A 48,562-nucleotide genomic window follows, 5' to 3' on the forward strand; every position below is an offset into this window, starting at 1 on the left:
TCAATACGTTCAATAAATACTAATATTTCTTTTCCTAAACGTGTTGGAGATGCCGGCTGACCATGTGTTCGTGCTAACATTGGAATATCGGCCCAAGCAACGGCTAATTGTCTAAGTTTTTCTAACAAAGTTGCTAACTCAGGATAATAAACAATATCAAAAGCATCATTTATTGACAATGGTGTAGCTGTATTATTTATGTCTTGAGACGTTAATCCAAAGTGAATAAATTCTTTATAAGCTTGTAAACTTAATGCATCAAATTTTTCTTTAATAAAGTATTCAACGGCTTTTACATCGTGGTTTGTAATACTTTCAATATCTTTAATTTTTTGAGCATCAGCTGGAGTGAAATCAATATATATTGCTCTTAATTGAGGGAAAAGTGAGTTGTCGAAATTTACCAATTGTGGCAATGGAATTTCGCACAATGCAATAAAATATTCAATTTCTACTTTTACTCTGTATTTTATTAAGGCTTCTTCCGAAAAAAAAGGCGCTAAACTTTCTACTTTACTTCTGTATCTACCGTCAATTGGAGATATTGCGTTTAAACTTGTTAATGACATCTTTTAGTTTTGTGTTGAAAAAAGCAAAATTAATGATTTTAAGCTAAAAATGTTAGATTTATTTATTGTTTATAAGGTCTAAAGTAATCTTACCGCGCGATTTATAAGCAGCGCTTTCTTTTAGATTGTTATGTTGAAGAATTAATTTTAGTTCTTGATGTGCTCAATCATAATTTTACCCAACAAAAGTTGGTATATATTTATATTTAATTTAAAAAATTTATTATTATGAAAATTAGATTTTATATTGTTATGATATTTGTTGTAACTTTTATTATAAGTTGTGATACAGAAACAAAGATTACATATGCCGATGAATTTGTAGATCTTACGGATACCGAATTACAAGAATTTATAAGTAATTATGATTTACCTGAAGGTGTTGTTGACTTTAATGAAAAAGCGAAGATCAATGCTAAAAGCGGGGATAAAAGCTATAAAATTAATTTGAAAACATTGGATGAGTACTTAAGTAGTTTGGAAGCATATGAAAACTCTAAATCAGGTAAATTGTCAAGAGAGATGTATAATCATTTTAAAACTATTGATTCTAAATCAGATGATGAAATAATTGCTTTCTATAAAGAAATTGATTTAAAGTATGATGAAAATTGTTTTGCTACCTTTGTTAAGGTAAATGAAGATGGCTCATACACGCTTAAAGAGTTTCAAAAGTAGAGAAAAATGATATAGTTTAAATAATAGAAAACTAAATTATTAGATTTGGTTTTCTATTATTAATTTTAAAGTAATCTTACCACGAGATTTATAAGCAGCGCTTTCTTTGGGGATGTTCTGCAAAATAATAAGTTTTAATTCTTCGTGTACCCAATCATAGTTTTTCCCAAACAAAAATAACGTATTCATAGTGTACGCTTTTGTAGCAACTTTATGATTACTAATCATCCAATCGAAACCAGCTTCAATAATCAAATCAATATGTGTGTTTGTTAATGATTTTTTTATCGAATTAGGCGTTCTTTTATTAAAATAAATTGCTAAAAAATTACAAATTTTAGAGATAGGCCGAACGGCACTATCAAATTTTACAGTTCCAATATTTTTACAAAAAGTATCTAAATGTGGAATTATTAAGTTTATGTTTTGTTCGCAAACAAGCTCTAGTACCCAAGAGGCTTTAATTGAAAGTTTATTATCTACTTCAAAAGTAATTTCAACCAAATATGGAATTAACTGAGGGTTGTTTAAAACAACATCTCTAACACGATTACGATTTATTCTTAACGCAGTGCCTAAATTTTCCAATTCATTAATTAAAATGTCTTTATTCATTTCCCTCTTTGTCCTTCTTTTTTGGTGTTAATTTATACATTAAATATCCAAAGGCCACAACAACATGTAAAATTACCACAATAACTAAAGTATAATACCAAAAATTTGAAATACCCATTTATTTTTCGTTAAAAAGAAAGTTTATATTTAAATTTTAAATTTACAATTTATCATTTTTTAGATTGTAACTTTTGTTTTTTATTTTAAATTTTGTTCGCAAGCAAATATTAATTACTAAGTTTAAAAGATTTTTTTATAATTATAAATAAAAAAGCAGTACTTGCGTTTAATTATTAAATAATATAAAATGAAGAAAATACTATTGGGGATTCTAGTTTTTGTTGCGCTAATTCAGTTTATTAGACCCGAAAAAAATAGTTCTAAAGAGGATATAAATCATATTTCAAAAGAAGTATCAATACCAATAAATGTTCAGGAAATTATAAAGATTTCGTGTGCCGATTGCCATTCAAATAATACAGTTTATCCATGGTATAGTAAAATAGCACCAATATCGTGGTATTTAGCAATGCATGTTAATGACGGAAAAGAGCATTTAAATTTTTCGGAATGGACCTTGTATAACAAAAATCAAAAAGCACATATTTTAAAAGATTTAAAAGAAGTACTTAAAAATCATAAAATGCCATTGCAAAGCTATTTATGGTTGCATAAAAATGCAGAGTTAACAAATAAACAATATGCAGAACTGTTAAATTGGACTAACTCAATTATAATAGAATAATTTAAAAATGAAAAAGAAAATAGTTTACATATTAGGTTTTATTTTTTTACTTGTAAATCAACTAAATGCACAAGAAAAAATAAATCAATTTGATTTAAATGGGAAAAGAGATGGAGTTTGGAAAAAATATTATTCTAATAAAAATATTAGATACCAAGGCACATTTAAATCGGGTAAAGAAGTTGGTGTTTTTAAATATTATAGCATTATAAGCTCTAAACATCCAACCATAATAAAAACGTTTTCAGAAAAAAGTGACTTAGCAAAAGTAAACTTTTACACATTTGAAGGTGTTTTAGAAAGTTTTGGTGAAATGAAAGGAAAAAACAGAATTGGAACCTGGTTATATTATTATCCCGATAAAACTTTAATGATTGAAGAAAACTACAAAAATGGCCTGTTAGATGGAACATATAAAAGTTTTTATAAAACAGGAAAACCAAATGAAATTTTTAACTATACAGCTGGAAAACTTAATGGCAATGCAAAGCGATACGCAGATAATGGTTCAATTTTAGAAGATTTGTACTATAAAAATGGAAAGTTAGAAGGTGAAGCTAAATATTACAATATAAATGGAGAATTAATTTATTACGGAAATTATGAAAACGACGAAAAAGTTGGTAAGTGGAAATACGTAATAAAAGAAGAAAATGAAACTAATAATAAATTAAAGCAATAGTTAATTTGTAGCATTTTTAATTAAATTTTGAACGAAACAATAACTACTAAAAACTTATAAATTGGACATATCGAAAATATTTGATAATAATAAAGTTTGGATTTCTACTAAACTTAAAAATGATACAAACTACTTTAAAAATCTTGGGAAGGGGCAACAACCTGAAATTTTATACATTGGTTGTTCTGATAGTAGAGTTACAGCCGAGGAATTAATGGGCGTAAATCCAGGGGAAGTATTTGTACATAGAAATATTGCTAATATGGTTCCTAATATAGATTTAAACGTAATGTCTGTTATTAATTATGCTGTAACCCATTTAAAAGTAAAACATGTTGTTATTTGCGGCCATTATTCATGCGGTGGAGTAAAAGCAGCAATGCAATCTTCAGATATGGGTATTTTAAATCCTTGGTTACGTAATATTAGGGATGTTTATAGGCTACATCATACCGAGTTGGATTTAATTGAAGATGAATCTAAAAAGTACGATAGGTTAGTAGAGTTAAATGTTCAAGAGCAATGTGTTAATGTGTTAAAAACAGCTGCTGTTCAAAAAGCAATGTTAGAAAAAAGAATTACCGTACATGGTTGGGTATGGGATATTCATACCGGTAAATTGGTTGATTTAATGATAGATTTTGATAAAATTCTAAAGGATATTAGAGAAATTTACCGTTTATCAAATAATTGAAAATAATTAATATTTTACTGTAATTATTTAAATTCTACCAACAAAAATTGTTTTTTGTTAAAGCAAAAGTTACAATTTAAAGACTTTAAAATAATGTTGTTAAAAAAATAATAAGTATATTTGCGCTAATATAATATTTAAAAATTTTAATAATGAGTAAAGGCACAGTAAAATTCTTCAATGAAACTAAAGGATTTGGATTCATTAAAGAAGACGACTCAAACAAAGAACATTTTGTACACATTTCTGGTTTAATCGATGAAATCCGTGAAGGTGATGAAGTTGAATTCGATTTACAGGAAGGTAGAAAAGGAATGAACGCAGTAAATGTAAAAGTTATTTAATATAAATAATATACCTTTTAGAGTGTTAAGCCTATCAATTTATTGATAGGCTTTTTTTTTGTTTTAAATATATTGTAGAATAAATATAATTAGTATTTTCACTTTTATGATACAAAAAGAAACAAAATTTAAAGATAGGATTCAATTACCTTTTTACTTTGATGTAAAAAAAATGATTGCTGAAATTGAAGATCTTAATTTGGCCGATTTTATATATTATAATGTATTACCGTTACGTTCACCTGCTCATATTGTAGATCCAACAATACCCTTTCCTCCTCCAGCAGAAGATTATGCAGATGGTACTTGGACCGAGTGGTTAGATACCGATTCATTAAAAAAATCGCCGTATTTAACCAGTGTAATAGATTTTTTTCGTGAAAAAACAACAGTAACTTTAGTAAGGTTATTACGTTTGGAAGCTGGAAGCATTGTTAAAGAACATACAGATCCAACATTGGGAATTGAAATTGAAAAGTCTGTAATTCGGTTAACCATTCCAATTTTAACAAATAATGATGTTATATTTTATCTTAATGGAACTCCTGTGCCAATGAAAACAGGAGAATGTTGGTATTTACGACTAACAGACCCGCATAAAATTAATAATAAAGGAACTAGTGAGCGGATTAATTTAACAATTGATATGATACCAAATGAATGGGTTAGATCGGAACTAAAAAAAGCTAATTTATAAGGTGTTTTCTTCTTTTAAAAACAAAAAACATTATTCAAGAATTAACATTTTCTTCATAAAAGGAATGCTTAACTTTGCAAATTAAATTTAGTAAAATGAAAAGAGTAATTGTAGGCTTGTCTGGAGGTGTAGACAGCAGTGTTGCTGCGTACTTATTAAAAGAACAAGGATATGAAGTTATTGGTTTATTTATGAAAAATTGGCACGATGATTCGGTAACTATTTCTAATGAATGCCCTTGGTTAGAAGATAGTAACGATGCCATGATTGTTGCCGATAAATTAGGAATACCTTTTCAGGTTGTAGATTTAAGTGAGCAATATAAGGAACGTATTGTAGATTATATGTTTAATGAATATGAAAAAGGACGTACACCAAATCCCGATGTTTTATGTAATAGAGAAATTAAATTTGATGTATTTCTTAAAATTGCATTAGATTTAGGAGCAGATTATGTGGCTACGGGACATTACTGTAGAAAAGGAGAAGAGGTTATTAATGGATCACCTGTATACAAATTGTTAGGTGGAGTTGATGGAAACAAAGATCAATCTTATTTTTTATGTCAATTATCGCAAAAGCAATTATCAAAGGCTTTATTTCCTATTGGTGAATTAACAAAACCTGAAGTTCGAAAAATTGCAGCAGAACAAGATTTAATTACTGCCGATAAAAAAGATTCTCAAGGTTTATGTTTTATTGGTAAAGTGCGTTTGCCCGAATTTTTACAACAAAAATTACAACCTAAAGAAGGTGTTATTGTTCAAATTCCTGAGAATTCAGAAATTTATAACAGAGAAATTCCAATATTTAATTCAAAAGAAGAAGAATTAGCATTTTACGCTACAAAATATAAGTATTCAATAACTGATGGTAAAATAGTAGGTAAACACCAAGGCGCACATTATTTTACAAAAGGACAACGAAAAGGATTGGCAGTTGGAGGAACTAAAGAACCTTTATTTGTTATTGATACCGATGTAATTGAGAATGTTATTTATACAGGTGAAGGAAAAAATCACAAAGGACTTTACAGAAATGTATTGTTTGTATCTAACGAAGAGCTTCATTGGATTCGTAAAGATTTGGAATTAAAAACAGGAGAATCATTATCTGTTTTATCTCGAATTCGTTACCGTCAAAAACTAGAAAAAGCAATATTATATAAAGTTGAAAATGGTTTGTATGTAGAGTTCGAAAACATGCAATCTGCAATAACTGAAGGACAATTTGTTGCTTGGTATATAAATGAAGAATTATTAGGTTCTGGTGTAATAGCATAAATATTACAATATTTTATTTAAATAATTAGCAGTAATTTAGTAGCATAATAATATTTAAAAGTGAAAAATAGAGTTTTGGTTATTTTATTTGTGTTTTCATTTTCTGGCATCTTTGCTCAGGTTGAAGATGCTTGGGTTTATTTTAAGGATAAACCTAATGAGGCCAGCTATTTTGCAACACCTTTAAATATGCTTACTCAACGATCTCTAGATAGAAGAGAGCGATATAGCATACCATTAGATAGTAAGGATGTGCCTATTGAGGCTAGTTATGTTTCAAAAATAAATGAAACACCTGTTTCTATATTGGCAAGATCAAAATGGTTGAATGCTTTACATATTCAGGGCACAAAAGCTGAAATAGACGCATTAGTAAATTTGGAAATTGATGGGAATTATTTTGTAGCATCTATTGAATTTGCAAATAGATCCTTAAATGGTTCAAAGCCAAGTAAAATCAAAAATAAAATTCGACCTAAAAAGAAAAACGTTAGTACCTTAACGAATTTTGATTATGGAAATGCAGAGAATCAAATTTTAATGTTAGGAGCCGATACACTTCACTTAAATAATTTTACTGGAGATGGAATGCAAATAGCTGTTATTGATGCTGGTTTTCCAAAGGTAGACTCTTTGCTTGCATTTAAAAGGCTTAGAGATAACGGACAAATTTTGGGAGGATATGATTTTGTAAATAGAAGCACAGATTATGATACGGGAGGTAGTTCTCATGGGCAAATAGTTTTGTCGATTATAGGTGGGTATTTAAAAAATGGAGTGGATGGCGCAACATCTAATTATGTTGGCACAGCGCCTGATGCTAAGTTTTATTTATTTATTTCTGAAAATGCACCCGTAGAGGTTAAATTGGAAGAAAGTTTATGGGTTGAAGCAGCAGAAAGAGCTGACAGTCTTGGAGTAGATGTAATTAACACATCTTTAGGTTATTCTGTGTTTTTTGATAATCCTAATCATAATTATGACTATAATGATATGGATGGGCAAACAGCTTTTATTACTAGAGGTGCAGAAATTGCTTTTTCTAGAGGAATGATTTTGGTTAATTCAGCCGGAAATGAAGGCAACGATCCGGATTGGCCATATATAAATGCTCCGGCTGATGGACCTTCCGTACTAACAATTGGAGCTGTTAAATCTGACCGAAATATAGCAACATTTAGCTCATATGGTCCAACTTCGGATGGAAGAATTAAACCAGATGTTTGTGCTCAGGGACAAGCAACGGCTATAATTAATACATCGAGTAATGTTTCTTCAGGAAATGGAACTTCTTATTCTTCACCCGTAATGGCTGGTGTTATTGCTTGTTTATGGCAAGCTTTTCCAAACAAAACAAATGCAGAAATTATTCAATTAGTAAAAGAGTCTGGACATTTATATGATATTTCAATTGCACCAATTCCTACTGTAGATTATCAAATGGGATATGGAATTCCTGATTTTTCGAGCATATTTGCGTCATTAAATGAAGAAGAATTGGAGATTGATAATGATGGTATTTTGTTTTATCCAAATCCATCATCAAATCGTATTCATATAAAATTCCCTAAGGATATTAATACATTAAAAGTTTCAATATTTTCTATTTCAGGTACAATGATTTTCAAAAATGAAATAGAGAGGACTAATCCAGATGTTGATATTTCCACATTATCAACAGGATTGTATTTACTAAAAATAGAATCAGGGAAAGAAATTAAAGAATTCAAATTATTAAAAAATTAATGGAAAATAGTATTACAAAACTATTTAATATAGAATACCCAATTATTCAAGCCGGAATGGTTTGGAATAGTGGATGGAGATTGGCATCGGCAGTTAGTAACGCTGGTGGTTTAGGTTTATTAGGAGCGGGATCAATGTATCCTGAAATTCTTAGAGAACATATTCAAAAATGTAAAAAAGCAACAGAAAAACCATTTGGTGTAAATATTCCAATGTTGTATCCAAATATTAAAGAGATAATGGATATTATTGTTGAAGAAAACGTAAAAATTGTATTTACTTCTGCAGGAAATCCTAAAACGTGGACTTCTTTTTTAAAAGAAAAAGGTATTACAGTTGTTCATGTGGTTAGCAGTGTAAAATTTGCAATAAAATCGGAGTTAGCAGGTGTTGATGCTGTTGTTGCAGAAGGGTTTGAAGCAGGAGGACATAATGGTAGAGAAGAAACAACAACATTTACCTTAATACCAATGGTAAAGGAAAAACTTAACATCCCAGTAATAGCAGCTGGAGGTATTGCAACTGGAAGAGGGATGTTAGCAGCGATGGTTTTAGGTGCCGACGGAGTTCAAATAGGTAGTAGATTTGTGGCAAGTGAAGAATCATCGGCTCATATCAATTTTAAAGATGAGGTTGTTAAAGCGCAAGATGGTGATACACATTTAACCTTAAAAGAGTTAGCTCCAGTTCGTTTGATAAAAAATCATTTTTATAATGAACTTCAAGAACTGTACAAGCAAAAACCAACGGTTGAAGAGTTAAGGGAAAAACTTGGTAGAGGAAGAGCTAAAAAAGGTATGTTTGAAGGAGAATTGAAAGATGGAGAATTAGAAATAGGTCAGGTTGCAGGGTTAATTCATACAATTAAACCGGCCAAAGAAATAATTGATGAAATTATTTTGGAATATAACAGTGTGAAAAAATCTTTATGTTAAAAAAGAACACTTTAAGATTAGCTTTTCGGTTTTTAATTTTTTGCTGTATTGCAGTTTTACTTTGCGGATACATAATTGGTGAAACTACTAAAGAACATTTATATTCTAAAGTAGATCATATACCAAAGCAGAAGGTTGGAGTAGTTTTGGGAACTTCAAAAATATTAAATAACGGAAATGTAAACTTGTATTATAAGTATCGATTAAATGCTGCATACGAATTGTATAGGGCTAAAAAAATTGAGTTTATTTTGGTGAGCGGAGACAATAGCACAAAAAACTATGATGAACCATCTACATTTAAAAATGATTTAATTGCGTTAGGTGTACCTGAAAATAAAATTTACTTAGATTATGCGGGTTTTAGAACATTAGACTCTATGGTTAGAGCTAAAGAAATTTTTGGTTTAACGGAGTTCACAGTAATATCGCAACAATTTCATAATGAAAGGGCGGTATATATTGCACGTGCAAAAGGAATAAATGCCATTGGGTATAATGCCCAAACTGTTTCCAATAGTTACGGTTTAAAAACGAAAATAAGAGAACAGTTTGCTAGAGTAAAAGTGTTTATAGATTTTCTTTTATTTAAGAAGCCAAAGTTTTTGGGAGAAAAAATTGAAATCAAATAAAATAAAAATGCTTAACAAGTTTGTTAAGCATTTTTATTTATAACTTTTTGTCTTGATGTTGTTTTGCTACTTTTGGAGGCATTGGACCTCTTAAATGAATAACCAATCCGTTTAAAAAATTACGTAAAAATTGATCGCCACATTCTACATATTTTGGATGATCTTCATTTCTGAAAATAGCACCTAATTCACTTTTACTAACTTTAAAGTCAACTAATTCACATATTTTTATAATATCGGTATCACGAAGTTTATGTGCTACTCTAAGTTTTTTAAAGATGTCGTTATTTGATAATCCCATTTGGCAAAGATAAACTAAAAAAATGTGTTAAGTTTAAATTTTTAGTTGCCAATAACCAACATCAATCCATTTATTAAATTTGAACCCAACTTCTTCAAAGTGAGCAACCTTTTTAAACCCAAATTTTTCATGAATTGCAACACTAATATCATTAGGTAAAGAAATTCCACCAATAATTACATGTATATTTAAAGCAATTAATTCATTAATTAAATGCTTGTAAAGCTTTTTTCCAATTCCTTTACCAAGTGCTTCTTGAGTTATATAGATAGAGCTTTCAACTGTTGCATCATAAGCACTTCTTGTTTTCCAAGTGTTGGCATATGCATAGCCTAATACTTTGTTATTTTCTTCAAAAACAATCCAAGGGTACTTTTTTGTTGTGCTAATAATTTGTTCTTCAATATCCTTAATGTTAACAGGATTTAAATCAAATGTTACTATTGTATTGAAAACATGATAGTTATAAATTTCGGAAATTGCTTTAGCATCGGATATTTCAACATTTCTAATCATTATACCTGCAAAGAATAATATTTAAATTTGATTTTTACAGTTAATCTTTGTTTTGCTTAAGCTCTAACTGCATTTGTTTTACTGTTTGCGTACTATTATCATGACTCCATCCAGGAGGACCAAATATATACATAAATTTATGATACCAATTTTTAGATTTTTTAGTATCGTTCCAAATATCTTTATATTCATGGGTTAAAATAACCCACGGATTGTATGAGTTTGGAGCATGTGTTACACCATATTCAACTTCAATATTGTCATCTAGCTCTTTCCAAGTTCCAAATATTTTATCAAATATATTAAGAAATCCACCGTGGTTTTTATCCATATACTCCACATTTTTTGCGTGGTGTACCTGATGCATTGTATGTGTGTTAAATATTTTCTCTATAAATCCCATTTTTGGAATGTAGGTAGTATGAAGTTGAAATTGCCACAAAGCTTCAATTCCTAAACAAACAACTACCATTTCTGGTCTAAAACCTAAAGCTGGCAACCACATATAAAACAAAGGTTTGTATAAAATTGTAAACCAGCCATTTCTAACGGCGGTACCTAAATTAAAATTATCAGAAGAATGGTGCACAATATGGGCTGCCCATAATGCTCTAACCATATGGTTTTGTCTATGGAACCAATAATAAGTAAAATCATCTAAAATTTGACAAGCAATCCAAACATACCAAGCATATCCAAAAGATTCCCAACCTAAAATATTGGTTCTAATTCCATTAATTTCTGGATTAAAAAACTCGAAAACAAAATTGAAAATTACAATTGCAGAAATAGTTTTAATTAAAGGAGCAATTACAGCAGAACCTATTCCCATAAATAGGCTAGCTCCTAAATCTTTCCATTCGTATAAGTTTTTTTTATTATGACTTTTGCTATAGGTAAGCTCAAGTAAAATTAGTGCTAAAAAGCAAGGAACTCCGTACACTAATGGGTTGGTGAAATCCATTTATTGGTTTTAAATTTAAAAAAGTTGAATATAAGGATATTTTCTCAGGCCTTACAATAATTCTACTTTTATTATATTATAAACCTTTTAAACGAGAATTTATTTTGTGAAAATTAATTTAATTGCAACAATTAGCATAAAAAAGCCAAAAATTCGTTTTAACATCTTTTGGTCTATTTGAAGTGAAATTTTTGAACCAATAAAACCACCAATAATAAATAAAGCAGATACAATAAGTGCAACTCGCCAATCAATATTACCTCCATCTCCTGAAGTATGGTAATTATAAACAGCTAAAAAAGTAACGGGTGGTAGCATTACCGCCAAACTTAAACCTTGTGCGTTGTGTTGGGATAATCCTAAAACGAGTACAAATAAAGGAACCATAATAATTCCTCCACCAACACCAACAAGACCACTTAATATTCCTGCTAATAAACCAATAATTATTAAGGTAAAAATTGTTGTTAAGGTCATTTTCATCGGTTTAGATTTCTGATGGTATTTTTATACTATATAATTTTCTAGATTTATTGTTAAGCTTATTTTCGCGTAACCATGGATTGTGTGTTTTTAAAATATTGTAATTAATTCCTAAATTTTTTGAAAATACGGCAATATTGCTAATTGCAGTGTCTACTTCAATTAACTTTATTGGTTTTAAATTATATAAGTCTTCATTGTCAAAAATAAATCCATATTTAGTTGGATTGGATAATATTTCTTTAACTGCGACAATTCGAGGAAGATATCTTTTTGTTTCTTCACCTAAAAGTAAATCATAGTAATCATCAACTTTTTGATCTCTTATTTTTCTTGCCATTCCTGCATTTCCTGCGTTATATGCTGCCGCGGCCATTGTCCAATTACCAAAACGCTCTTTTGCTGCTTTTAAGTATTTACAAGCAACTTCGGTTGCTTTTTCTATATGGTAACGTTCATCAACATTTGAATTTACTTCAAGTCCATTTTCTTTCGCTGTATGTGGCATTATTTGCCAAAAACCTTTTGCTCCTGCAGGAGAGGTAACATTTTGCAATCCACTTTCAATTACTGCTAAATATTTAAAATCATTTGGTACTCCATTTTTTTCTAAAATAGGTTCAATTATTGGAAAGTATTTATGAGCTCGTTTTATTAACAATAATCCATTTGATTGCCAATAGGTATTAACTAATAATTCACGATCTATTCGTTCTCTAACTCCAGATTTTTTTAATGGAACTACTTCACCTGCAAATTCTAAATTATCGGGGATTTTTAATGCTCTTATTTGATATGTTTCACTTGTATTTAAGTCACTTTCTTCTGTAGTTACAGTTTCTTTTTCAACGTTCTCTTTTGTTCCAAACATTAATAATGAACTTACCATAATTATGGCAACAAGAGTCAATATTTTAATACTATTTTTCATCGGTATATTTTTTTTTAGATAGCTATATTCAATAAATATAATTCTAAAAGTTATTCATTAAAATTAAAAAAAAGTTAAAATAATGGATAACAGTTTACAATCATTTGTTAATGTACAAATTTATTTGATTTCATTAAAAGAAGAAAACCATTTTAACAATTAATTTAAGGCTTCAATAATTAATTTGCTAATGGATTTAGCTTTATTTAAAATCATTATATGAGTTCCATTTTTAATAGTATAACAATTTTTTATATGCTTAATGGGAAATACATGGTCTTCCGACCCATGGATATGAATAATATTATCTAAAACTGTTTTTTGTTTCCAATGTAAAACATTATAAATACTCCAATTTAGGTATTTTTCATCTCTTACAGATAAGTATTCCTTATATAAATCGGCTCTTTTTTTTGCAAAATCACCAAAGGCGTAAGAAGAAAAGTCTTCAAAGTTTTTAATTGATTTGGAAGGAAATAATTTATAAAGCCAGGTCCATTGAATCACTTTTAAACGTTTAGGTAATTCATTTCTACATTTTACACTTGAAACTATTATTATTTTTTTTGGGTTTAAATGCTTACTCATTTCCTGAACCATTATACCTCCAAATGATACACCAAGTAACACAGGGTTTTGTTCTAAAACAAGTTGCGCCATACGTTTAGCATAATCTTCAATGTTTTCGTGGTCGGATATAGGCATTAACCATTCTAAATAATGTACTTTAAATTGATCTTCAGGAAAATGTAAATACTCAAATATTTTAGAACTTGCAGCAAGGCCAGGAACAAGGTATATGTGGGTTATTTTATTATCCATTATTGAAAATATCTAGTAAGATTGGTTTTAACCCACTAAAGAAAAATTCCACGGCAATTACCATTACAATTAATCCCATTAAACGCATCATAACTTTATTTCCAGTTTCACCTAATTTATCGGTTATTTTACTAGCACCAACTAGTATTAAATAGGTAAGCAGTAATACAAAAGCAATAACAGCTATTAAAACAGTTTTTTGTTGAATATCTTGCGCATCTTCCATTAAAATAATGGCATTCGTAATAGCTCCAGGTCCGCAAATCATAGGTATTGCTAATGGAGTTATTGAAATATCATCTATATAGGCATTAATTTGTTCTTCATCTTCGGTGTGTTTTAATGAACCTAAACGGGCTTGTAACATATCCCAACCCATCATAAAAAATATAACTCCTCCAACAATTCTAAAACTATGTACTGATATTCCAAAAAAATTGAATAAAATTTGACCTGAAAAAGCAAAAGCTATTATTGTTAAAAAGGCAACAACTGTAGCTTTTTTTGCAGTTTGCTTGCGTCTTTCTTTGCTTAAAGCTGCTGTCATTGTCATAAAAATAGGCATTGTGCCTAACGGATTTATGATAGTGAAAAAAGCCGTAAAAACTAATATTGCAAAAGTATATAAATCTGTCATCTAAAATATTTTAAATAAATTCTGGAATCTTTATCCAATCGAATCGTACAATACCATCCTCGTCAATTTTAGTAAGTTTAATAGGGTGTAATGTATTTACCAATTCAGGATTCCAAGGCGCTTTTACTTTTACATAATTTTCTGTAAATCCGTGAATGAAACCTTCTTTGTTTTCACTTTCAAATAAAACAGTTAATTCATTCCCAAGCTGACTTTCGTAAAAAGCTCTTCTCTTTTTAACCGATAGTCCGCGCAGCATTTTACTTCGTTTAGCACGCACTTTTTTGGGTACAACTCCATCCATTTCAATAGCTTCAGTATTTGGTCTTTCAGAATATGTGAAAACGTGTAAATAAGAAATATCTAGTTGATTTAAGTAATTGTAGGTTTCTAAAAACAGCTCATCAGTTTCACCTGGAAAACCAATAATTACATCAACACCAATGCACGCATTTGGCATTGTTTTTTTTATTTCTGAAACTCTGTTTGTATAAGTGTCAGTTAAATAACGACGTTTCATTAGTTTAAGTAACTCATCACTTCCGCTTTGTAAAGGAATATGAAAATGAGGAACAAAGCTATTTGAGTTGGCAACAAAATCGATAGTTTCATTTTTCAATAAATTAGGTTCAATAGAAGAAATTCGTAAACGGTGAATTCCATTAACTTTATCTAATGCCTCTACCAATTCAAAAAATGTATGTTCGTGTTTTTTATTTCCAAACTCACCTTTTCCATAATCGCCAATATTTACACCTGTAAGAACAATTTCTTTTATTCCTTTTTCTGAAATTTCTTTGGCATTTTTTAAAACATTACTTAATTCATCACTTCTAGAAATACCTCGTGCTAAAGGAATTGTACAATAAGTACATTTATAATCGCAACCATCTTGTACTTTTAAAAAAGCTCTCGTTCTGTCTCCAAAAGAGTAGGACCCAACATAAAAATCGGCTTCTTCAATTTCGCAGGAGTGCACTTCTCCCATTTCATTTTTAGAAAGATCGTTTATATAATCGGTAACCTTAAATTTTTCTGTTGCACCTAAAACCATATCAACTCCATCAACAGCGGCCAATTCTTCAGGTTTTAATTGAGCGTAACAACCTATTGCTATTAAAAAAGCATTTTCGTTTTGTTTTAAAGCATTTTTAACAATTGTTTTAAATCGTTTATCGGCATTGTCGGTAACAGAACATGTGTTAATTACATAAATATCTGCAACTTCATCAAATTCTACACGATCAAATCCTTCGTTTTTAAAATTACGTGCAATTGTTGAAGTTTCAGAAAAATTAAGTTTACATCCTAGTGTGTAAAATGCCACTTTTTTTTGTGCGCTCATTCTTGTACATTTATCGGATGCAAAAGTACAGAATTTTATTTTTATAGCATGATAGCAAATACACCAAAACCACCTTATTATGCTGTAATATTTTCAACGCTAAGAACTTCAGATAATGAAGGTTACGATGAAATGGCAGTAAAAATGGAAGAATTAGCAAAAAAGCAGGATGGCTATTTGGGAATTGAATCAGCACGAAATGATTTAGGTATTACGGTTTCTTATTGGGAAAGTTTAGACGCTATTTTAAAATGGAAGAACAATGCAGAGCATTCAGTTGCTCGAAAAAAAGGAAAGGAATTGTGGTATAAAAAATACCAACTTAGAATTTGTAAAGTGGAACATGACTATGGTTTTGAGAAATAATTGTTGGTTATTGGTTGTTAGTTATTGGTTGTTGGTTTCTTGTTCTTCAAATGAAATAAAGAATAAAGATTTAAAAGTGTTTAGATATAATGAACACGCCAATATAACAACATTAGATCCTGCATTTGCAAAAGATTTAAGAACTATTTGGGTTACCAATCAGTTATTTAATGGGTTGGTTCAATTGGATGAAAAATTAGAAGTTCAGCCAGATATTGCAAAATCTTGGACAGTTTCTAACGAAGGTAAAACCTATGAGTTTCATTTAAAAAAAGGAATTAAGTTTCATAAACATATATTGTTTGGAAAAGATTCAACTAGAAATGTTACAGCGAGTGATTTTGAGTATAGTTTAAAACGATTAATAGATCCAGAAGTTGCTTCTCCAGGAAAATGGGTGTTAGAGTTTGTAGATGATTTTAAAGCAAAGAATGATAGTACTTTTGTAATTAATTTAAAGCAGTCCTTTCCGCCTTTTTTAAGTATTTTAAGTATGAAATATTGCTCGGTTGTTCCAAAAGAAGCTGTTGCATATTTTGGGGATAATTTCAGGGCAAATCCTATAGGAACAGGACCTTTTAGGTTTAAGTTATGGGTTGAGAATACCAAACTTGTTTTTAGAAGAAACCCTATTTATTATGAAAAAGATGAAACGGGAAATCAATTACCATATCTAGAAGCTGTTGCTATTACATTTTTACCTGATAAACAAAGCGAATTTTTACAGTTTATACAAGGTAATTTAGATTTTATGAGCAGCATAGATGCGTCTTATAAAGATGATTTACTTACAACTCAAGGTGAATTAAAGGAGCATCATAAAAATAACATTCATATGATTTCTAGTCCTTATCTAAATACAGAATATTTAGGGGTTTATATGGATGCAGAAGAAAAAGAAGTGAGTTCTATAAAAATTAGAAAAGCTATAAATTATGGTTTTGACCGTGTAAAAATGTTAAAGTTTTTACGAAACGGAATTGGTACACCTGCTGTTAACGGATTTATTCCAAAAGGTTTACCTAGTTTTAATGAAATGCAAGGATTTACCTATCAACCAGAAAAAGCAAAACAATTGGTGCAAGAATATATTAAAGAATCAGGAAATGAAAATCCATCAATTACTATTAGTACAAATAGTCAGTACCTAGATTTATGCGAGTATATACAACGTGAAGTAGGAAAAACGGGCTTAAATGTAAACATTGATGTTATGCCTCCTTCAACATTAAGACAAACAAAAGTAAACGGTAAACTAAGTATTTTTAGAGGTAGTTGGGTGGCAGATTATCCTGATGCAGAAAATTACTTGTTCATTTTTCATAGTAAAAACTTTTCGCCAAATGGACCAAATTATATTCATTACAGTTCTAAAGAATTTGATAATTTATATGAAGAATCTATAAAAATATCAGACAATAAAATACGCAGAGGCATGTATCAAAAAATGGATAGCATGGTAATGGCTTCGGGTGCAATTATACCTTTGTATTATGATGAGGTTGTACGTTTTACACAGAAAAATGTACATGGTTTAGGTATAAACCCTGTTAATATGTTAAGCTTAAAGAATGTTCAAAAGGATTAATTGAAGCCTTTTTAGTGTAATATTTTTATATTCGATTGGATGAAATAATATCTTAAATCTTTTGTTATAAACTACTTTCTTTTATTGTAACAATATTTATGATTTTTATATTATTTACAATCCTAGTTAAAATGAGTTAAATATGTTAAAGTTGTTTTAAATATAATTTTATGTTCAAATAAAAGCTGTTCATTTGTTTAGAATAATTCAAATTATATATTATGAAAAAAATTGTACTAACAATTGTAATAACGGTTTTAGGCTTATTAAATGTAAATGCACAAGAAGTTGAATTTGGAGCTAAATTAGGTGTTAATTTTTCCTCTGTTAGAGGAGACAATTCAAGTGATTTGGAACCTGTAACAGCTTTTAATATAGGTGTTGTTTCAGAAATACCAATTTCTGAGAAGTTTTCTTTTCAACCTGAATTATTGTATTCAGGTAAAGGGTTTAGTATTGGAGATGATGTGGTTTCATTAAATTATTTCGATATTCCATTAATGGGGAAATATTATTTTACAAAAGGATTAAGTATTGAAGCTGGTCCGCAGATAGGATTTTTGCTCTCTGCAAAACAAGAAAATTTAAACGTAAAAGAATCGTATAATGCAGTTGATTTTGGGGTGAATTTAGGAGTGGGATATAAACTCGAAAACGGAATTAACTTTGGAGTACGTTATAATTTGGGATTATCTGATATAAACGATATAGATGGTTTTACTGATAAGAATAAAATTAATGTAGTACAAGTTTCTATTGGTTACAACTTTTTTTAGACATATTTATTTTAATGTTCAAAACCGAAACAAATCAGTTTCGGTTTTTTTATGATTAGATTGTTATGTATTGGTAATTTAGATAAATTTAATACCATGTTTAGCACAAATTTCAGCTACTTTTTCAAAATTTGGGGGACTGGCTGGAAGTTCCGCCAATTCTTTAAACATATGTTCTATTCCTGCAGGAAAAGCAGAGGTAATCATCTTGGCTTTTTCTGTTCCAACAACTTTCCATGAGTGCGGTATTTCTTTTGGTGCAAAAGCTACATCGCCTTCATTTAAAATTGTTGTTTTTCCATCAACCATAATTTCAATTTGTCCTTTAATAACTCTAAATATTTCATCTTCTTTGGTGTGAATATGTGGTGGAATACCAACTCCAGGTTCAACATTGTCTACCCATTCAACAATTTGATTTCCAGTGTCACTACCAACCAATTTATGAGTTTGTATATCACCTATAACATTTAAAATATTACCTTCAGAATCTTTAATTATTTTTGGTTGAATTTTACTAGTATGAAATTTGTGATTGATTGAATTTTGAGTTTGAATAATTCCTGGAATTAGAGCAATTCCTAGACCAATACTCGACGTTTTTATAAATTTTTTTCTGTCCATGATAAAGTTTTATTGCAAAATACATTGGAAAAAGTATTACAACAATGTGAAAATCACGGTATATTCTTAGAATTTAGGAAAAACTAATTCTTTCTTAGAGTTGAAGGTGTAATTCCAGTATGAGATTTAAAAAAATAACTAAAATAATCTGGAGACGAAAACCCTAAATCAAAACTTATCTCTTTTACCGATTTGTTAGAGAATTTTAATGCATACCGCGCTCTCATTAGCAATTGTTCAATTATAATACTTTTGGCACTTACATTAAGCACTTCTTGTACACATTCATTTAAGTATTTTGGAGATACATTAAGAAGCTTAGCAAAGTAAGTCACTTCATGATTTTTTAATACTTGTTTGTCTACTAGTTTTTTAAATTTATAAACTATATTAGTTTTAGAGTTATTATTTGAAGCTATTGATTTAATATTACACTGTCCGTCGCAGTATATAAAAAAGGTATTTAATAAAGACAATATGGCATCATCTTTATGATTAAGATGCGACCCTAAAAGTTCATCAATCATTTCCAAAATTGCTTGTGTTCTTTTCTCAATACCTGGGCTTAATTTAAAAAGTGGAATTTCGCATGAATTGAAAAATCTTACTTTGTTAATATGAAGATTACTTAAAATAGGATTATTTAAAACTTCACTAGCTAGGTACAAAATATAACCAGAAGAAGAGGTACTATTATTTTTAATTATCTTCCAATTATATTTGGGATCTAGAAAGAGAATAGAATTCGATACGTTTTTATATAAAACACCACCTATTTCAATACCTTCCACTTCATTTTTTATCCAACAAACTGCAAAATCATTGCTTTGATGTTTTAAAGTAGTTTCTTTAATAATTTGTGATATGTTTATAGAATCGAGTTTCATTCAATACTTTATTAATTTAAATAAGGTTAAGAATCCTGTTTAAATACCTAATTTAGAAAATAAAAACCAAATATAAAATTCACATAGATTTTTAGTAAAAAGTTACCACTTTTAAATTAATTTAATAAAGTGTGTTTTTTTGCAATCTGTCTTATCTTCAATAGACATTAATTATTTCGAATAATATAAAACCACATTGTAGGTAATTTTATAATGTTATAAAAATTCTTTTTTCCCAATGGACCGTATTGTTTTAACGTTCCAACTTTTTAATACGGTTTTAACTACATATTGCTTTTAAAATATAGTTTGTTAAAGTTTAAAAAATACTTGAGTAAAATGATTTTAATCAATTAATAATAGATAATTTAGTATTAAATTGCAATTAGATCAAAGATTTGTATTATTAAACAATAATATCTTTATGAAAAACCCCACACTGCTCGTATTTATCCTTTTTAATTTTTTTAACATTTTTTCCCAAACATCAAAAATTGACAGTCTTGAAAGTATATTACAGCAACATACAGAAATTGATACTATTAGGGTTAACTTTTTAAATGATTTTGCGGAAGCAACAATTGAAATTAATACAACAAAAAGCCTAAATTTTTCGGAAGAAGCATTTACACTTGCTAACAAGCTAAGTTATAAAAAAGGTACAGCAGAGAGCTTATATTTGTTGGGTTTAGGTTTTTATAATAAAGCTGATTATAAAAAAAGTCTTGATTATTTTATAAAAAGTTTAGATACGTTTGAAGCTCTTGAAAATAAAGATAGAAAAATAGACTGTTTAATATATTTTGGTAGAATAAATGAAAAACAAGGAAATTATATTTTATCAATTAAAAATTACCAAAAAGCATTAAAAATAAGTGAAGAAATTGGCAACAAACAAAAAATGGCAGTTTGTTTAAAATATATTGGAATAATTAATGAATATCTGGGTAACTATGAATTGTCAATAGAGTATTACCAAAAAGCGATTAAAATAAATGAAGATATTAACAATAAGCAAGGAAAAGCCAATTGTTTAAATAATATTGGGATAATTTATTATATGCAAGGTAATTATTCTTTGTCACTTGAAAATTACCAAGAATCATTAAAAATTAATGAAGAACTGGATTCTAAACAACATATAGCAAATTGCTTGAACAATATAGGTATAATATATCACGACCAAGCCAATTACTCAGCGGCTTTACCCTATTATGAAAAATCGTACAAGATCAGTAAAAAAATTGATTATAAACAAGGAGAAGCAAGGGGTTTAAATAATCAAGGGGAAGTTTACAGATTACAATCTAATTTTACATTGGCCTTATCTAATTTTCAAAAATCATTAAAAATTAAAGAAGAAATTGGAGATAAAAATGGAATAGCTAGAACATTAAATAATATTGGTAGAATATATTTTCACGAAAATAATTATGCACTTGCATTTGATTACTACCAAAAAGCTTTGAAAATAAGTAACGAAATTAATGATAAGTTACTTATTTTAGATTCAAACGCCAACCTTGGGGCTTATTATTTAGGAACCTCTAATTTTAAGAAAGCATTAGACTTTACTCAAAAAAGTTTTGAAATTGCCAATGAACTAAAACATTTAAATGAACAAAAACGTATTTATTTGCAAATTTCTGAAATTTACACTGCCACAAAAAACTATAAAAAAGCTCTAGAAAATTATATTCGATATAAAGAATTAAATGATAGTGTTTTCAATGAAAAAAATATAAAAGAAATTACAGGTCTTGAATATAAGTACAAATTCGAAAAGGAAAAACAGGCTATTGAGTTAGAACAACAAAAGAAGAACGCTATAATTACAGAAAAATCAAAAGGTCAAAAAATATTAAATATCACATTTATTCTAGGATTTATTTTAATGTCGAGTTTAGCTTTAGTAATTCTAAGAAGTTCTTTACAAAAACGTAAAGCCAATATTATTCTTAGAAATCAAAAAATGCAAATTGAAGAAACAAATAAAGCGTTGACATTACAAAAGGAAGAAATTGAAAATGTTGTGTTTGAGCTTGAAAAGGCAAATAAAACAAAAGATAAATTTCTTTCTATAATTGCACACGATTTAAAAAGTCCGTTTAATGCATTGCTTGGTTTTTCAAATCTTTTATTAAAAAATCATTCAGTGATAGATGAAAAAGAAAGAGAAACTTTTATAAAATGCATACATGGTAGTTCAATAAAAACCTATAGGTTATTAGAAAATTTACTTACGTGGGCTCGATCTCAAACAGGTAAACTAAAATTCTCTACAGAAATTATTAATTTATCAACATTAATAAATGAAACAATTTCATTACTAGAAGAACCTGCTCGTAATAAAAATATAAAGCTAATTTTAAATGAGGAAAAGGATTTATTGATAAAAGCCGACAAAAATATGATAGATACGGTAATAAGAAATTTAGTTTCGAACGCAATTAAATTTACACCTAAAGGAGGTGTTATTTCTGTAAAGTCTCAAACCATTACTGATGAAAATAATCAGAAATTTGCCCAATTTTCAGTAAAAGATAATGGAGTTGGTATTTCACAAGAATTACAATCGAAGTTGTTTAAAATAACAGAAAATGTTACAACTAAAGGCACTGAAGAAGAAACAGGAACTGGATTAGGTTTAATTTTATGCGAAGAGTTTATAGAAAAGCATAATGGGAAAATTTGGGTAGAAAGTGAGGTTGATAAAGGAAGTAAGTTTTCATTTATAATTCCAATATCTTTGTAAGTGTACAATGTTTAGTTTTGAAGTTGACTTTTATTAGGGAGTAATTATGATATATTTTGTTAATTAATGTTTATGCTTTAGTTGTTTTTTTAATTTCTTTCTGAAGTTTTTCAGCATTTTTAGCTAACATATTATACAATTCATTCATATAATTAGTGCCAGCATTTCGTGAATTACTGCCAATAAAAGCAGAATAGAAAATGTACATAATTTTTGTAAATATTGGATAGTCAGATAATTATTTGTAAATAGTATTTGTTTTAGTTATTTATAAAGGTTGTTAAATACCTGTTTACTCTTTTTTTATAATCAATATATTTTGTATTGTGAATTTTTTGTAAATACTCTTCTTCTTCTAAAATCATTTTATGAAAAACGACTACAAGAATTAAATATAAAACAATTAAAATAATTGAAGGAAAAATAAGAATGTAGCCAAAAATTAGAATATCATAGGATAAAAAATATGGATTTCGACTAATTTTGTAAATTCCTTTTGTAACCAAATTTGTTTTTTGATCATATTTAATTCCAACTCTCCAAGAGTTTTTCATTGCCACCAAAGCTAGAATACCTGTAACAAATCCAACGAAAATAAATACGAAACCAATAGTTTTTAGCAGAGAATATTTTAACAACTCTATTTCTAAAACCCATTTAGGCTCAAGTATAATCAATCGTAATAGAATTAATAAATAGATAAATGTTGAAATGAAAATGGATATTGTTAATTTAATAGATTTTCCTGTTATCGATTGTTTTGTAGATAAAAATGTTTTAATATTTCTAATAGCAAAAGCAATAATAAAAAAAACAAGTATTAATCCTAAGTAAATTTTTTCTATCATTTTTAGTTCAATTCTAATTCTAAATTTTTTTTTGTATAAAATACAATTTATGAAAGCTTAAATATATTACATTTTTGTTTTACAAACATTTTATTTAATTAAGGATAATATTTTTTAGTTGAATGATGTAGTATTTGTAGAGGCCTTTGTTTAGGTTATTTATATTTATTCACTTGTTTGAAAAAATTCAGTGTATATGTTAAAATAAGTAAATGTCAGTTTGACATTTGTTAGAATTAAAGTTTAGTTGTGAATCTGAAAAATTGACAGCGAAATAAACTATTAATGGAAAAAAATTATTGGAAAATATGTTTTATTCAATTTGGTATTTTTTTTGTTTTATTGAAGTCGAAATCAGTTAAGATTTCAATTTTGAAATAATGTTTAATTTAAAATTTTGTAATTATGAGCAATTTAGTTAGTGTTCCTAAAAACGGAAGTTTAGCAAACAGCAATTCAAATCAAAACTTCCATTCATTGTCTAATTGGTTAGATGAAATATTTGATATAAACCTACCATCAGTATTTACATCAAACTTTAATACTGGAATTACTTTACCAAAAGTAAACATAAAGGAAACTGCTGATGCCTATTTGGTAGATATGGCAGTTCCTGGTCTAAAAAAATCAGATTTCCAAATTAATCTTGATAATGATGTATTATCAATCTCAACAGAGACGAAAGATGAAAGTGAGCAGAAAGCCGAAAATTATACGCGTCGAGAATTTGGATATTCCTCGTTTAAAAGAACTTTTAGTTTACCTGAAACTGTGGATGAAGATAAAATAAAGGCAAGCTATAACGAAGGTATATTAAGTATTTATTTACCTAAAAAAGAAGAGGCTAAGCAAAAGCCTGTAAGAACAATTAAAATTTCATAACGATTATTGTTTTATGATTAAATGTTTTGATGAGGCTGATTTGATGGCCTCATCATAAACTATAAATTGCTATTAAAATATGTCTAATTTTAAAATTTAAAACAATGAAAAAGTATATTTTATTATTAACAACAGTATTATTATGTGTTAGTTGTAGTGGACAAGAGACTAAAACAAAAAAAGAAGAAAAAGAAAATATTACAGAACAGCCAAAAGGAACTTGGAAAGTAGATAAAGAGTTTGATGAAAATGGAAACCTTATAAGATATGATAGTATATATTCTTGGTCCTCAGATAGTAAGTTTAACAATTTATCATCACTAGATAATGATAGTTTGATTAAGTCTTTTAAATCAAGATTTTTTTCAAATTTTTCAAGATTTGAAAATCAGGGTTTTGAAGATATTTTTGCTCAAGATTCACTTTTTAGCAACCGTTTTTTTACAAACGACTTTTTTGGAAGTGATTTTGGAAAGGATTATATAGATATTGACAAAATGACCCAAGAGATAATAGAAAGACAAAAGAAATTTTTAGAAAAATATCAGTCAGAATTTTTAAAACCTGAAGACGAAAACTAATTAGTTTTCGTCTTCAGGTTTTTTTAATATTTCCTCATTTGATTATAAATCAATTAAAATGCTATTTAGAACTTGTTTTTCTGTGTTCATACTTTCGTTGTTTAGATTGTCTAATTTTTAGTCAACCTATTTCAGGAAAGTACATCCCTTTAGGATTTTCGTAAGTAGGCTAGAACCAAACAATAAAATATACCAGTTGTTGGCTGTAGTTTTATTTAAATATTTTAAAAACTTCATATTTTAATAATTCAATTTTTCTATCAGTATCATATTGTTGAGCTAGTTTTGAAATAGCTAATAAATATTCTTTATTTGATCCGCAAACCATTTTGTCAGCATTAATAAATGCTAAAATATCGACTGAAATTCTATGCGTTGGTTGTAATTCTAATAATTTCTTTCCGTTGGTATGATAAATTATTTTTCCTTTTGATAGAGGGAAAATTGATTCCGAATTTAATATGTTTTTACAATTCTCATTCCATAAAATTAATGGGTTGTCAGATAATAAATTAAATTGATTCATTCCTTTTTCAGTATAATACAATTTCCAATTATCAACATTCTTTTTCGTATCTGATTCTATAAAATTCTGAACAGCTCTCATAATTTTGGTGCTTTCTTTGAATGCTGGTTCATTTAAAATCCTTTCATATATTTCTTTAGAAACATTTTTTCCTTTTTCTTTGTTTTTTAGTGAAAAAAAAGAGTTTTCATTTCCTAAAAATTTTGAATAATCTGTTTTGGTATTATCTTGGCTTGGAACTCTCCAATGAGTTGTTGCAATAAATAAAAAAAGGTGTAATAAATCATAAGGTTCAATTAAGATAGGCTCAAATTTTTCAGTTAATTTCTTGAAGGTTGGAGCAAACATATTTTCTCCAAATTGATATAAATTTTCAACAAAATCGGTTTCTATACCATTTACTTCAAATGTATTTCTATTCCAATCAAAAAAAACTTGTTTTGGGCTTTTTCGAAGTTTACTTATTTCTCCTTTAGTTTTATCAAATACTGATAATTTTCCATCGTCTCCTATAAATCCTTTTATAAAAAACTCTGGAATGTAATGATGTCGTTCTGAATTTTTCAATTTAGCAATTTTTTCAGTTAATTACAGCCAACGGTCTTGTGTATGAAACGTAGCGTATAAATAAACACTAACTTTTCGGATTTTGCACGAGCCGAATTTTTAATTTTTATGTTTAATTTCTTTTTCTAAATATAACCAAATTAAAAATTTGGCGTACTTTATAAAAAAGCAAAAACCTCTCGAAAAGCCTATAATAGCTATGTTTTATACACGTTGTTACCTGGCTGGTTTTCTTTCCGCAAACTTGTTAGCGTTGGCGTGAAAGCTCTTTTAAATTTGTGAGGCACGAGCAAACTTTAAATGTGCTTGAACTTGCGTTGGCTATTTTTCCAATTCAGAATTCAGTAGGTCTATATTTTCCTTATGTTTTAATAAATCTTCTCTCACTTGTTGACAGAAATCTTCATTAAAATCTAAACCATTTTTTCTGTCTCTGAAATATTGACGTTCACCATCATCAATTAATTCTGCGTGAGCAAACTTGTTCCTAATCAAAATGATTTCTTTTTCATAGTCAGTCATAACAGATTTTATTTCTCCGTCACTTAAGTTTCTAACTATTGCTCTCCATCTATGAGAGGCACCAATTGTTCTTAAAATTGAGTCAATATCTTCAACTTTGTCAATGTTTTTATTGAATTCGTCATTAGATTTTTTGTACTTCTTTTTAATTACAGCTATAATATCATCTGGTGATTTAGAACTTGCTAATATTTTTTGCAGAATATTTTCCATTTCAACATCTAAACTGCTTGTCTCGTGCATAATCATTCCACGCATAGCAACGATGTTTTGAAATTTCTTTATTGTCAATTCTATAAGGTTTATAGTAGCTCTCAAAACTTCCTCTCTGTGGTCACCAAGAAGTGTATTTGTTTCAAGAAAACTAACTCTACTAATCTTATCGGTATCTTTTAAATCCGCTTTTGCTGTGTAAAAAAGGATTTCAGTCATTACAGAATAATCTTGACTACGGATTTTCTTAATCACTTCATCACCATTTATGTCGTTAAGATGATAATCTGTAAGAATAAGGTCAAATGAATTGTCTAATTTTTTAAAAAAATCTTCTGATTTTGAAGCTGTAATAATTTCAGGCCTAAAACCTTGTTGCGATAAATATTCCGAAACTTCTTCTATGATTTCATCCTCAATAAAATCTTTAATTTGGTCATCCAACCATAGTATTTTGTAATCTAGTTTCATTTAATCGTTATTTTAATGGTTGTTCCTTCTTTTATTTTTGACTCTACACTAACTTCACCTTTCAGGCTGTTTTTGACTAGGTCATTTATTTGGAATAATCCAATGCCCGAACCATTCGTTGTAGTAAAACCAAGGTCGAATATTTTAGTTAGATTCTTTTCTGGTATTCCTTTTCCATCATCTTTAAAAGAAATAATTAGGTTTTTCTTTTGCTCCTCAAAATTTATTTTTAAAGTATTTGCTTCAGCTTTTTCTGCATTAGAAATAATACTATCAATAATGGTAGTGATTTCAAGAGGTCTAAATTCTTTGACAAACTCTTTGTTTTCTAAACCTGTAATAGTCAGACTCATTTTAGTGTCAATGACTTTATCCTCTAATAAATATAGTTCATTAATGTAGTCCTTAATGAAGTCTACTAAATCCATTGTAACTTCAGAAGCTTTAAGATTGAAATTTGCTTTAGTTACAAAGTTTGCAATTGAATTTATCTTGGAAGCTTCTAATGAAATTATTTTGATGTACTTCTGTGTTTTAGAATCAATATTTTCTACACCAAGATGTTTAATTAAAAGTTTTAAGTTTCTTGATACTCGACTAGATGAATGATAAATTTGATGTTGAAGACCAACTATTCTCTCTTTATCTGTTCCAATTAATGACCCTTGAAATGCTCCTTTTTTCTTTTCAGTTTCTAGATTAGTTTCTAGTTCTTCATTTTTGATTAAATTATCCAAAGCTTCATCTGAAGCTTCGTCAGTTGACTTTTTTAAATCATCAAGGTTTTTTTCAATTTTAGAAATACTATCTACAATAGCATCTTTATCATAATCATCACTTTCTAACTGTTTTTTAATTTTAGTTAAAGTGTTTTTAGTTGATTTTTCTTGTTTCTTGTCTACTATTTTAAAAATTTCAGGGGAAACCTCAAAAGAAATTAATTCTTTAGATTTAGTAAGGTTAACAACTAATTTTTCTATTGCTTCTTGTTGACTTTGATTATCTAATTTGATATAATCTTCATTTGATAGTTCATTTCCCCAATCAGTTATATCAATGATATATTTCTCTAGTTTTTTAATTGATGAATAAAACCAATCTACAAGTTCAAAATAGGCTTTCGTTTTAATTAATCCATCACCTCTACTTGATGTTTCTTTTAGAAGCTCATTTGGTTCGGCAATTGAAATATAGCCTAATACATCTCTAGTTCCTAAATATCTGCTGTATCCTTGAGTTTTTCGGTTATCCATTTTGAATGGGTCTTCACCTCTTTCTCCATAAGGATAAATACGTAATCCATTTTTGTAAACAAATACGTGTCCATATTGAATAGGTTGTGTTCCCATTCTTCTAGTAAAAGTTGATTTTGCAGATTGATTCAAGTGATAAATATGAACGTCTACGTTATCTAAAAATTTGTATGAATTTGATTCAGTTATTTTATAAACTAATTTTCCTCCTTCAGTTAGACTAGTTACTATTTCACCATTTTCAATTGTACTTATAATTTTTGTGGTCTTAATTTCTAAAGTTTCGAAAATTAAGTTTTGAATTTCACCATTTACAGTATTTTGGTATTCATTCTCGCTTTTATCATTTTCAATTTCATCAGGAACAATCAATTCTATCTTAAACTCGTCACCCTCAATTTGAGTATTAGGGTTAATAAGTTTGGCTAGCGCATCTTTTAAATCTAAAAACTTTTCTTTATTCCAATCACTTTTTAAATTCGTTATTTCCAAAACTGTACCGTGCTCAATATTGTAATTACTTTTTACGATAGTTTCGTGAATAACACTAATATTTACAAACTCTTCTTTTAAGTTCCCCTCAAACTTATCCCATTCTGTTAATAAAGTTTCAACTTTAGCATTTAACTCATCTTTTATTGTCTCAAGGTATAATTCACCACCAAGTCTATCACAAGAAAATCGACCAATCCCTTTTGCTCCAGCATATGCTCTTTTGATTTTGATTTTGTCACGATAATCATAACTATCCTCTTCTGTTCCTTCTTTTTTTGCAGAATAAGCGACGAAAAGCCATTTATTAATTAAATCATCATAATTCATTCCTTTGCCATTATCTTTTATTAGAATTTTGGCGTTATCTGAATAAATATCTTCAAAGGTGATTTCAACTTTTGTAGCGTGAGCATCATAAGAATTTTTTACGAGCTCAAAAACAGCAATGAAATCATCACTTATTAAATCACTTCCTATGATGTTCTTTAATGCAGAACTAATTTTAAATTGTAGTGGTGTTTTCTGCATTAGGATATAAGCTGTTTTAAAATTAAACCTGCTTGTTCTCCAAACAATGGCGGAATTGCATTTCCAATTTGTGAATATCTTGGAACTTCTTGAGTTCTTCGTTTTCCTCCAGTAGTGTATTTTCCTTTGAACTCATATGTGTCTGGAAAAGATTGTATTCTCGCATATTCACGAACAGTCATAATTCTAGGTTCGCAATAATGAATATAGTCATCAGGTAATGTCGTAATCGTAGGTGTTGGTTTGTTAGCTTCAAGGATTTTTGTACTACTTTTTTTAAGTTGAAACCTTTCTCTATATGCTGAACTTGTTAGATTTTCATCCAATGCAATTTTAAACCTAGCTTTTACTACATCTGTATGTTTTGCAAATCTATGACTGTCAACTTTACCATTCTTTCTTTTATATTTTCGGACAAATTTTTGATAATTTGATAAAGCTTCTCCATAAATTCCTTCATTAAATTTTGGTGTTTCAGATGCGATGACACCATTAGATTGTAACAAGTCAGAAATTGCATTTTCTAATGTTGGATTGAGAGTAAGATTTTTACTTACTAAAAAAGATTCTTTATTTTCTTGAATTCCATTAAAAAAGCTTTCCTTATTTATAGATGGATTTTCTTTGATAAAATCATTTTGAATACCAACTAAAATAAATCTTGTTCGTTTTTGAGGGATTCCATATTTAGAAAAATCGATTAATTGACCTTTAACAGAATATCCCAAATTCTGTAGTTGTTCAACTACATATGTAGAGTATGCTTTGCCTTTTTTGTCATTATTTTTAAAACCAAGAGTAAAACCTTTTACATTTTCAAAAAATATTAATTTTGGTTTTACATAGTCTATAAATTTTATATAGGAATTAATTAAGTCATTTCTAGAGTCATTTTCTATTCTTCTACCAGCCATTGAAAAACCCTGACAAGGTGGACCACCTGCAACCAAATCTATTTTTCCGCGTAACTCAATTAGGTTTTTAGAATTATTTTCTAAAATTTCATTTATATCGTGGTGTTTTTGCTCTAACCAATTTGGCCAATCAAAGTGCTTTTTCTTTTTGATTAGATTATGCTCAAGAGTTTTAAATGCATCTTCACTTTTTTCAATTGCAAAAGCACCTTTCCATCCTGCGTTATGTAAACCGAGAGAAAGTCCTCCACAACCAGAAAACAAGTCTATATATTTTTTAGAATTACTCATTTATGCACTTTCTTTAGTTGAATATAATAATTCTCTTATGTCAATATCTAACGCGTTAGCAATATTTAATAAATTTTCTAAAGAAGGTTGTCTAGCATTAGTACACCATTGTGATATTGTAGATTCATCTTTCTCTAATTTTTCTGCTAACCATTTGTTTTTTCTCCTGGTTTCTGCTAGTGCAACTTTGATTCTATTTATTTCCACTTTAGCCAATTAATTTGTGTTTTACGCAAATATATTAACTTATTGCTAATAATGTTTACATTTCAGAAGATATTTTCCATATGAAAGAGTGGTGGGAATAGGCAAGCTCTTTTTATTTTTGAGGCACGAAAAAAATGAAATGTGCTTGACTGCGCGTTGGCTTTTCAGCTTGCAGGTAACGGTTTTGTGTATGGTTAGTTGCGTGTTTAAGCAACTAATTTAGTAAACAAAAACGAACGCGAGAAAATTCCGAAGGAATTTTCCAAGTAGGCAACGACCAAAGCAATTAATTATACACGTTGTTGTGCTTTCGTTATTTCTCCAGTTCTTGCTCAATTTCTTTTAGTATGGTTTCTATTTCCGTCTTTATGCGACCAAATAGCCGCGGTCCATTTGTGGCATTAGCTAACAATTGATAACCCAATAGGTAATTTTCAAATTCAGATGATTCGAACATCAGCTTGTTATCTAGTTTTTCGGATATCGACTCGTGCTCAAAATCCATAAATCCTATATCCATCACTATTTTCCGTATACTTCCCTTTTCATAAAGAATAGTACGCAATTTTTCGTCTGTGAATTCTGCTCCATTTATCTGTTTGTTTAAAAAATTCAATGAACTATCAAAAGAGGCCAAGTTTTGCCTTAAGCTTTTATTCAAAATGATATTGAGCTTACCTGAACTAATGATGTCATTTAAAACTCCTGTTGCCGGTATATAGCTAATTTCACTACCGAAAATAGGGGCGAACTTTTGAGAAATTATTTGACTATTGACTGTATTAAGCACCTTTTTGTCAAATAAAGTCAATAGATATTCAAGTGATTGTATACGCAGCTCATTTTCTTGAATAGAGGTATTTATTTTATTTAGATTCGTTTCAAATTCTGATTGTAGAGATAATAAATATTCCCGCTCTAAACTTCTTTGTTCGTTGTAATTATTGTTATTATTAATCTGTAAAGCGATTAATATTCCAATCACAACAAGTATAATTTCACCGACAGCATAAAGTAAATATTTACTGAATTTATTTTCAGTCAGCATTTTTTGGCGAATTTTTCTAAAAAGATTTATCATTGGTTATTGGTTTCTGATAATGAAGCACAACGGGTTTTTATAAGATTTGTGCGACTGGAAAATCGGAGATTTTTCGGTTGTAGCAAATCGTTTGTTGAATGTTTGTCGGTTCGTTATTTAGTTTAAATGTGAGCATAAATTTTATGAGGTGTTAGCCACAGTTAATTTTTTACATAAAAGATATTTTCTTTATTAATAATAATTGACTCTGATTTAATTGAATCTCTTAAAAATACATAGTCATTTGAAAATCCAATAATTTTTAATTTCTCATAACTTTTATTTTCGAAGCTCGGTGTTAGCTTAATTTTCGGTGAATCTATTGACCAATTATTCTCAATTAGATGAATATCTTTATAAATAGAAATTCCAATATTTAAGTAAAATTGTGATATAAATGTTAAAATAAACAATGCTTTTAAAGAGTTTTTGAAATATTTAACTGATAGATAATCAGCAATAAAAAAGAAAATAGGAATTAATAAATAATGAAGGGCTTCATATTTCAATTTTCCATTAATATAAAACTGAAATATAACAGAAATTATTAAGACTATAAAAATGAATATATACGAGTTTTTTTGTTTTTTTTTGGCTTTAGTTGATGATAAGTATGAAAGATTCTTTGAATAATCGATTAAGGATATAGTAATACCAATAATAGCAAAAAAACCAGCTAATAATGCTGCTTCAATTTTTTCGATGGATACAGAAATATAATCAGATAAAGTAAAAAAATTGTGAATATTAAAGCCAAAGTGACGAAAATATATCTTACTATAATAGTATGCCCCAATAAAAATAATAGGTGTAATCATTGCAAGAATATTTCCAATTTCTGAAAGTGAAAAATCTATTTTATAAGTAGATCTATCATAAAGATTGATAAATTCAGATTTAGTTTTTTTTCTTATAACTTTCGTGAACTCATTTAATTTATCGAGGTTAACATTTGAAACTATTGGATTAATTGGAAATTTCCTATTCTGAAGTATCTTTTTTCCTCCATATTCTGTATATATTGAATCTCTAACTTTAGCGAATGCGTCAATTAGTTCTAATGAGAGTTCGTCATTTAGAATAATCTCAATTGAATTTTTAATTTCCTTTTTCCTTTTTTCATATGTTATCTCATCTTTATTATCAAAATTGTACTCAAGTAATTTAGATAATACGAAAAAAACCAATTCATCTTGATTATTATCATATCCATAGATTTTTGTATCGAGCAAATTTCTAATCCTAACATTTAAACACCGATATATGTATGTTTCAACTTTGAGTGCTTTCTTAAATCTTCTAAATTCAAGTTTTATCTTGAGTTTCTGTAATGGTAAAACAAAAACTTTAAGTATAATATTAATTATTAATGATTTCAAATTTGTCGTTTCAAATTATTGTGGCTAACGTGATTGTGTATGGTTAGTTGCGTGTTTAAGCAACTAATTTAGTAAACAAAAACGAACGCGAGAAAATTCCGAAGGAATTTTCCAAATAGGCAACGACCAAAGCAATTAATTATACACGGTGTTGTAAGCAGTTTTTATTCACACATTGCGTTCAAATAAAAACTCAAATTTTGTCCTCCTTTATCCCAACTATCCATTGCTTTTTCTCTGAAATATGCTGTATGAGTTGGTGAACTTGCAGTTGAAATCGCAAAATATTTACTCTTTTCATTTGCTTTTACACTTTCAAGCCATTGAATTGTTACTGCAACATCTTCGATTTCTTTATTAAGAAAAATTTCATAAGGTTCTAAATCAATTGTAAACCAACCCAGAAAGTTGTCTTTTATTTCGAACACGATGTTCTGTTGAACTATCAAATCTGTAGGAAGTCCGTCTTTAATTCTATAAAAGTTTACCCTAAATTTTAAAGATTTGAAGTCATTTGAAGTTATATTAAAATTCAAATCTTTGATATGGCAATTTCGTCTCATTTTAAATTTCATTCCTCTTTCTTTACTCAATCGGTCGTCAACATCTTTTTCATAATATGAGTAAAAATTCGAGTGAAACAAACCGAGTCCTTTTGATGTCCTTCCAATTTTTTTTGATTTTAGTTTTATTTTTTTTGAATTCACAACTACTTCATCTAATTCCATATTTTTGGGTTGAAGTAAAATCGGTTTTTTTATTTTATTTAGTTCTGATACCAAATATTTTTCAGTTTTAAAGCCAATGTATGAAAAAACAACAGTGTCTTTTGAAGATACTTTGTCATTTAATAAAAGCTTGAATAAACCATTGTTATTAGAAACGGTTCCGACAGTTTTGTTTTTAATTCCAATATTAACATAGGCGAGAGGTTCACTATTCTCGAAATTCCAAACTTTTCCAGTTATTGTTTTTTCTTGAGAGTGAACAATTACACTTATAAAAACTGATATTATAGAGAAGAAAATTTTCATAAAGGTCGCTGATTTTTGTTTAGTTAGCAATGTTAAAAAATCAGAAATAATTTTTAGTTAAGAATTTAATAATTGGGAAAATCTTAAGATTCAGACAATGAATTTGTCGATTTTGAGGCTGTTCTTAAATTGCTTACAACGTCTCGGCTATGGTTAGTACGGGAATTAAAAGTAGTGAACTTTCGATTAAGCACTTAGCCAAAACTTTTTATTTTGTTTTATCTTTTTTGTTCAAAACCAAATCAAAAGATTTGGCGGATATTATAAAAACACACTAAACTTTGGATTAAACACCAAAACCCGTATTAATTATAGCCATTGTTGTGGTGCGTATTTTATTTTCAAATTGGAAATCCTTCTCTCCGTAATTCACTTTTTTCTTGTTGGTTGAAGTTTTTTCTAATTAATTCCATTCTTGTTCTGTTTTCCCTTTTCTGTCTAATCCAATGGTATAAATTTCCAATTTTAGATTCGGTCAAAGACCAATAACCCTCTGGATTAATTGACTTATTGTAACGAAATGATTTCCATTCTTCTGTCCTATCTTTTTGTCGAGTTCTAATCCTACCTAAAGGACGTTCTTCGTCAAATACTAAGTACCAAACATCAACGATGTCTTGTTGTATTTCGTCAGGGAGTTCATCAATTCTGTCTCTTAAAGCACTATTAAACCTGTTTTGAAAATTTGCTTTATTTGGATTTTCTCTTTCTAAAAGGTCATTAACAAATCTTGTAGCAGTATCTACTGGAGTTCTGCTTTTGGAAGACAAATCGAGAATGTCATTTATTTTCTCCATTACGTCTAATTTTTTCCCTGATTTATTGGCTTTTTTAATTCCTTGTATCCAAGTTCCTATGCGAACACCTTTATATTCATAACGTTGGCTTAATCCTACGTTTTCTCCTTCATCAACTGCTTCTTGTAACAATTTCAATTTAGTGTCAGCTTTCCACTCTTGCCATAATTTATGTGCATCGCCAAAGTAAAATTGTTCCTGTTTTAGTAGTTCTTCGTGGTCGTCAGGTAGTATTTTGTTTTTGTAATAAATCTTTTGTTTCAAGTACCAATTATAAAGTGAAGGATTTTTGTAATCACTTGGAACAGTAACACTATATTTTTCTCCTTTTTCACGGTTTTCCTTTTTGAACTCTTTAAATAAATCAAAGAAATCTGGCCAAGAATTCAAATAATCTTGAGTAATTGCAGGTATGTAGTCCGCATCATTTTTGTACGAAGGCGGTTTTGATTCAATTTCACCTAAAGAACCTTTATCAAATTTTATCTTCTTTCTTTTAGCAAAAGCTTTTTTATTAGATTTTACAAATTCAAACTCAGCATCTGTTTTCGATTCAGGCCATATAAAGCCTGATTCTTCTAGGTCTTTTAAAACTTCTTGTGTAAGTTTTTGTACATTCTTATCTGTACCATTCAGAATAGGCTCGAAATATTCTTCAAATTGTCTAACTAACTTTTTTCCTTGCTGATTAGTCTTTGAGAATTCAAAAAATGTAGACGCTTCTATATTATCAAATAGACCAAAACTTGTCAAGTTTGAAGAACCTGTAATGAAGCGATAATTATGCTTTCCTTGAAAAAAATAGATTTTGGGGTGAAACATTATTTGGTCTTCTGTGCAGAAAATCCAAGTTTCAATATTGTTGTCGATTAAAAACTGAAGAGCTTCTCTCGAAGTCCCTTTTGGTACAATTCCAAGATAGAATTTTAAATACTTAAATTTTTTTGAAGCTTCAAGCAGTTCTTTCTTAATTCTGTTAATCCCTGACATTTTCGTAAATGCAGAGAACCCAACAAAAGAATAGTAGTCTTCATTTTTAAAGGAATCAATCATATAGTGTCCAACCGTATTGGTATGGTTTTTATGAAGTCCGTGACCTAAAAATTCTACTCTCATTTCGTTTTTTTTATATGCACCACAACGGGTTAGAGCATGAAAAGTTGCGGGTTTGAAAACGCAATTTTCAGCTGTTTAAAATTATGTTTTTTATTTGTTTTAAATATCATGTTAGTTAGAAATAAGCAATTTTTTATGCGCATTGTTGGCTATTGGGCATTTTGTTCAAAACTATCAATCTTAAGGTAAAGCTTTTCAATTAAATCTTTTAATCGTGAGCAATCTTCAATTTTTGCTTTTGATTTAAAATCTAAACAGAATTTTTCAGAAAGTTTGAATTTTAATGAATCTAACTTTTGCTTATTAGTTTTCAGAATATGCGATTGATTTTTTAATTGATGAATAATCGGTTTATTCACTTCAAGATTAAATGATTCATCCATTTCTTTATCAAAATAATTTTTCACAAACTCTAAAGGGAGTAGATCTTCAATTGTACTATCATTTGGTAATTCTGATAATAAGTCTTTCAGAGTGAATAAGTTTGAACCTGAATAAGAATCTGATTGATTCTTTAAAATTAATTTTTTATTATCTCTCCCTTCTTTGTCAGAATCAAGTAAGATAAAAGCTGATATTTTTTCTTCATTGAGTAATCTTGCAAATCCTGGAGTTTTACTAGCTCCTCCAGCTGATTTTATAGAATAGAAAAGTTTATTTTTTAAAATATTAAGAGAGTGTGAAATGATATTTTTATCATCATTTCCTTCAACAATTATTATGTTTTTAGGTAGTAGCTCTTTGAAAAGGTTTAATCCAAAAGCTGAAGTAAGTACAGTATCATCTTCAATATTTGCGTCTTGACTTATTTGAGAAATTCTGGTTTCAGATTTTTCTTTTTTTACTAACCAATGCCTTTCAGGTGTTTCTGTATCAATCATATAGTGGCTATGAGTGGAAACTAGAACATTATTATTTTTTCCAATTTTCAGGATTTCATCTCTCATATATCTAACTCCGCTTGGGTGTAAATGAACCTCTGGTTCGTCAATTAGAATAATTCTGTTTTTAAGATTGTTGCTTTCGTTTTGTGCAGATAATGATAATATTAAAGATACAAATTGCTTAAAACCATCACTCCTTTGATTCATTGTATAATATGCGAATTTTTTATCTTTATCCTCAATCTGAACTTGACATTTGGAAGCGTTAATTGATATCCTAATTTTTATTTTATGCTCTTTCCATATACGGTTAATGTGTCTTGTAATTTTATCTGTCATTTTTTCCTGCAATTCATCTCTTCTTGCTTGATTGCTTAAGGCTCTTTCAATCGTATATTTAATATCTTCATCTTTGGTTTTACCATAGATATTAAATATATTTTTTAGGGGAATTGAAATATCTGTATCCTCTTTAAATTTTTCTAGATCAATTACATCATTTATTAAATATTTTGAACTAGATCTCCAGATTTGGATTTTTGGCAAATTATGATTTAAAACAGTTTTTAAAGATGATGAGATTTTATTTTCCAGAATTGATTTTGTAAGTAGTTTCTGATTCTCTGAAAGAAAAGATTTTGCGTTTTTTTCGGTTATTTCTTCTTCTATTTCATTGTAATCTTTTAATAATTCTATCGTTTCTTTTTTAGTTGTTTTATTAGCTACTGTTACTGATGAAGTATTAATTATATATTGATAAAAAGGTAAATCTGAATTTATAGTTATACTGTAATTTTCATTTGAACCTTCTGAATTTATGTAGGTGTTTTTTTGTAATTTAAGAAATTCAATTTTGTTAGAAAAGTCTTCGCTAACACCAATTTTTTCAGTTATTTGTTTTCTCCAAAAGGGAATGTGTGTTAACTCTAAATTTGTATATAAATCTATATATCCATTATCTTCTTGAGCTTCAAGAAAGCAGTAGTCTTCATAATCAATTGCTGACATTCCTTTGCTAATTAAACTTATAGCTTCTAGGATTGCACTTTTTCCACTTTCATTCATTCCTACTAAAAATAAGGTGTTGCTTTTCTTTGAACCATCGCCATAAGTTTCAATAGGAATTGTTATATTTTTTATACTTCTGAAATTTTTAATGTTAATTGATTTAATTTTCATTCTGGAGCAATTTTTTATTAATTTTTTTGTCGCCTTGTAGCCAACGTTGTTGTATATGGTTTGTTGCGTGGTTTAAGCACTAAATTTAGCAAATAAAAACCGAATAGAAAATCCGCGAGGATTTTCGTAAGTAGGCTAGAACTAGCAATAAATTATATACGGTGTTGTAAGTTGTTTTTTATTTTATTTCCTTGTTTATTCGATTAACTATTCTGTCTCTTTTTCTTTCCCAAGTTGAGTTATTTAGAATATTTTTTATACTAAATAAACTTTCGATTTGTCCTTTAAATTGAGTTAATGCTGATGTATCATTTATTTCAAATCCTTGAGTTAACGGAATTACTCCTTTAATATCTTTAAAAGACAAAGGTGGAATTAATATCGGAATATGAGTGTTAGTTTTCATCCAAGTTGCTCCCATTTCGCACAAACAAACAGGACTTTGATAAAAGTTTTCTGATAAAATAAATAGTACAAGTGCATTATTATCTAATTCGTTTTTTATTCTCTCTAAAAAGTTATCTCCATAGTCAATTCCATAACCATTAAAAGAAGTGCAAAATATTTGAGTACTATTTAAACCTATAGATTCCAAAATTTCTATAACTTCCTCCACAATTGCAGAATCTTTTGAAGAGTGACTGATAAAAATCTTTGTTATTAAATTATTATCTTCTAGTTCATTACTTTCTTCGATTTCTGGAATAGTTCCTAACTCTTCTTTAAATTCTTCTAGATAATTTTCTATTGATTGTATTAATGTATCAAAGCTCCTTTTGTAATAATTTCTATGAGTTTGACTATAATCTTGACCTCCAATTTTCATACCTCTATAATGAAATTCTAGGGTATTAAGTTGTTTAACTTCCACAGATTTTTCTCCAAATAGTTTTACGAATGTTCTCTCGACTAAATTTTTCCAACTTTTAAATTTTGGATTACTATCTGATTCAGATTGAATTTCTTTTGATTTTTCAATCAATTTATTTAGTAGTTCTATTTTTCTTTCAATCTTGATGTTCATAGGTTTTGGTTAAATAACTTACAACGTGATTTTATATGATTTGTGCGACTGGAAAATCGGAGATTTTTCTGCCGTAGCAAATCGTTTGTTGAATGTTTGTCGTTAATGTTAGTTCGAATGTAAGCATAAATTATATGAGGTGTTGGCAACTGGCTTTTATTTTTTTAATCTCGTTCCATAATTCAAATTCTCAAAATATTCTAATTGTCTCTCAAATAAAAATCCATTTGCGATAAACTCCATTTCGTATTTTTCCGTGTCAATTATTAGTCTCATATTTTTAATAGAATACTCAGAAATATATATTTTGAAATATCTCGCTGTCAAAATAGAAACTCCCAGTTTTAAAAGAATCCACATAGGTGAAAATGGAAAAGGATTAATTCTTTCCTCGCCTCTGATTAATTCAATTCTATTTATCTCATTTTTCGTAAGTGGAATTGCACTCAGTTCATTGGAGAAATTTAATCGTAATAATATTCCGTTAGAATATTTCTCAAAATTACTTTTTGAATCAATTTTTATTATCTCAGAATTGTCAGTTTTATTTATAAATGACTTTAAAAAATAAGAACCATTTCCTATAGTTTTAGGTTTTCTAAACCCAAATTTATTCGGTTTACCAATCAAATTTTCTATTTTGTGTTGGTTTATATTCTTTTCAGTTAGAATCATTTATCCTCTTTTTACCAATTGAGTGAAATAAAGATTACTATTAATAAAACTATTGTCGCATAAAATCCAACTTTGCCATTTTTTGCTTCAGTCTCAGTTTTATTTTTGACATTCTCTGAAGTATAAATCTTAAATTCTAAGAAATAAGAACTGAAAGGTTTGTAGTTTCCAAATAGAGAATTATAACAAAATCTTAATGTTGCACCTAATAATTGAAGAATCATTTATCAATAATCTTTTTAATAATTATGTTTTTCATCGCTTGTTGCCAACGGTTTTTTATAAGATTTGTGCGAATGGAAAATCGGAGATTTTTCGGACGTAGCAAATCGGTTTGTTGAATGTTTGTCGTTTTAGTTTAAATCAAATTTAAGCATAAATTTTATGAGTTGTTGTATACTGTTTTTTTTACTCATTCAGTAAATTTGTCTCATTCTTAATGTATTTTGCTCCTTTTTGTAATTCCTCAATATTTATCATTCCGTTATATCCATAAAAGTTAATCGTTGAATCTTTCTTATGAACTAAAACAACAATCGGTTGTCCAGAATTTAAATATAAATCAATATTTTTTTCTCCACCTCTGAAAGGTTCTTTTTCTCCTAAATAATAGAAATATTCAATATCTCTTACTCTCGAAGAATCAAAAGGGCTTGAGCTCTGTTTAACTTTAGTAATTACTCCTTGTACCTCATTAAATTCATTCTCGTTATAATCCTCATATTTCTTTTCTCCACAAGAGTAAATCAGTCCAATAAATAATAGTAAAATCAGATAATTATTCTTTTTCATTTTTAATCTTTCTACAATTTTTATTTTTTACTAAATGTTCGTTTCAAAATAGTATACAACGGGTTTTTATATGATTTGTGCGACTGGAAAATCGGAGATTTTTCGGACGTAGCAAATCGTTAGTTGAATGTTTGTCGTTAATGTTAGTTCGAATGTAAGCATAAATTATATAAGGTGTTATACACAGGCTTTTAAATTCCGTTTAAATGTCTCAATATTTTTCCTATTTCCTCCAAATGAAAAATTTGAAAGAATATTATTCGGGTTTTCAATGCTATTTATCAATATTAATCTGTCTTTTTTTAGAATAGTGACTCTTTCTCCAAAACCGATCAAACTAGATTCAGACACTCCGGAAAAATAGTTCTTACTTTTATCAAGTTTTTTCCATTCAAGTTCTTTTATTGTAAATTCAAGAGCTTTCTCAAATCTATTATTGTCATTATCAATCTCTATCGTTTTAAACTCTAGATTTTTATACTTTATTATAAATATTATTATTGAAATCAAGAAGAGAACAATCGGTAATCCAATCCCATCAATTACTCTATCGTAACTAATTTGGTCATTTCTTATGATACTCGATATTAGGAAATATATATTAAGAATTGGAACAACTGAAATTACTATTGCAGGTGAATAGTGAAGATATAATTCAACCATAGTTAAAGTCAATCTATTATTTTCGGCTATTTTAGATATATCTTTTTCTTTCATTAATTAGAGTTGTTACTCGCTTGTGTATAACGTGATTGTGTATGATTAGTGGCGTGTTTAAGCACCTAATTTAGCAAATAAAAACCGAATAGAAAATCCGCGAGGATTTTCGTAAGCAAGCTAAAACTAGCCATTAATTATACACGGTGTTGCCAACAGTATTTTATTCCACTATTAATTCATTCGGTATTTCATAAGTTGCAGAATATTGTAAATTCTTTCCTCTTTTTTTAAATTCAGAAAATGCTTCTCGATACCATTTCGGGTCATTTGGTTCAGCATTTAGTTGTTCGTGAACTCTAACACTATAAAAATCTCCATTCAGCCAAGGTTCAATTCCGTAAATTCCAATTCCGTTTTTTTCCACTCTGTTCAGAACAATGTCAAAGTCAGATTCAGAAAAGTAATATATCGATTCAGAGTCGAATCCGTCATTCAAATTTTTAAGCCCGAAGAATATTTTCGATTTTAAGAATTCCTCCTTTTTCAATTCTAAATTTTGAGTTTCTTTATTCAATTCCGTTTTTATTTCGTTTTCAGATTGTTTCTTTTCCTTGTTTACACAACTTATAATTAAAAGACTAAATATTGTTATGGAAACTGCTTTTCTCATATTGTTGGCAACTCTGTTATATGTTCATATTAAATACACTTATCCCTAATAAATGTCGGGATAAGGTGAATAAATGTACATGTTATTAATTTTTAAATTCATAGCGTATAAATCTAACATTCAAATGTAAAAAATATGATGAATTAATGCTATGACTATTATCATTTTTAATTATTTTGGTTTAATTTTAAATTCTCTGCTTTATTCCCATTAAATTTAAACTTCTTTACTGCTACATCTAACGGATTATTTATTTTTTCCAAACTACTTGTTGAAACATGGGTGTAAATCATGGTGGTTTCAGGCTTATTATGCCCTAAAAGGGTTTGAATCAATCTAATATCAGTTCCGTTTTCTAACAAATGTGTAGCATAGCTATGTCTTAAAGTGTGTGGTGTTACTGTTTTTGTGATGCCTGCAAGTTTGCACGACTTTCGTAAAAATGCTCGAACGCTGCTCGCCGTATACTTATTTCCTGGTGTGCCTTCGGCAAAATATATAATAGGATTATAAGTTCTAATATAATTGTTTATTAACGGAGTTAAACTTACAGCCATATTAACATATCTGTCCTTTCTTCCTTTACTATTTTTAATAGCTATTTGATAGCGATGAACATCAATATGTTGTAATTTCAAATTAATAAGTTCTCCAACCCTTAAACCACACGAATAGATTAATGCTATAATAGCTCTATGCTTTAGATTTTTTGTAACTCTAAGAATTTCTAATATTTCAGGTTGAGATAAAACAATTGGCAAAAATTTCGATTTCTTAGGCCTTATTAAATTCAACGCTTCTATCTTAGATTCCGGATAAAAAGCTATAAATAATTTCATAGCACTAATAAATTGTCTGTGTGTACTAATACTATATTTTTTTGGAATAAATACATCTTCAATAAACAATTCCACATCTCTATTAGTTAATGTGTTAAGTGGTTTTTCTTTAATGTATTTTAAAAAATCAGCTATAAAAATAGAATATGTTTCAACGGTACTTTTGCCATACATTCTGCCTTGTAGGTATTTTACAAAGGCCTCTAATATATTTTTATTATAATTACTTAAACTTCGTGCTAACTTTATTGTATTGTTTTTTGGAGCACTATATAAAGAGTCATCTTCTTTTATAGTTGTTAAATGACTAAAAGATTTTCTTACCGACTTTAAATTTTCTTGATTAAATTTTCCGTGCCAACATCTTCTGGATTTACTCCATTTAAACTTTCCAATATTTCTAATTATTAGAAGCAATTGATCGTTATACTTAAAAAATAGAAGTATAGAATCAATATTGTTTATTACATCTCTTTTAAGTGTGATAATAGGTAATAAGTTATTTTTCATAGCATTTCAAATATATTAAATATTTTATTAAAATTTGAAATTAGTAAGTGATTTAATTACTTGTTTTAATGCTACTTAATTAATTAAAACGTGGACAGACTTAAGGTAATTTAATATGTAAAATGGAATTTTTAAAAAAGTATATGCATACTTTTTAACAATTATAGGCATAAATAATGTCAAAGATGCTTATAAGATTTGTAAAAGGTGGTAATCTTTTTAGTAAATATACTAGTATTTTATACTAATTATACTAGTATATTTATATAGAAATACTACTATATATTTTTGAAAATACTACAATAAATTAATAGTTTTGAGAAGTTCAACTTTTATAGACTATTCTAAAGGTATAAAATAGTAGTAGTTAAAAAGTTATTTTCCGATTTTTTTATTAACAAAAACAATTAAATATGGCCATACGATACCGTATTACAAAAAGAAGTAATACCATAGCGAATAATAAAAAACCTCAATATATTCTACAAGCGGTGAATACTGGCACAATAGATTTGAGAAGAATTAGTGAAGAAATTAGTACTGAAAGTAGTTTAAGTATTCCAGATGTTATGAGTGTTATAATTGCCTTAGGTATAAAAATGCAACAACATTTAGAAGATGGTAAAATATTAGATTTAGGCGAATTAGGAAAATTTAAAATAGGTTTTCAAGGAAAAGCTGCTGATGTGGCTAGTGAGTTAACACCAAAACGTTCTATTAAAAAATTTCATTTAAATTATCAACCTTCATTATCAATGAAACATCGGTTAAAAAAAGCGATAACAGTTTATAAAGAGGGTAGTAGAAGTAAAGGTTAAAATAAAGGCTTATAAACAAATAAATGAGGCTGTCTGAAAAGCATTAAAACTCGTCATTCTGAATTTATTTCAGAATCTCATCATACTGATATTCAATCATTATGAGAACCTGTAATAAATTCAGGTTGATGAAAAGTTTACTTTTTAGACAGTCTCATTTATTTAATTGTTAAATTAAAAGAGAGTTAATTATTATTTTCAACAATATAGTTCATCATTTTATTAATTAAATGTACCCTATCATAACCTCTAACATTATGTTCGTGCATTGGGTAAGTAAAAAAGTCTATCTGTACTTTTTGTTTAATAGCTTCTTGCAGTAAACTCATACTATGTTGAGGAACAACCACAGGATCAACACTTCCGTGAATAATTAACAATTTTCCATCTAAGTTTTTAATGTATTTGGCAACCCTTGTTTTATCATAGCCGGTTGGGTTTTCCTTTGGAGTATCCATATAACGCTCACCGTACATTACTTCGTAGTATTTCCAGTCAATAACCGGTCCACCAGCAACAGCAGTTGTAAACACACCAGGATTACGTAACATTAAACTAGTTGTCATAAATCCACCATAACTCCAACCATTAACAGCAATTCTTTCGCTATCTACATAATTTAAACTCTTTAAATAGTCAATACCTTTTAGTTGATCGCTTATTTCGGCATCGCCCAAATTACGGTGAATAATACTTTCAAAAGCAAAACCTCTGTTTGCAGACCCACGGTTGTCTAAGGTAAATACAATATAATCGTTTGCTGTGGCAAAAGCTTGCATCCATAAATTAGAACCACCTAACCAAGAGTTTGTAATCATTTGAGCGTGAGGCCCGCCATATACATACACAAGTACAGGGTATTTTTTTGAAGCATCAAAGTTTGCAGGCTTAATAACACGAGTATATAATGTTGTACCATCATCACCTTTTATATTACCAAATTCAGTTGTTCCTAACTTGTACTCTTGTAATGGATTTTCTGCACTAAAAATAGAAGTTGTTTTCCCTTTTTTAGTGTCAATTATATGAATGTTATTAGGAGTAGTTAAGCTACTATATTGGTCTATTAAATAGTTTCCATTAGAACTAAGTTTTGTGTTATGTGTGCCAGCTTCCGAAGTTACTTTAGTGTATTTACCTGTTTTAAGGTTTACCTTATAAGTATGATTTTCTCTTGCATCTTCACTAGTTCCTGTTATAAATACATTTTTTGCTTTCGAATCAAAACCTAAAATATCGGTAACTACCCATTTAAATTTTGTTAACTGTTTTACTAATTTTCCATTAGTTGTATATTCATATAAGTTCATAAAACCATCACGTTCACTAAACCATAAAAAGTTGGTATTGCTGTTTGGTAAAAATACGGCATCGTGCTCTGGTTCTACCCATTTGTCGTTTTTTTCATCTAATATTGTTGTTACTTTTTCTCCAGTTTCAACATTGTACATATTGTACCAATAATGATTTTGACCTCTATTTATTTCAGCAACCAACACAAATTTTTCATTAGGTGTCCAAGATAGGTTTGTTAAATAATGCTCGTCTCTGGTATCAATATTTAAATAGATAGTTTTTTGAGTTGCTAGATTATAAATACCAATTTTAGCTTGTTCACTACCTTGTCCGGCCATTGGATATTTAATATTTTTTAACGAAGCAGGGTAGGTGTTTACATCAACTAAAGGGTAATCAGTAACATTGCTTTCGTCTTTTTGATAAAATGCTAGGTAACTTCCATTAGGACTCCAAAAGGTTCCTTTAACAATTCCAAACTCACTTCTGTGAATTGGTTGTCCAGAAACAATATTAGTATCTTTAAAATCAGTAACTGCAATTTTTGAATTTGTTTCGTTAGCTATATATAAATTATTGTCAATTGTATAGGCTACAGCTTTTGCTTTGGAATTGTACTCGTTGTTTTGAGCGTTTTCATCAAATTGAATAGTTTCTTCTTTTGAATTTGAAACATAGTTGTAAATTTCAACTGAATTGCCATTTCTAAATGAAAATGAAGAGGATGAAATATCTTGTAAACTAGGGAAACGTTTTAAAGAATTGTATGTTTTTTGAAGATCTTCAAGAGTAAGAGTTTTAACTTCAACATTGCTTTTTGCATCGGTATAAATTAAAGCGTTTTCTTTTTGATAAACATAAATATTAGAATTGTCTACCCAATGTCTGTTGTAAATTGATGAAGGATACAATCCTTTATAATAACCTAAAACGGCATCGTCAATAGTTAATTCTTTTTGTTGTGAAAAGCCAAGAAATAATACTCCTAAAAATAAAAATGTAAACAGTTTTTTCATTATTGATTGAATTTTTAAGCTACAAATTTAGAAATTAAAAATGTGAATGATTAATTATATTAAACAATAATCTAATACTATTGTAGCTTTTTTCGTCACTTCGGTACTTCGATTTTAGAAGTAGCTAGTTTTGTTAATTCTTGTCCGTTACTTCAAGTGTTTCTAGTTTTTTCTGGCTCGTCACTTCTAGTGCTTCGAGTTTGAGAGAAGTGTATCGAGAAGTTATGTTCTTAGTAGCAATTGTTCTCGATACAATTTTCTACGTTGCACTCCGTAAATCACTCGAACTGACGATTTGTTTTTTGGTTCCGTCACTTCGAGTGCTTCGAGTTTGGGAGAAGTGTATCGAGAAGTCATGTTTTAAGTTATAAATATTCACGATACAATTTTCTACGTTGCCTCCGTAAAACACTCACGCTGCCGTTTGGGGAGTTAATTAAATTTCTTTTTAGCAAGATTAGGAAGCATTCTAAAATTTCCATTAATCAAAGCCTCTTTCTTTGTTTTAGACCATTTTTTTATTTGTTTTTCTTTGTCAATAGCCAAATTAATATCAGTAAATTCAGCATAGAAAACTAATTCTATAGGTCTTCTTTTATTTGTGTAACTGTTAATATGTAAGCCGTTTTGATGTTCGAATAACCTTTTAGAGAGATCGGAAGTGACACCAGTGTAGTAAGTGTTATCGGCACATTTTAAAATATATACAAATGATAGTTTCATAGGTTTAAAATTATTAATAATTTTTTCTTTTCTCGTCACTTCGAGTGTTTTTTTGGAATTGCTGTTGCAAACAGGAATTCCAAAAAAATGTATCGAGAAGTTATGTTCCTAGTAGCAATTTTCTCGATACAATTTTCTACGTTGCACTCCGTAAAATCACTCGAACTGACGATTTGTTTTTTGGTTCCGTCACTTCGAGTGCTTCGAGTTTGGGAGAAGTGTATCGAGAAGTTATGTTCCTAGTAGCAATTGTTCTCGATACAATTTTCTACGTTGCACTCCGTAAAATCACTCGAACTGACGATTTGTTTTTTGATTCCGTCACTTCGAGTGCTTCGAGTATGGGAGAAGTGTATCGAGAAGTCATGTTCCTAGTAGCAATTGTTCTCGATACAATTTTCTACGTTACACTCCGTAAATCACTCGAACTGACGATTTGTTTTTTGGTTCCGTCACTTCGAGTGCTTCGAGTTTGAGAGAAGTGTATCGAGAAGTCATGTAACAGAAAATGTTCTCAATACAATTTTCTACGTTGCCACCGTAAAACACTCGAACTGACGATTTGTTTTTTGGTTCCATCACTTCGAGTGCTTCGAGTTTGAGAGAAGTGTATCGAGAAGTCATGTAACAGAAAATGTTCTCAATACAATTTTCTACGTTGCCACCGTAAAACACTCGAACTGACGATTTGTTTTTTGGTTCCGTCACTTCGAGTGCTTCGAGTTTGGGAGAAGTGTATCGAGAATTCATGTAACAGAAAATGTTCTCGATACAATTTTCTACGTTGCACTCCGTAAATCACTCGAACTGACGATTTGTTTTTTGATTCCGTTACTTCGAGTACTTCGAGTTTGGGAGAAGTGTATCGAGAAGTTATGTTCCTAGTAGCAATTGTTCTCGATACAATTTTCTACGTTACACTCCGTAAATTACTCGAATTGACGATTTGTTTTTTGGTTCCGTCACTTCGAGTGTTTCGCTTTTTTTCTGGATCGTCACTTCGAGTGTTTTTTTGGAATTGCTGTTGCAAACAGGAATTTCTAAAAAATGTATCGAGAAGTTATGTTCCTAGTAGCAATTGTTCTCGATACAATTTTCTACGTTGCACTCCGTAAAATCACTCGAACTGACGATTTGTTTTTTGATTCCGTCACTT

The 48,562-nt window shown here is 28.8% G+C and carries 50 protein-coding genes (1 of these 50 running past the window's edge); 17 read left to right on the forward strand and 33 right to left on the reverse strand.

Translation table 11 applies throughout. The features are described from left to right. Positions 1-569, reverse strand: the beginning of a protein-coding gene (gene purB / locus Q0776_RS16745) for an adenylosuccinate lyase (protein ID WP_298370828.1). The gene continues 775 nt to the left of window position 1, outside the view; only the first 569 of its 1,344 coding nucleotides appear in the window; it begins with the start codon at positions 567-569; the stop codon falls past the left edge of the window. Positions 570-797: 228 nt separating this feature from the next. Here purB and Q0776_RS16750 point away from each other — a divergent pair, with 228 nt between their 5' ends. After that, on the forward strand, positions 798-1,247 hold the full coding sequence (locus tag Q0776_RS16750) for a hypothetical protein (RefSeq protein WP_298370831.1): 450 nt from the start codon (positions 798-800) through the stop codon (positions 1,245-1,247). A gap of 39 nt (positions 1,248-1,286) precedes the next feature. Here the strand turns inward: Q0776_RS16750 and Q0776_RS16755 are convergent, their stop codons facing one another. After that, positions 1,287-1,862, reverse strand: a complete 576-nt coding sequence (locus Q0776_RS16755; RefSeq protein WP_298370834.1) for an adenylosuccinate lyase — start codon at positions 1,860-1,862, stop codon at positions 1,287-1,289. Further along, entirely contained in the window at positions 1,855-1,980 is a 126-nt protein-coding gene (locus Q0776_RS16760) for a hypothetical protein (RefSeq protein ID WP_298370837.1), read from the reverse strand. The genes Q0776_RS16755 and Q0776_RS16760 overlap by 8 nt, the downstream gene beginning before the upstream one ends. 189 nt (positions 1,981-2,169) lie before the next feature. Between Q0776_RS16760 and Q0776_RS16765 the strand changes: the two genes are divergently transcribed. The 9 genes from Q0776_RS16765 (at position 2,170) to Q0776_RS16805 (ending at position 9,620) form a co-directional block, all read left to right on the forward strand. Continuing rightward, positions 2,170-2,607 (forward strand): heme-binding domain-containing protein, encoded by a 438-nt coding sequence (locus Q0776_RS16765; RefSeq protein ID WP_298370840.1) that lies wholly within the window; start codon positions 2,170-2,172, stop codon positions 2,605-2,607. 7 nt (positions 2,608-2,614) lie between these two features. Continuing rightward, positions 2,615-3,289, forward strand: a complete 675-nt coding sequence (locus tag Q0776_RS16770; RefSeq protein WP_298370843.1) for a toxin-antitoxin system YwqK family antitoxin — start codon at positions 2,615-2,617, stop codon at positions 3,287-3,289. Between the two features lie 61 nt (positions 3,290-3,350). Then, positions 3,351-3,983: a carbonic anhydrase gene (locus tag Q0776_RS16775; protein ID WP_298370846.1), complete on the forward strand. Its 633-nt coding sequence runs from the start codon at positions 3,351-3,353 to the stop codon at positions 3,981-3,983. Between the two features lie 152 nt (positions 3,984-4,135). Next, complete coding sequence (locus tag Q0776_RS16780) at positions 4,136-4,327, forward strand: cold-shock protein (protein ID WP_115882507.1); 192 nt, start codon at positions 4,136-4,138, stop codon at positions 4,325-4,327. 106 nt (positions 4,328-4,433) lie between these two features. Next, positions 4,434-5,024: an aspartyl/asparaginyl beta-hydroxylase domain-containing protein gene (locus tag Q0776_RS16785; protein ID WP_298370851.1), complete on the forward strand. Its 591-nt coding sequence runs from the start codon at positions 4,434-4,436 to the stop codon at positions 5,022-5,024. Positions 5,025-5,104: 80 nt separating this feature from the next. Continuing rightward, complete coding sequence (gene mnmA, locus Q0776_RS16790; RefSeq protein ID WP_298370966.1) at positions 5,105-6,307, forward strand: tRNA 2-thiouridine(34) synthase MnmA; 1,203 nt, start codon at positions 5,105-5,107, stop codon at positions 6,305-6,307. Positions 6,308-6,367: 60 nt separating this feature from the next. Then, positions 6,368-8,053, forward strand: coding sequence for a S8 family serine peptidase (locus tag Q0776_RS16795; RefSeq protein ID WP_298370854.1), 1,686 nt, complete (start codon positions 6,368-6,370; stop codon positions 8,051-8,053). Continuing rightward, complete coding sequence (locus Q0776_RS16800; RefSeq protein WP_298370857.1) at positions 8,053-8,988, forward strand: nitronate monooxygenase; 936 nt, start codon at positions 8,053-8,055, stop codon at positions 8,986-8,988. Before Q0776_RS16795 ends, Q0776_RS16800 begins: the two co-directional genes overlap by 1 nt. Beyond that, entirely contained in the window at positions 8,982-9,620 is a 639-nt protein-coding gene (locus tag Q0776_RS16805) for an ElyC/SanA/YdcF family protein (RefSeq protein WP_298370860.1), read from the forward strand. Before Q0776_RS16800 ends, Q0776_RS16805 begins: the two co-directional genes overlap by 7 nt. Before the next feature lie 37 nt (positions 9,621-9,657). On the opposite strand, the gene Q0776_RS16810 is transcribed toward Q0776_RS16805, so the two are convergent. From Q0776_RS16810 to mtaB, 8 genes are all read right to left on the reverse strand, one after another. Continuing rightward, complete coding sequence (locus tag Q0776_RS16810; RefSeq protein ID WP_298370863.1) at positions 9,658-9,921, reverse strand: DUF1456 family protein; 264 nt, start codon at positions 9,919-9,921, stop codon at positions 9,658-9,660. Between the two features lie 33 nt (positions 9,922-9,954). Beyond that, entirely contained in the window at positions 9,955-10,437 is a 483-nt protein-coding gene (locus Q0776_RS16815; protein WP_298370865.1) for a GNAT family N-acetyltransferase, read from the reverse strand. 40 nt (positions 10,438-10,477) lie between these two features. Continuing rightward, complete coding sequence (locus tag Q0776_RS16820) at positions 10,478-11,401, reverse strand: sterol desaturase family protein (RefSeq protein WP_298370867.1); 924 nt, start codon at positions 11,399-11,401, stop codon at positions 10,478-10,480. 99 nt (positions 11,402-11,500) lie between these two features. Next, on the reverse strand, positions 11,501-11,878 hold the full coding sequence (locus tag Q0776_RS16825; protein ID WP_298370870.1) for a sulfite exporter TauE/SafE family protein: 378 nt from the start codon (positions 11,876-11,878) through the stop codon (positions 11,501-11,503). 10 nt (positions 11,879-11,888) lie between these two features. After that, the gene (locus Q0776_RS16830; RefSeq protein WP_298370873.1) at positions 11,889-12,815 is read right to left on the reverse strand and encodes a lytic transglycosylase domain-containing protein; all 927 of its coding nucleotides are present in this window, start codon (positions 12,813-12,815) and stop codon (positions 11,889-11,891) included. Between the two features lie 159 nt (positions 12,816-12,974). Further along, the gene (locus tag Q0776_RS16835) at positions 12,975-13,637 is read right to left on the reverse strand and encodes an alpha/beta hydrolase (RefSeq protein WP_298370876.1); all 663 of its coding nucleotides are present in this window, start codon (positions 13,635-13,637) and stop codon (positions 12,975-12,977) included. Beyond that, complete coding sequence (locus Q0776_RS16840; RefSeq protein ID WP_298370879.1) at positions 13,630-14,274, reverse strand: NAAT family transporter; 645 nt, start codon at positions 14,272-14,274, stop codon at positions 13,630-13,632. The genes Q0776_RS16835 and Q0776_RS16840 overlap by 8 nt, the downstream gene beginning before the upstream one ends. Positions 14,275-14,284: 10 nt before the next feature. Further along, positions 14,285-15,619 (reverse strand): tRNA (N(6)-L-threonylcarbamoyladenosine(37)-C(2))-methylthiotransferase MtaB, encoded by a 1,335-nt coding sequence (gene mtaB / locus Q0776_RS16845; protein ID WP_298370883.1) that lies wholly within the window; start codon positions 15,617-15,619, stop codon positions 14,285-14,287. A gap of 48 nt (positions 15,620-15,667) precedes the next feature. Here mtaB and Q0776_RS16850 point away from each other — a divergent pair, with 48 nt between their 5' ends. From Q0776_RS16850 to Q0776_RS16860, 3 genes are all read left to right on the forward strand, one after another. Continuing rightward, a complete protein-coding gene (locus tag Q0776_RS16850) occupies positions 15,668-15,985 on the forward strand; it encodes an antibiotic biosynthesis monooxygenase (protein WP_298370886.1) in 318 nt (105 codons plus the stop codon). Then, positions 15,969-17,573, forward strand: a complete 1,605-nt coding sequence (locus Q0776_RS16855; protein WP_298370969.1) for an ABC transporter substrate-binding protein — start codon at positions 15,969-15,971, stop codon at positions 17,571-17,573. The genes Q0776_RS16850 and Q0776_RS16855 overlap by 17 nt, the downstream gene beginning before the upstream one ends. A 221-nt stretch (positions 17,574-17,794) precedes the next feature. Continuing rightward, complete coding sequence (locus tag Q0776_RS16860; RefSeq protein WP_298370889.1) at positions 17,795-18,349, forward strand: porin family protein; 555 nt, start codon at positions 17,795-17,797, stop codon at positions 18,347-18,349. Positions 18,350-18,427: 78 nt separating this feature from the next. Here the strand turns inward: Q0776_RS16860 and Q0776_RS16865 are convergent, their stop codons facing one another. Together Q0776_RS16865 and Q0776_RS16870 are read right to left on the reverse strand one after the other, a co-directional pair. Continuing rightward, entirely contained in the window at positions 18,428-18,973 is a 546-nt protein-coding gene (locus Q0776_RS16865) for a cupin domain-containing protein (protein WP_298370892.1), read from the reverse strand. 83 nt (positions 18,974-19,056) lie between these two features. Continuing rightward, positions 19,057-19,860 carry a helix-turn-helix domain-containing protein gene (locus tag Q0776_RS16870; protein ID WP_298370897.1) on the reverse strand — a complete coding sequence of 268 codons (804 nt, stop codon included), beginning with the start codon at positions 19,858-19,860 and terminating at the stop codon, positions 19,057-19,059. 424 nt (positions 19,861-20,284) lie between these two features. Between Q0776_RS16870 and Q0776_RS16875 the strand changes: the two genes are divergently transcribed. Beyond that, positions 20,285-22,615, forward strand: a complete 2,331-nt coding sequence (locus Q0776_RS16875; protein WP_298370899.1) for a tetratricopeptide repeat-containing sensor histidine kinase — start codon at positions 20,285-20,287, stop codon at positions 22,613-22,615. Positions 22,616-22,685: 70 nt separating this feature from the next. Here Q0776_RS16875 and Q0776_RS16880 read toward each other — a convergent pair whose 3' ends face one another. Further along, positions 22,686-22,823 (reverse strand): hypothetical protein, encoded by a 138-nt coding sequence (locus tag Q0776_RS16880; RefSeq protein WP_298370901.1) that lies wholly within the window; start codon positions 22,821-22,823, stop codon positions 22,686-22,688. 52 nt (positions 22,824-22,875) lie between these two features. Then, on the reverse strand, positions 22,876-23,463 hold the full coding sequence (locus Q0776_RS16885) for an isoprenylcysteine carboxylmethyltransferase family protein (protein ID WP_298370903.1): 588 nt from the start codon (positions 23,461-23,463) through the stop codon (positions 22,876-22,878). A gap of 405 nt (positions 23,464-23,868) precedes the next feature. Here Q0776_RS16885 and Q0776_RS16890 point away from each other — a divergent pair, with 405 nt between their 5' ends. Together Q0776_RS16890 and Q0776_RS16895 are read left to right on the forward strand one after the other, a co-directional pair. Next, entirely contained in the window at positions 23,869-24,345 is a 477-nt protein-coding gene (locus Q0776_RS16890) for an Hsp20/alpha crystallin family protein (RefSeq protein ID WP_298370906.1), read from the forward strand. Between the two features lie 104 nt (positions 24,346-24,449). Then, on the forward strand, positions 24,450-24,926 hold the full coding sequence (locus Q0776_RS16895) for a hypothetical protein (protein ID WP_298370909.1): 477 nt from the start codon (positions 24,450-24,452) through the stop codon (positions 24,924-24,926). 211 nt (positions 24,927-25,137) lie between these two features. On the opposite strand, the gene Q0776_RS16900 is transcribed toward Q0776_RS16895, so the two are convergent. The 16 genes from Q0776_RS16900 to Q0776_RS16975 form a co-directional block, all read right to left on the reverse strand. Then, complete coding sequence (locus tag Q0776_RS16900) at positions 25,138-26,019, reverse strand: DUF4238 domain-containing protein (RefSeq protein ID WP_298370912.1); 882 nt, start codon at positions 26,017-26,019, stop codon at positions 25,138-25,140. A 321-nt stretch (positions 26,020-26,340) separates the two neighbouring features. Further along, the gene (locus Q0776_RS16905; RefSeq protein WP_298370915.1) at positions 26,341-27,225 is read right to left on the reverse strand and encodes a response regulator; all 885 of its coding nucleotides are present in this window, start codon (positions 27,223-27,225) and stop codon (positions 26,341-26,343) included. Then, positions 27,222-29,501, reverse strand: a complete 2,280-nt coding sequence (locus Q0776_RS16910; protein ID WP_298370918.1) for an ATP-binding protein — start codon at positions 29,499-29,501, stop codon at positions 27,222-27,224. The genes Q0776_RS16905 and Q0776_RS16910 overlap by 4 nt, the downstream gene beginning before the upstream one ends. Continuing rightward, positions 29,501-30,706: a DNA cytosine methyltransferase gene (locus Q0776_RS16915; RefSeq protein ID WP_298370921.1), complete on the reverse strand. Its 1,206-nt coding sequence runs from the start codon at positions 30,704-30,706 to the stop codon at positions 29,501-29,503. Before Q0776_RS16915 ends, Q0776_RS16910 begins: the two co-directional genes overlap by 1 nt. Further along, positions 30,707-30,922: a helix-turn-helix transcriptional regulator gene (locus Q0776_RS16920; RefSeq protein ID WP_298370924.1), complete on the reverse strand. Its 216-nt coding sequence runs from the start codon at positions 30,920-30,922 to the stop codon at positions 30,707-30,709. A 304-nt stretch (positions 30,923-31,226) separates the two neighbouring features. After that, positions 31,227-31,994: a DUF6090 family protein gene (locus tag Q0776_RS16925; protein ID WP_298370926.1), complete on the reverse strand. Its 768-nt coding sequence runs from the start codon at positions 31,992-31,994 to the stop codon at positions 31,227-31,229. 161 nt (positions 31,995-32,155) lie between these two features. Further along, complete coding sequence (locus tag Q0776_RS16930) at positions 32,156-33,373, reverse strand: hypothetical protein (protein WP_298370928.1); 1,218 nt, start codon at positions 33,371-33,373, stop codon at positions 32,156-32,158. A gap of 164 nt (positions 33,374-33,537) precedes the next feature. After that, positions 33,538-34,407: a carboxypeptidase-like regulatory domain-containing protein gene (locus Q0776_RS16935; protein ID WP_298370930.1), complete on the reverse strand. Its 870-nt coding sequence runs from the start codon at positions 34,405-34,407 to the stop codon at positions 33,538-33,540. Positions 34,408-34,748: 341 nt separating this feature from the next. After that, a complete protein-coding gene (locus tag Q0776_RS16940; protein WP_298370933.1) occupies positions 34,749-36,320 on the reverse strand; it encodes a phospholipase D-like domain-containing protein in 1,572 nt (523 codons plus the stop codon). A 149-nt stretch (positions 36,321-36,469) separates the two neighbouring features. After that, positions 36,470-38,383: an AAA family ATPase gene (locus Q0776_RS16945; RefSeq protein WP_298370936.1), complete on the reverse strand. Its 1,914-nt coding sequence runs from the start codon at positions 38,381-38,383 to the stop codon at positions 36,470-36,472. Between the two features lie 178 nt (positions 38,384-38,561). Then, positions 38,562-39,407, reverse strand: coding sequence for a toll/interleukin-1 receptor domain-containing protein (locus Q0776_RS16950; RefSeq protein ID WP_052416565.1), 846 nt, complete (start codon positions 39,405-39,407; stop codon positions 38,562-38,564). A gap of 156 nt (positions 39,408-39,563) precedes the next feature. Further along, positions 39,564-40,082: a hypothetical protein gene (locus tag Q0776_RS16955; RefSeq protein WP_298370945.1), complete on the reverse strand. Its 519-nt coding sequence runs from the start codon at positions 40,080-40,082 to the stop codon at positions 39,564-39,566. Between the two features lie 408 nt (positions 40,083-40,490). Continuing rightward, the gene (locus tag Q0776_RS16960) at positions 40,491-40,874 is read right to left on the reverse strand and encodes a hypothetical protein (RefSeq protein WP_298370949.1); all 384 of its coding nucleotides are present in this window, start codon (positions 40,872-40,874) and stop codon (positions 40,491-40,493) included. 177 nt (positions 40,875-41,051) lie between these two features. Beyond that, positions 41,052-41,591, reverse strand: coding sequence for a hypothetical protein (locus Q0776_RS16965; RefSeq protein WP_298370951.1), 540 nt, complete (start codon positions 41,589-41,591; stop codon positions 41,052-41,054). Positions 41,592-41,754: 163 nt separating this feature from the next. Next, positions 41,755-42,204, reverse strand: coding sequence for a hypothetical protein (locus tag Q0776_RS16970; protein ID WP_298370954.1), 450 nt, complete (start codon positions 42,202-42,204; stop codon positions 41,755-41,757). Positions 42,205-42,371: 167 nt separating this feature from the next. After that, complete coding sequence (locus Q0776_RS16975; RefSeq protein ID WP_298370957.1) at positions 42,372-43,553, reverse strand: site-specific integrase; 1,182 nt, start codon at positions 43,551-43,553, stop codon at positions 42,372-42,374. Positions 43,554-43,966: 413 nt separating this feature from the next. Between Q0776_RS16975 and Q0776_RS16980 the strand changes: the two genes are divergently transcribed. After that, positions 43,967-44,371: a DNA-binding protein gene (locus Q0776_RS16980; RefSeq protein WP_298370960.1), complete on the forward strand. Its 405-nt coding sequence runs from the start codon at positions 43,967-43,969 to the stop codon at positions 44,369-44,371. 185 nt (positions 44,372-44,556) lie between these two features. On the opposite strand, the gene Q0776_RS16985 is transcribed toward Q0776_RS16980, so the two are convergent. Next, positions 44,557-46,683, reverse strand: coding sequence for a DPP IV N-terminal domain-containing protein (locus Q0776_RS16985; protein ID WP_298370963.1), 2,127 nt, complete (start codon positions 46,681-46,683; stop codon positions 44,557-44,559). 432 nt (positions 46,684-47,115) lie between these two features. Beyond that, complete coding sequence (locus Q0776_RS16990; RefSeq protein ID WP_298370972.1) at positions 47,116-47,406, reverse strand: GIY-YIG nuclease family protein; 291 nt, start codon at positions 47,404-47,406, stop codon at positions 47,116-47,118. Between the last annotated feature and the right edge of the window lie 1,156 nt (positions 47,407-48,562).

Origin of the sequence: uncultured Lutibacter sp. (genome assembly GCF_947495725.1) — a bacterium.
Taxonomy (GTDB): Bacteria; Bacteroidota; Bacteroidia; order Flavobacteriales; family Flavobacteriaceae; genus Lutibacter.

What these genes read in the sequence shown, in the direction of transcription:
- Q0776_RS16750 (WP_298370831.1), top strand. Translation starts at nt 798, where the DNA reads ATGAAAATTAGATTTTATATTGTTATGATATTTGTTGTAACTTTTATT.
- Q0776_RS16755 (WP_298370834.1), bottom strand. Translation starts at nt 1,862, where the DNA reads ATGAATAAAGACATTTTAATTAATGAATTGGAAAATTTAGGCACTGCG.
- Q0776_RS16760 (WP_298370837.1), bottom strand. Translation starts at nt 1,980, where the DNA reads ATGGGTATTTCAAATTTTTGGTATTATACTTTAGTTATTGTGGTAATT.
- Q0776_RS16765 (WP_298370840.1), top strand. Translation starts at nt 2,170, where the DNA reads ATGAAGAAAATACTATTGGGGATTCTAGTTTTTGTTGCGCTAATTCAG.
- Q0776_RS16770 (WP_298370843.1), top strand. Translation starts at nt 2,615, where the DNA reads ATGAAAAAGAAAATAGTTTACATATTAGGTTTTATTTTTTTACTTGTA.
- Q0776_RS16780 (WP_115882507.1), top strand. Translation starts at nt 4,136, where the DNA reads ATGAGTAAAGGCACAGTAAAATTCTTCAATGAAACTAAAGGATTTGGA.
- Q0776_RS16785 (WP_298370851.1), top strand. Translation starts at nt 4,434, where the DNA reads ATGATACAAAAAGAAACAAAATTTAAAGATAGGATTCAATTACCTTTT.
- Q0776_RS16800 (WP_298370857.1), top strand. Translation starts at nt 8,053, where the DNA reads ATGGAAAATAGTATTACAAAACTATTTAATATAGAATACCCAATTATT.
- Q0776_RS16805 (WP_298370860.1), top strand. Translation starts at nt 8,982, where the DNA reads ATGTTAAAAAAGAACACTTTAAGATTAGCTTTTCGGTTTTTAATTTTT.
- Q0776_RS16810 (WP_298370863.1), bottom strand. Translation starts at nt 9,921, where the DNA reads ATGGGATTATCAAATAACGACATCTTTAAAAAACTTAGAGTAGCACAT.
- Q0776_RS16815 (WP_298370865.1), bottom strand. Translation starts at nt 10,437, where the DNA reads ATGATTAGAAATGTTGAAATATCCGATGCTAAAGCAATTTCCGAAATT.
- Q0776_RS16820 (WP_298370867.1), bottom strand. Translation starts at nt 11,401, where the DNA reads ATGGATTTCACCAACCCATTAGTGTACGGAGTTCCTTGCTTTTTAGCA.
- Q0776_RS16825 (WP_298370870.1), bottom strand. Translation starts at nt 11,878, where the DNA reads ATGACCTTAACAACAATTTTTACCTTAATAATTATTGGTTTATTAGCA.
- Q0776_RS16830 (WP_298370873.1), bottom strand. Translation starts at nt 12,815, where the DNA reads ATGAAAAATAGTATTAAAATATTGACTCTTGTTGCCATAATTATGGTA.
- Q0776_RS16835 (WP_298370876.1), bottom strand. Translation starts at nt 13,637, where the DNA reads ATGGATAATAAAATAACCCACATATACCTTGTTCCTGGCCTTGCTGCA.
- Q0776_RS16840 (WP_298370879.1), bottom strand. Translation starts at nt 14,274, where the DNA reads ATGACAGATTTATATACTTTTGCAATATTAGTTTTTACGGCTTTTTTC.
- mtaB (WP_298370883.1), bottom strand. Translation starts at nt 15,619, where the DNA reads ATGAGCGCACAAAAAAAAGTGGCATTTTACACACTAGGATGTAAACTT.
- Q0776_RS16850 (WP_298370886.1), top strand. Translation starts at nt 15,668, where the DNA reads ATGATAGCAAATACACCAAAACCACCTTATTATGCTGTAATATTTTCA.
- Q0776_RS16855 (WP_298370969.1), top strand. Translation starts at nt 15,969, where the DNA reads ATGGTTTTGAGAAATAATTGTTGGTTATTGGTTGTTAGTTATTGGTTG.
- Q0776_RS16860 (WP_298370889.1), top strand. Translation starts at nt 17,795, where the DNA reads ATGAAAAAAATTGTACTAACAATTGTAATAACGGTTTTAGGCTTATTA.
- Q0776_RS16865 (WP_298370892.1), bottom strand. Translation starts at nt 18,973, where the DNA reads ATGGACAGAAAAAAATTTATAAAAACGTCGAGTATTGGTCTAGGAATT.
- Q0776_RS16870 (WP_298370897.1), bottom strand. Translation starts at nt 19,860, where the DNA reads ATGAAACTCGATTCTATAAACATATCACAAATTATTAAAGAAACTACT.
- Q0776_RS16875 (WP_298370899.1), top strand. Translation starts at nt 20,285, where the DNA reads ATGAAAAACCCCACACTGCTCGTATTTATCCTTTTTAATTTTTTTAAC.
- Q0776_RS16880 (WP_298370901.1), bottom strand. Translation starts at nt 22,823, where the DNA reads ATGTACATTTTCTATTCTGCTTTTATTGGCAGTAATTCACGAAATGCT.
- Q0776_RS16885 (WP_298370903.1), bottom strand. Translation starts at nt 23,463, where the DNA reads ATGATAGAAAAAATTTACTTAGGATTAATACTTGTTTTTTTTATTATT.
- Q0776_RS16890 (WP_298370906.1), top strand. Translation starts at nt 23,869, where the DNA reads ATGAGCAATTTAGTTAGTGTTCCTAAAAACGGAAGTTTAGCAAACAGC.
- Q0776_RS16895 (WP_298370909.1), top strand. Translation starts at nt 24,450, where the DNA reads ATGAAAAAGTATATTTTATTATTAACAACAGTATTATTATGTGTTAGT.
- Q0776_RS16905 (WP_298370915.1), bottom strand. Translation starts at nt 27,225, where the DNA reads ATGAAACTAGATTACAAAATACTATGGTTGGATGACCAAATTAAAGAT.
- Q0776_RS16910 (WP_298370918.1), bottom strand. Translation starts at nt 29,501, where the DNA reads ATGCAGAAAACACCACTACAATTTAAAATTAGTTCTGCATTAAAGAAC.
- Q0776_RS16915 (WP_298370921.1), bottom strand. Translation starts at nt 30,706, where the DNA reads ATGAGTAATTCTAAAAAATATATAGACTTGTTTTCTGGTTGTGGAGGA.
- Q0776_RS16925 (WP_298370926.1), bottom strand. Translation starts at nt 31,994, where the DNA reads ATGATAAATCTTTTTAGAAAAATTCGCCAAAAAATGCTGACTGAAAAT.
- Q0776_RS16935 (WP_298370930.1), bottom strand. Translation starts at nt 34,407, where the DNA reads ATGAAAATTTTCTTCTCTATAATATCAGTTTTTATAAGTGTAATTGTT.
- Q0776_RS16940 (WP_298370933.1), bottom strand. Translation starts at nt 36,320, where the DNA reads ATGAGAGTAGAATTTTTAGGTCACGGACTTCATAAAAACCATACCAAT.
- Q0776_RS16945 (WP_298370936.1), bottom strand. Translation starts at nt 38,383, where the DNA reads ATGAAAATTAAATCAATTAACATTAAAAATTTCAGAAGTATAAAAAAT.
- Q0776_RS16950 (WP_052416565.1), bottom strand. Translation starts at nt 39,407, where the DNA reads ATGAACATCAAGATTGAAAGAAAAATAGAACTACTAAATAAATTGATT.
- Q0776_RS16955 (WP_298370945.1), bottom strand. Translation starts at nt 40,082, where the DNA reads ATGATTCTAACTGAAAAGAATATAAACCAACACAAAATAGAAAATTTG.
- Q0776_RS16960 (WP_298370949.1), bottom strand. Translation starts at nt 40,874, where the DNA reads ATGAAAAAGAATAATTATCTGATTTTACTATTATTTATTGGACTGATT.
- Q0776_RS16965 (WP_298370951.1), bottom strand. Translation starts at nt 41,591, where the DNA reads ATGAAAGAAAAAGATATATCTAAAATAGCCGAAAATAATAGATTGACT.
- Q0776_RS16970 (WP_298370954.1), bottom strand. Translation starts at nt 42,204, where the DNA reads ATGAGAAAAGCAGTTTCCATAACAATATTTAGTCTTTTAATTATAAGT.
- Q0776_RS16975 (WP_298370957.1), bottom strand. Translation starts at nt 43,553, where the DNA reads ATGAAAAATAACTTATTACCTATTATCACACTTAAAAGAGATGTAATA.
- Q0776_RS16980 (WP_298370960.1), top strand. Translation starts at nt 43,967, where the DNA reads ATGGCCATACGATACCGTATTACAAAAAGAAGTAATACCATAGCGAAT.
- Q0776_RS16985 (WP_298370963.1), bottom strand. Translation starts at nt 46,683, where the DNA reads ATGAAAAAACTGTTTACATTTTTATTTTTAGGAGTATTATTTCTTGGC.
- Q0776_RS16990 (WP_298370972.1), bottom strand. Translation starts at nt 47,406, where the DNA reads ATGAAACTATCATTTGTATATATTTTAAAATGTGCCGATAACACTTAC.